The organism is Burkholderia sp. RF7-non_BP4 (assembly GCF_001521935.1).
Lineage (GTDB): Bacteria > Pseudomonadota > Gammaproteobacteria > Burkholderiales > Burkholderiaceae > Burkholderia > Burkholderia diffusa.
On the sequence record NZ_LOTA01000012.1, the window covers coordinates 1 to 53450 of the forward strand.

Sequence of the window (53450 nt, forward strand, 5' to 3'; positions counted from 1 at the left end):
GCGCTCGCTCGCCAAGGGCGAGGCGATCACGCAGGACACGTCCACGCTCGAGAACCCGGCGATCCTCGAGCAGCTCGGCCAGTCACTCTGAACGACGGGGCCGGCATCGGCCGGCCCTACCCAACCTCTTCGACGCACGCGCGTTCGGGCGCCCATCCCCGCCATGAACGCGTCGCATGCGGCCAACACCCGGCCGCGCACGTGCGTTCCGCCGCGCCCCATCCTGCGTATGCGGCCCGCGCACCGGACACCGCTTCGGATGTCCGGCGCATCCCCCGTTCGATGCATCGACGTACAACAACACTGGAGACACCCAATGAAAAGCAGAATCGTGATCGGTTGCGCCGCGCTGGCTGGCGCGATGATCGGCAGCAACGCCTTCGCGCAGAGCAGCGTCACGCTGTACGGCAACCTCGACGCGGCGTTGCTGTACACGAGCAAGACGCTCGACGCCGCCACCGGCGCGAACGCCGGCCATCAGTTCGCGATGACAGACACCGGCATGACGCCGACGACGTTCGGGATGACCGGCACCGAGGATCTCGGCGGCGGCCTCAAGGCGAAATTCCAGCTCGAAAGCGGCTTTGCCGTCACCAATGGCGCGTTCGCCCATTCGAACGGCAACTTCTTCGGCCGCCAGGCGTGGGTCGGGCTCGATGGCGGCTTCGGCACGGTCAAGGCCGGCGTGCAGTACTCGCCGTTCCTGCTCGCGATCTTCGATTCGGATCCGCGCAGCTTCTCGCACTTCGGTAGCGGGCTGATCAACTACGTCGACAACGTGCTGGTGACGGGCCTGTTCAACCCGAACGCCGTGTCGTACACCAGCCCGACGATCGCCGGCCTCACCGGCAGCGCGATGTTCGCGTTCGGCGGCAAGGCAGGCGACTTCCAGGCCGGCCGCCAGTATTCGGCGAGCCTCAAGTACGAACATGAGGGCTTCATGATCGACGCCGCGTTCTACGACGGCAACGACGGCACCAACCCGACGCCGACGCCGAGCACCGTCGCGTTCGTCGGGCGCACGATCGGCGCCGCGTACCGCTTCGGCCCGGTCACCGCGAAGGCATCGTTCACGAGCTACAAGGTCGGCGGATCGTTCAGCAACAACGTGTACGGCGGCGGCCTCGATTACCAGGTCACGCCCGCCGTCGACCTGAACGGCGGCGTCTGGTTCACCAGCGATCGCAACGACACCGCCAATCACTCGCTGCTCGCAGCCGTCGGCACGACCTACAGCCTGTCGAAGGCAACCGCGCTGTACGCGCAGGTCGCGATGGTCAACAACCACGGTGCGATGAACACCGGGCTCGGGATCAACAACGCGCTGTACGCGGTCACCGGCACGACCGTCGGCGCGAACGTCGGGATCCGCCACATGTTCTGATGCGCAGGCGGCGGTTCAAGTGCCGAATCGCCGCCGCCGTGCATTCGCAGTTCATCGGCATCGTGTCGGTGCTCGCGCTGCGCGAAACCGCACGTCGGCCGCTGCCCGGCTCCGCGCCGTGTGTCGCAAGCCGCGCGGAAGCGCAGGACCTGATTCGCCGCGGCGTTGACGAGGGGCGCGTGCGCGGCCGCAAGTTCACGCCGGTCGGCGAGCGCGCGTAATCCAGTAATGCAGTGATGCAGTAACGCAAGTCGTTGCGACGCCGCGCGGCGCCCACCGCCGGTATCTCGCGCGGCGCTCAGCCCGCCGCGAGCTGCTGTTCGTCGAGCCAGTCGAGCAGCGTCCGCGTGACGAACGCGGGATTCTCCAGGTTCGAGATGTGACCTGCGTCCAGCACCAGCGCATGGCGGCAACCGATCACGCTCGCCATCTTCACCGTCTCCGACGGCGGGCGCGCCATGTCGCCCGCGCCGCACATCAGCAGCGTGCGCTCGGCATCCAGTTCGGCGAGTGCGGCCAGCGTATCCGGCCGCCCGAAGATCAGCCGACCGAGCGGGACGATCGACTGCCGCAGCCGATCGGCCGGCAGGTTCGCGAGCGCGGCGCGAAACGCGGTCGGCACCGGGTCGGCAAGGTTCACGTCCGGCCGGAAGAACAGCGGCACGATCGCATCGAGCAGCGGCGGCGCGATGCAGCCGGCAGCGGCGATCGCATCGAGCATCCCGAAGTAACGCAGCCGCGTCGCGTCGGGTTCGGCCTCCAGCGACGCATCCATCAGCACGAGCGAGCGCACGCGCTGCGGTTCGCGCAACGCGAGCCGCGCGCCCCACATCCCGCCGACGCTCAGGCCCACGACCGCGCACTGATCGATCTCCAGCGCATCGAGCAACGCGCTCGCGTGCGCGGCGAGGTCGTCGAGCGTCTCGGTGCCGTCGGGCAGCGGGCCAGACGCGCCATGCCCCCACAGGTCCGGCACGATCACGCGATAGCGGCTCGATAGCGCGTCGATCTGCGGCGCCCACATCGCCGAATCCCACAGGTAGCTGTGTCCGAGCAGCACCGGAAAGCCGGTGCCGTGATCCTGGTAATGCAGGGTGCTGCCATGAACGATGTGTGCGGGCATGTCGTCTCCGGATGTCGATGCAATTGGCGGCGGCCCGGAAAAGGGCGCCGCGAACGCGAAGCGCCGAATCATCGCACAGGTTGCCGCATTGCGTATGACTGCCGTCGCGCACTTCCGCCGTGCGACCGGGACGACGCCGAACACCGGAATGCCGCGGCTGTCGCCGTTCGAGACATACGCTTACGCCGCCGCATGCGCGAGCGATGCGGCCAGCGCGAATGCGGCGGCCGCGACGGCGCGCCATGCTCTCTTCATGTCGATGTGAATTCGCCGTGCGTGAAGCACACCGTAGACGTGACCGCGGCGCCGGACAACCTCGGTCATCCGGCGCCGCGGCGCGCGAAACGCGCGATCAGAACACCGCGTGTCCGCTGATGAGGCTCGGCAGCCAGGTGGAGAAGAACGGCATGTACGTGACGATGTTGATCGCACTGAAGATCGCGAGGTAATACGGCCACGCCATCTTCGTCGTCTCGCCGATCGACACGTTGCCGATCGCGCAGCCGACGAACTGCACCGAGCCGATCGGCGGGTGCACGAGGCCGAGCGAGCAGTTCAGCAGCAGCATGATGCCGAACTGCACCGGCCCGACGCCGCACGCCATCGCGATCGGCAGGAACAGCGGCGTCGTGATCAGGATGTGCGCGGCCATGTCGACGAACGTGCCGAGGAACACCTGGATGATGTTGATGTACAGCAGCATCAACCAAGGCGCCGCGGTCGACTGCTTCAGCAGCCCCTCGATCGCATCCGGAATCTCCAGGTACGACATCTGGAAACGCAGCATGTTCGACACGGCGATCAGCAGCAGCACGACGCCCGTCGTGCGCGCCGCATGCGACAGCGCGCGGCGCAGTTTCTCGACGGTCAGCGTGCGGTATACGATCGCGGTCAGCACGAGCGAATACACGACGGCGATCGCGGCCGCTTCGGTCGCGGTGGCGATCCCCTTCGCGACGCACACGAGGATGATCGCGATCACCATCAGGCCCGGCACCGCGCCGACGAAACTGCGCAGCACCGCATACCAGCCCGGGAACGCCGGCAGCGCGGACGAACCGTCTTCACGGCGCGGATAGCCGTGACGCACGGCCTGCCAGTACGCGGCGGCGAGCACGAAGCCCATCACCCACAGCACCGGCAGGAGGCCGGAGAACAGCAGGTCGCCGATCGACACGCCGCTCACCTGCTGGCCGTGCAACATCCCCGTGATCCCCTGCGCGGCGAACGCGTAGATGATCATGTTGGTCGACGTCGGCATCAGCGCGCCGGCAAGCGACGCGTGGGTCGTCACGTTGACCGCGTAGGCCGCGCTGTAGCCTTCGCGCTTCATCAGCGGAATCACCACGCCACCCATCGCCGACGTATCGGCGGTCGGCGAGCCGGACACGCCGCCGAACAGCGTGCACGCGACGACGTTGGCCATCCCGAGGCCGCCGCGGAAGTGGCCGACGGTTGCCTGCGCGAAACGCAGGATCCGGTCCGCGATGCCGCCGTGCAGCATCAGCTCGCCGGAGAAGATGAAGAACGGCACCGCGAGGAACGAGAACGCGTTCATTCCCGAGATCATCGACTGCATCGCGGTCGCGATCGGCAGCCCTTCGACCATATAGGTCAGCACGCAGGCAATTCCGAGCGCGAACGAAACGGGCACGCCGAGCACGAGGAAAATCAGAAAACTGACGGACAGGATCGCGAGTTCCATGACGTTATTGGCCCGACGAAGAACGACGAAGCGCGAGCAGGTGCTCGAGCGAGAAGAGGATGATGGCGATCGCCGCGGGAATCGTGATCAGGTAGCGCACGCCCTCGGGCAGCCCGATGATCGGAATGCGGTCGCCCATCGTCTCGGCGGCCATGCTGCCGCAGCCGACCATGATCGCGATCGCGAACGCGATCAGGCTCAGGTGCTGGATCGCGATCACCACGGTGCGCGCGCCCGGCGACAGGCGCCGCACGAGCGAGTCGAGGCCGATGTGGCCGCCGTCGCGCACCTTCATCGCGGCGCCGAACATCGCGATCACGATCACCAGCAGCAGCGCGATCGGCTCGACGAAATCGGGCGCGTTCTCGAATACGTAACGCATCACGACCGCGTAGAACACCAGCACCGTGAGCGCCGCGAGACACAGCGACGCGACCACGGCCAGCGCGCGAAACAACAGGTCGTTCACGCATCGCAGGCGCGGCGCGGCCGCGCGCGGCCGGCATGGTGCCGCACCGTCCGCGGCGGCCGCATCCGGCGCGCCCACGGCCGCCGCGCCGTTCAGGGAAGTGCGACGGGTCACTTGGTTGCCTCGATCTCGTCCACGATCTGCTTCATCTGCGGCGTCTTTTCGTACTTCGCCCACAGCGGCTGCATCGCCTTCACGAACGCCGCGCGATCGACCTGCGCGGCCGGCAGGATCTTCGCGCCGCCCTTCGTCACCGTCTGCTGCGCCGATGCCTCGCGCGCGGTCCACAGCTTCTGGTAATACGGCACCGAATCGGCCGCGGCCTTCCTGATCGCGACCTGTTCCTGCGGCGACAGCGTGTCCCAGATCTTCTTCGAGAACACCAGCACTTCCGGCGTCATCGCGTGCTGCGTCTCCGAGTAGTCGGGCGCTACTTCGAAGTGCTTGGTTTCCTCGTACGACGGCAGGTTGTTTTCCGCCGCGTCGACGAGGCCCGTCTTCAGGCCCGTGTAGACCTCGGCGAACGGCATCGGCGTCGGCGTGCCGCCCATCGCCCGGATCTCGTCGACCATCAGGTCGGATGGTTGCACGCGCACCTTCAGCCCCTTCATGTCGGCGGGCGTGCGCACCGGGCGCTTCGCGTAGATCGAGCGCGCGCCGCTCTCGTAGAACGTCAGCGCGATCATCCCCTTCGCCGCGAACGCGGCGAGAATCTTCTGGCCGGCCGGGCCGTACATTGCCTTGCGGAAATGATCGACGTCGCGGAACAGGAACGGGAACGACGGAATCAGCGATTCCGGCACGATCTCGTTGAACGACGCGCCGTTCACGCGCGCCATGTCGATCGCGCCAATCCGCACCTGGTCGACCGTGTCCTTCTCGGAGCCGAGCGCGCTGTTGCCGAACACCTTGATCGAGTCCTTGCCGCCCGTCAGCTTCGACAGTTCGTCGCCCATGTACTTGACCGCCATGTTGGTCGGGAAGCTGTCGCCGTGCACGTCCGCCGAGCGGAACACGCGGGCGTGCGCGGACATCGCGAAGCCGGCCATCAGCGCGACGGCCAGTGCGTTACGGGAGCGGGTGAATCGGCGCTTCATCGTCAGTCTCCTTGCTGGTTGCTCGTTATTTGACGGCGATCCGGGCGGCATCCGCATGCATCGACGTACTGCCCTTCGAGGAATCGCAGTCATACGTTGTATGATGTGTCGGAGCGAATGTACGGCGGTTAATCGTTTTACTCACTTGGTGCATACCCTATAACGCGCACAGGCAAGGGATTACGGCGGGATATGGGAAAAAGTCGCCCATCTTCGGCTGACTTTTAGCGAAACGTTTTCCGGAAATGAGTCCGCATCTGGATCGGCACGACGTTGCATCGCTTTCCCGAGACCGAACGCCGGTATTCGATTCTATTTCGCAAGTTGTAGGATGACCGACCACACGACAATCGCTACCACGCGATATCAGGCCTCGACGATCAACCGGATGCGAACCTCACGCTTCGCAACGTGGCTCGATGTGAGCGCCGTCGTTGTAATGACGATGCGATGACGACTTCCGGCATACGGACCAGCGTCCACACGCATGCAGTCGCCGCGGGCACGCGCGATGCGTCCTCGCGGCGACATCGAAAATGCGAAAGGAGGTATGCGATGCGGACGACCAGAATGTCGGCAGGGCCGAATCAGGACACACCGCTGAATCCGGGCGACGAAGGGCCGCCCGATGCGCCGGGCGTGGGCGAGGACTTGTGCGGCGTGTGCCGCGGCACGGGCATGGTCGAAGGACAGCCGTGCACGGTGTGCGGCGGAACGGGCAAGGTGCTGCAGGGTATCGGCGGCGGATAGACGAACGTCACGCGCACGCGATCGCGCCTCGATGCCGGAATCTGCTGCAAAGCGGTGTTCGCAGCGTCCTGGCCGGACGCGCGCTCACCGACCGAGGCGTCGATCGCGCAGAAACGCATTCAGCTCGCCGCCCGCATGCTCGATATGCCGCTTGAGGAGCGATGCCGCCGCGCGCGCATCGCCCTTGCGGCACAACGCGACCAGTTCGGCGTGTTCGGATTCGGCCACGTCGCGCGCGGCCTCGGACAGCGACAACTGCACGCGCGTGTAGCGGTCGGTCTGCTGCAGCAGCGACGCGACGATCGCCGCCGTCTTCGGCTGGTCGGCACGTGACAGCAGCAGATGATGCAGTTCGGTGTTCAGTTCGCCCCAGCGCCCGGACTGGCTCGCATGCAGCACCTCGCTGTATTCCTCGAGGATCGCATCCAGCCGCGCGAAATCCTCGGCGGTCAGCTTCGGAATCGACTTCTTCAGCAGCACGGGTTCCAGCAGCGCGCGCAGTTCGAACAGTTCGGTGATGTCTTCCGGGGACAGTTCCGAAACGATCGCCCCCTTGTGGGGCAGGATCTTGACGAGCCCCTCGCTCTCGAGCTGCACGAGCGCTTCGCGCAGCGGGATCCGGCTGATGCCGAGCTCGGTCGCCAGCGCATCCTGGCGAAGCTGATAGCCGTCGACATACTCCCCTGTCAGGATACGGCGGCGCAATTCGTTCGCTGCGGCTTCGGCGCGCGTGGCGTAGACAAGAGCAGGGCGTTTCTCGTTCATGTTCGGGCTGGGGAAGGCGGTCAGGCAGGGTGCCGGCGCGGCGGCGGATATTGCATATTTTCTACAATATTAGCAGAGCGCCCGTGTCGTCGAACCGCCCCCGCATGGGACTTCACGCTGTCGCGCCCTTCGTTCGCCCGCCTGCGGATGTCGTATGCCGCCCCACTGCACCCGGCACGACTCGAGCCCCCAATGGCAAGCGACGATCAGAGATCTCCGCGCACTTCACCGGTTCCCAGCGCGCTTCGCTGCCGATTGACTTCCGCCCACAGCTCATCGCTGTCGTCATCGCGCAGCAGGACCATGCAGTCCAGTTGATCGTCGGTCACGCCGAAGTATTCCAGGATTTCCCGGCGAACCGCATCGACGAACTCCGCATATTCCGGGGTCGCCTGGGCCTGCGCGTGCAGCGCATCGTATGCTGCATCGTCCGCCCCGCCGCCGTGCTCGTCGATATAGCGCGAGATCCACTGGTCTCGCTCGCGGTCGAAATCGGCCTCGGCGCGCATCGCTTGCACCGCTGTGTAGAAATCCAATTGGGCAAACGCGGCGATCGCCGCCGTTGTTGCCTCGTCGAACGTAGTCGTCATTCCATCTCTCATGTTGGTCACGGCACATGATCGCATGAGTCGCACCCGGACAGGTGCCGCGAATTCGGACGATGCAACGCGCCGCCTGACGCCGACGTTTGGCCCGTGCGCCTTCGCGCCCGTTCAACGGCCGTATCGCCGTCTCGGGCCTCTGACTCGCAAGTGGGTCAACTCAGCGTCGTCGACGGGACTGACCGCTTAGTGGTGCAGATTCAATCCAATCAGCCATCGATTCATGAAGCAGTCGATCGAAGAACCTCCCCCGACGATGGCACCGATCGCGGTCGAGTTCCGCGTTCGCAAAACCGGTCGCCCGCCAGGACTCACGGGCGCAGCCCGAACATGCCGTGCCACAGCGCGCGGAAAAAGTCCGTATGCGCGTGTTCGTCACTCCTTCGCGCGTCGCTCTCTGACGCTTGCGCCGATGCCGCCTGCGTCGCCCTCTCGTCGCATTGCGGCATCTGCTCATCATGCTGTCCGTCCCGCGATGCGCCCGGCTGGCGCGACGCATGCAGTTCGACCACGCTGTCGGCAATGCGCTCGGCGAGTTGCACATCGCAATCGCGGCCGAGCAGAACACCGAACACGACGTCGCGGTTGTGCCCTTGCTCGGCGAAGCGCATCGCCCATGCCACGAATCGCGCATATTCCGCTTCGCGCTCCGCCTTCAAGCGCTCCTCTTCTTCGCGAAGCCGTGCGTGACGGAGCATTTCCTCTGCGTAAACGGTGTCGTAGACGCGGCGCAGCTCCGGATTCGAGAGAATCGCGTATGCTTCCTTGATCTCCTGAAATCGCGCATGCGCGTCCGCTTCGCACCCGACGTTGCGGTCGGGATGCGCTTTCATCGCTGCCTTTCGGTAGCCGCGCTTGATTTCCTCGTCGGTGGCGTTCTCGCACACACCGAGCAATTCATACATTGTCGTCATCGTGCGTCGGGATGAAAGTCGGATCGCGTTGATCGTAGCATGTCGCCGCAACGCCAATTTGTCGGGTTGGGAATTCACCAGACGCTAAAAACCCTGAGTGCAGGTCGGGAGCACTTTGGCGGATGACGAGATCCGAATCACTCACATCGGAACGTCCGTTTGCCAACCGGAGCGGTCGATCGAGTATCCGAATGTGCATGCAGGCCGACGGCGCTTCCTGGCCCGCAAACGTCACCGTCATATAGAATGATGCGCTTTGCCCGCACGCCTATGTGGTTCAAGAATCTTCAGCTTCATCGTCTTCCGGCACCGTGGGCCGTTACCCCCGATCAGATGGAAGCATGGTTGGCGCCTCACGCGTTTCAGCCGGGCACCAGCGTCGAAATGCAGCGCGTCGGATGGGCGTCGCCGCGTGACGACGGCGCGCTCGTGTATTCGATCAACCGGCAGATGCTGCTGACGTTTCGTGCCGAAAAGAAGCTGCTTCCGGCCTCGGTCGTCAATCAGGTGACCAAGGCCCGCGCGCTTGAAGTCGAGGAGCAGCAGGGCTTCAAGGTCGGACGAAAACAGCTGCGCGAACTCAAGGAGCAGGTCACCGACGAACTGCTGCCGCGCGCGTTCACCATTCGCCGCGATACCCGCGTGTGGATCGATACGGTGAACGGCTGGCTCGTCATCGATGCGGCTGCACAGGCGCTTGCCGACGACGTCCGCGGCCTGCTCGTCAAATCGATCGATCAATTGCCGCTCGCCGGCGTCCAGGTGGCGCTTTCGCCGGTCGCAGCGATGACGGATTGGCTGCTGTCCGGCGACGCGCCGGGCGGATTCACCGTGGACCAGGATGCCGAGTTGCGCTCGAGCGGCGAAGGCGGCGCCACGGTGCGATACGTCGGCCACGCGCTGGAAGCGAACGACATGCGCCGGCACATCGAGGCCGGCAAACAATGCATGCGCCTCGCGATGACCTGGGATGACCGGATCTCCTTCGTGCTGACACCGTCGCTGACGATCAAGCGTGTCACGCCGCTCGACGTGATCAAGGAAGCGACGGATCCCACCGCGCAAAACGACGACGAACGCTTCGACTCGGACGTCACGCTGATGACGGGCGAATTGGGGCGGATGTTGACCGATCTTGTCGATATCCTGGGCGGCGATCGAGACGACGCGATTCATCAGGCGGCAGCAGCCTGAACCCCGTCGGCTGTCGAAAATCACCGCCCCGCGGCGGCGCGGTTTTGCCCTGACGCGACATGTCGAGCAGGACCGTCGCCGCGCCGGCGTGGGTCGCGGCTGCACGCTCGCGATCCATAGGAAACCAGAGCAATTCCTGAAAGCGGCCGCGATCGTCAAGGGCTCCAGGCAATTCGTAGAAGGCCACCGACCGCCTTCCCCGCCCTCCCCCGGGAATCCGCGATGAACCGAAAAAAAGCCACCCTCGCGGGTGGCTTCGGTGCGTTCAAGCAGACTTCGGCCGCGGACGTCACGCGTGGGTCCGTCGGCTTGCCTCGGCGTCGACGTCGCGCAGCGACTTGCCGCGCGTTTCCTTCGCGAGGCCCACGCATACGATCGAGATCGCCGCCGCCGCGACCAGATACAACGCGATCGGCGTCGACGAATGATAACGCTCGAGCAACGACAGGCCGATCAACGGCGCGAGCGAGCCGGCCATCAGCGGCGCGACCTGATAGCACAGCGACAGCGCGGTATAGCGCACGTTGGTCGGGAACATCTCGGTCATCAGCGCCGAATACGGCGAGTAGGTCATCGATTCGATGAACAGGCCGAGCACGATCGCGGCCATGATGATCCAGTCGTTGCCGGTGTCCATCATCGGGAACGCGACGAAGCCCCAGCCCGCGGTCAGCACCGCGCCGGTCAGGTACACGGGCTTGCGGCCGACGAGGTCCGACATCAGCCCCATCAGCGGAATGAAGAAGAAATGGATCGCATTGGCGGCGAACATCAGCTTCAGGATCCGCGTGGTATCGAAGCCGACGACCAGCTTCAGATACGTCAGCGAAAACGTGACGACCATGTAGTACAGGATGTTTTCGGCGAAACGCGCGCCGATACCGATCAGCACCTGCCGCCAGTGGTACTTCAGCACGTGCCCCACGCCGAGCTGCTTTTCCTGCTTCTGCGCGCGGCGCGCCTGCGCTTCCTTGAAGATCGGCGCGTCGTCGACCTTGCGGCGAATCCAGAAACCGATCAGCACGACCACCGCCGAGAACCAGAACGCCGCGCGCCAACCCCACGCCAGGAAGTCGGCCTCGGACAGCGAGCTCGACAGCACCAGCAGGATGATCGTCGCGACCAGGTTGCCGGCCGGCACGCCGGCTTGCGGCCAGCTGGCCCAGTAGCCGCGGCGGTTGTCCGGGCTGTGCTCGCTGACCAGCAGGATCGCACCGCCCCACTCGCCGCCGAACGCGAAGCCCTGAATCAGGCGCAGCGACACCAGCAGCACCGGCGCCCAGTAGCCGATCGCATCGAAGGTCGGCAGGCAGCCCATCAGGAACGTCGTGATGCCGACCACGATCAGGCTGACCTGCAGCAGATATTTGCGGCCGAACTTGTCGCCGTAATAGCCGAACACCAGCCCGCCGATCGGGCGCGCGGCGAATCCCACCGCATACAGCGCGAACGCCGCGAGCAGGCCGTCGATCGGGTTGCCCGTCTTCTTGAAGAAATGCGTGCCGAACACCAGCGCCGACGCCGTTCCATACAGGAAGAACTCGTACCACTCCGCCACCGACCCGACCATCGACGCCGCGACGACCCGCTTCAATTCCCGTTTCGATGCCGTGTCCTGCACGGCCGCCACACCACCAGGCGAGACTGCCTCGCCGACCTGACTTGTCATCTCCGTATCTCCTCTCGTTGTCTTCCATTTCCCTTGACGGGCCGGTTCGCGGGTAAGCGCGCCGAAAGATTTTATACAATATCCAATACACAATCCAAGCAATCTCAAAAATGCGTTCGGCGGAAATGCGACACGTCGGCGTGCCACCGTCGATCGCTTCGAAAGTCATCGGAGGGAGCGGATTTCGGTCAGATAAAAGCGCGACGAGAACAGGCTAACGCAACGCCGGTCCGGCTTTGTGGACCATCGTGCGGCGCCACGACCAACATCGCGCCGACTTCGCCGGAATCGCCCGCCATCCTCGCCGGAGGCCGGCGCGCCGGGGTTCACCGCCCGCCCCGCTGCCCCGGAACGACGGCCTTCGTCATGCCCTTTTTATTTTATATTGTATAAAATATGCGAACTGGCTAGAATGCACTCGTCGATGGCTGACTCTCGGGCGAAACCGGAGGCAACGTTTCGGCACCGAGGCAAACAAGAGGTGGCCAGCCGCCGTCCGGATCACGTGAAGCATCGACGAGACGGCGAGCGCGCGTACCGCCCACGTTGCCAGCAATGGCAGTTGACCCTATCTGAATGTGAGGAAACGAGATGAGCGACAACATTTTTACCGGCACCATTCCGGCCCTGATGACGCCGTGCACCGCTGACCGTCAGCCGGACTTCGACGCGCTGGTGAAGAAGGGCAAGGAACTGGTGGCACTCGGCATGCGCGCGGTGGTGTACTGCGGCTCGATGGGCGACTGGCCGCTGCTGACCGAAGCGCAGCGCCAGGAAGGCGTCGCGCGCCTGGTCGAAGCCGGCGTCCCGACGATCGTCGGCACCGGCGCGGTGAACTCGAAGGAAGCCGTGTCGCACGCGGCGCATGCCGCGAAGGTCGGCGCGCACGGCCTGATGGTGATCCCGCGCGTGCTGTCGCGCGGCGCATCGCCGGCCGCGCAGAAGGCACACTTCGCCGCGATCCTGAACGCCGCGCCGAACCTGCCGGCCGTGATCTACAACAGCCCGTACTACGGCTTCGCGACCCGTGCCGACCTGTTCTTCGAACTGCGTCGCCAGCACCCGAACCTGATCGGCTTCAAGGAATTCGGCGGTGCCGCCGACATGCGTTACGCAGCCGAGAACATCACGTCGCAGGACGACAGCGTGACGCTGATGGCCGGCGTCGACACGCAAGTCTTCCACGGCTTCGTGAACTGCGGCGCCGCGGGCGCGATCACCGGCATCGGCAACGCGCTGCCGCGCGAAGTGCTGCAACTCGTCGACCTGTGCAAGAAGGCCGCGCAAGGCGATGCGGTGGCACGCGTACGTGCGAAGGAACTGGAAGCGGCGCTGGCCGTGCTGTCGTCGTTCGACGAAGGCTGCGACCTGGTCCTGTTCTACAAGCACCTGATGGTGCTGAACGGCGACAAGGAATACACGCTGCACTTCAACGAAACCGACGCACTGAGCGACGCGCAACGCAACTACGCGGAAGCGCAGTACACGCTGTTCCGCAACTGGTACGCGAACTGGTCGAAGAGCATCGCGTAAGCGCGCTCGCACGATGCAGTGCGATACGCGGCCGTGACACGGCTGCGTGATCGAGAAGAAAAGCCACGGAGCCCTCCGTGGCTTTTCCTGTTCATGCCGCGCCCCAAGCAACGCGCCCGCATGTGCTCGGCAGGCCCCCGCCGCATCAGTGTTGCTGCACGGCCGCGCCACTCGCGCGCTCATGTTCCGTGATTTCCGTGCGGCAACGGCCGATCGCATGCAACGCACCGGCCGCGACGAGCGCCGGCACCGCGAGCAGGCTGAACACATCGCCGAAGCGCCAGCCGAGCCCCATCAGCAGCGCGCCGGCGAACGCGCCGGCCACGCCGCCGATCCGTCCGATGCCGAGCATCCAGGCCACGCCCGTCGCGCGGCAACGCGTCGGATACAGGCTCGCCGCATAGGCCGACATCGACGTCACCGCGCTGGTTACCACGGTGCCGCACAGGAAGATCAACGTGCCGAGCCACGCGGCATGCCCGATCGTGCGGCTCGCCACCGGCACCAGCAGCGCAGCCACGACATACGCGAACACGATCGTCCGGTTCGGATTGAAGCGATCCATCAGCCATCCGACGCCGAGGTTGCCGAGCACGCCGCCCAGCGGGAACAGCGACGTCATCAGCGCGCCGCCTTCGGCACTGAAGCCCGCATCGCGAAGCAGCGTCGGCATCCAGTTGGTCAGCAGGTAATAGATCAGCAGCCCCATGAAGTAGGCCGCCCACAGCATCAGCGTGCGCGAACGAAACTGCGCGGACAGCACCAGCGCGAGCGCGGACGCCCCGTCGGCCTGCGGACGCGCGCCGGCGGCCACGAAGGTACGGTCGTCGAAGCGCTCGTTCGGTGCGATCCGTGCGAGGATGCGCGCGATGCGCGCATGCGTGCCCGGTCGCGCCGCGAGATACTGCGCCGACTCGGGCAGCAGCATCACGAGCGCGACCGCCAGCGCGATCGGCCCGATGCCGCCCGCGGTCAGCACGCTTTGCCAGCCGAAGTGCGGAATCAGCCATGCCGACGTGATGCCACCCACCGCGAGCCCGCACGAGAAGCCGCAGAACATCGCGTTGACGGCCACGCCACGAATCCGGGCCGGTGCATATTCCGCCATCAGCGTGACGGCGTTCGGCATCGCCGCGCCGAGGCCGAGCCCGGTCAGAAAGCGAAAGGCGGTCAGCGCCTCGATCGACTGCGCATGCGCGGACACCATGCTCCACGCGCCGAAGCACACAACCGACAGCACGAGCACGGTCTTGCGGCCGAGCCGGTCCGCGCAGGGGCCGGCGGCGAGTGCGCCGATGCCGAGTCCGGCCAGCGCCGCGCTCATCACCGGGCCGAGCGCGCTGCGCGCGATGCCCCAGTCGTGCGTCAGCGCGGGCGCGATGAAACCGATCGCGGCCGTGTCGTAGCCGTCGGCGGCCACGACCAGGAAGCACTGGATCAGGATCAGCCACTGGCAAGGGGAAAAGCGCTCGGCGTCGATGAACGACTGCACGTCGAGCGTACGCGGTTGGGTTTTCATCGTGTGTCTCCTTCAGTCCGGGCGCAAGACGGCACTGATGCGCCGCCCGCGCGCGGATATCTTCATGTTCATGTTTCGTTGTATGTCTGGCGTCCGGGTGACGTGCACAGGTCAACTAGGCGCATCGGCGGCGCCCGTCACGACCGCCACCCTCTCCACGCGAATGGCGTCCATGTCGTAACGGGTGTCGTCGTCATGGACTCAGCGCGTCAGGTACGCGAGGCTCGGGAACTCGACGCGGCGGATGATGCGGCTTTCCTGCGCGACGATCAGATGGCCGGACGCCTGCAGATACGCGGGCCAGTCCGGATCGGCATCGCGCGCGGTGCGCCGCGCGTCGTAATCGGCGATGCTGTCGTAGCCCCACAAGTGAACGACCTGATTCAATGCGCCGATGTCGCTCATGTAGAAGCCGACGGGCGCACCGAGATACTTCACCTGGATCGGCATCGCGAGCCGGTCGAAGATCTCGATGAATTCGGCCATGCCGCGCGGCCGGATCGTATAGATGCGATGGTCGATGAATTCTTTCGCGGTAGTCATGGTGTGCTCCGGGTTCACGCGGTCGCGCGCGTGTCGGCGGGATGCGCCACGGCAGCGCATGGTGTCGGCTCGGTGGGGCATGTCAGGTCGATGAGCCCCGCGATATGGCGCGCGCTCAGATAGCCGAACGTCATGATTGGACCGAGCGTGATCCCTGCACCCGGATAGTTTCCACCCATGATGCTGGCGCGATCGTTGCCGACCGCATACAGGCCGGCGATCGGCCGGTCGTCGACTGCCAGCACCTGCCCGACCGCGTTGGTACGGATTCCGTCGAAGGTGCCGAGATCGCCCATCACCACCTTCAGCGCGTAATACGGCCCGTTGCCGAGCGGCGCCACGCACGGATTCGGACGATGATCGGCGTCGCCGAGATAGCGGTTGAACGACGTCGTGCCGCGGCCGAATTCGGAATCCTCACCACGCTCGGCGTCACGGTTGTAGCGCTGCACGGTTGCCTCCAGATTCGCCGCATCGATACCGGCCCGCTGCGCGAGTTCCGCCAGCGTGCGGCCTTGCACGAGATAGCCGTTGCGCAGCAGCGGCCCGAGCGGCACCGGTGCGGGTTTCGCAAAGCCGAGCCCGTATTTGCGGATCGTCGCGCGATCGCACACGAGCCACATCGCCGTTTCGGTCTCGTCGCGACATGCGGCGATCATCGCGGCACCGACGTCATGGTAAGAATTCGATTCGTTCGTGAAACGCATGCCGCGACGGGTCACGCCGATGACACCCGGCTTGTAGCGATCGAGCAGATGCGGAAACACCCCGAAGCGACCGTCACCGAGCGGCACGCGCGAAACGGGCATCCATGCGGCCGGTTGCGGATAGCGAATCTCCACGCGGCCGCCAGCCTGCTCGGCCAGCTTCGCGCCGTCGCCGGTGTTGCCGACCGGCACGGGCGACACATGCACGCCGCCGCGCGCGACGTGTGGATACGCACGCGCGATTCGCGCGACGTCGTGCGAGAAGCCGCCGCTCGCCAGCACGACCGCACGGCGCGCGGAAATGCGATACGTCTCGCCGTCCGCCCCGACCATGGCGCCGGCGATGCGGTCTCCGTCGGTCACGAGTTCACGTGCGGGCGTGTTCGTCAGGATCGGGATCCCGAGGTCCAGCACCGACTTCGCGAGTCGCGCAGCGAGCGCGTTGCCGCTCGTGATCTGCACGCCGCGCCGGTACAGCGCGAGATCCTTCAGATGCGCGGCGAGCCGCTTCGTCACGTACCACGCGGACTTGAGCGAGCGCGTTGCGTTGAAGAAATGCTTCAGGTCCGCGTTCGACGAATTGAACATCATCCCGATGAACGTGATCGTCTTCAACGGCGGACGCAGGCGCTCGAGATCGCGCCCAAGCTGCCGCACATCGTACGGCGCCGCGACGACCGAGCGGCCGATTTCGACGCCGCCGGGCAGGTTCGGATGATAGTCGGGATACAGTGTCGGGACGAATTTCACGTCCGTTTCGCGCTCGAAGAATTCGAGCATGCGCGGGCCGTGCTCGAGAAAGGCCTCGATTGCCGCGTCGTCACGGAACGCGCCCGTTTCGCCGCGCAAATACGTGCGCGCCGCCTCGCGTGTATCGTGCACGCCGTTTGCACTCGCGTGGCGATTGCCGGGAATCCACAGCACGCCGCCGGAAAACGCGGTCGTGCCGCCGAAGCACGCTTCCTTCTCGACGACGATCACGTCGAGGCCGGCCTTGCGCGCGGTAATCGCGGCGGACAGGCCGCCCGCTCCCGATCCGATCACGAGCAGATCGCACGTGACGTGCTTCGAACGATGCCGATCGTTCATCATGTCTTCCTCCATGGATGGAACAGCCGCGCCGCCACACCGCTGAACACGGTCTGTCTGCATCACGCGCGGCAATGTCGTTGAACTACCTTGCGCCGGCACCGGCCTCATAGCCCGGCCGCGGAACGAGATCCATCAGCATCGCGTCGAGGCCGCCGTCGACCACCAGTTCCGCTCCGTTCACATACGCGGCGCGCGAACTCGCGAGAAACGCGACGACGTTAGCGATGTCGTCGGGGCGGCCGATGCGCCGGCTCGCGGTCATCGCGCTGCGGCGCGCCTCGATGTCCCCGCTCTGATAGAACGATTCGGACAGCGGCGTGCGGATCATCCCCGGACACACCGTATTGCTTCGAATGCCGCGCGGCCCCCACTCCGCCGCCAGCTGTCGCGCGAGCATTGCGACCGCTGCCTTGCTCGCGCTGTACGCACCGCTATGCGTCTGCGGGTAGCGCGCCGCGATCGACGCGACATGCACCATCGAGCCCGAGCCGCGCGCCAGCATCGCGCGGCCGAACGCCTGTGAGCAGAGCATGTAGCCGGTGAGATTGACCTGCAGCATCGCGTTCCATGCGTCCAGGCTGATGGTCTCGATGCCGCCGGCACGCAGCAGGCCGGCATTGTTCACGAGTACGTCGGCGGGGCCGAAATCGCGCTCGACGCGTTCAGCGGCTTGGGTCACGCTCGCCGCGTCGCCGATGTCGCATCCGATCGCAACGACATCGCCGCCTGCCGTGCGCATCCGCTCCGCAACGGCAATGGTCCTGTCCGCGTCGCGATCGAGCAGTGCGACTCGCGCACCGGCCGCCACGAGCGCTTCGACAATCGACGTGCCAATGCCGCCCGCCGCTCCCGTCACGACGCACACCTGCCCGTCGAGATGCAGCCAGTCCACCTTCCGGTTGTCTGCTTGCGATATCATTAGGTTTCCTCTTCAAATAGTCTTGAAATGTCCGGATCGAACCGGCATACGCTGCCCGAACGTCGCGCGATGCGTCAGTTGCAAGCGCTACGTCGATGAGAAAAGTATAGAAGCGCGCATCGCGCGAAAATTGGACAAACGCCGCAAGCAACAGGACAATTTGTACACAGGAGGCCGCGCGGCATGAGGAGAATCCCTAACTACGATCTGTATGGCGAATCGGCGCGTCCGCCTTGGTACGACGCGTTCAACTTCGAATGGATACCGGAGCGCAGCCAGCCGAACGACTGGCGTATCGCCGCGCACCGCCACGATGCGCTATTGCAGATTTTGTACATCCGCGGCGGGCACGGGCATGTCGTGATCGAGAGCGGGAAGCACACGTTCGCGCCGCCATGCCTCGTGCTGCTGCCCGCGCAGACGGTCCATGCGTTCGAGTTCTCGCCGCAAATCGATGGCCTCGTGATCACGGTCGTTCAGCACGCACTGGAAAAACTGGTCAAGACGGTCGCGCCGGGCGCACTGTCGATTCTGCAACGTGCGGCCGTGATTCCGGTCAAGGGGCCGGACGCGAGCGTGTCGATGCTGATGCCTTTGTTCGCGTTGCTCGAACAGGAATTCCGCAGCACTTCACGCGGCCGCGGTGCGGCCGGAATGGCGCTGCTGGTCGCGCTGGTCGTGCATGTCGCGCGCTTGAGCGATCTCGCGGCAGCGCCGTCGCATGCGGGCGTCGACCGGCGCGGGACGTTGCTGCGACGTTTTCGCGAGCTGATCGACACACACTTCCGCGAGCATCGGCCGGTGGAATTCTATGCGGAGCGGCTCGGCGTGACGGCCGCGCAGCTTGCGCGCGTCTGCCGCGAGGAACTGGGGATTTCGACGACGGCGGTCGTCAACGCGCATCTGATCCGCGAAGCGCAGCGCGATCTGGTTTATTCGAATCTGAGCGTGAAGCAGATCGCGCACGAGATGGGCTTTGCGGACAGCGCGTACTTCAGCCGCTATTTCCGCAAGCAGACCGGTCAGACGCCGGGCGAATTCAGGGAATCGGCCCATCGCGACCTGATGCCCGGCCGGTCTTGAACCGGCCCGATCCGGACGGCGGAGCCGGTCGCGACGCTGGATGTCGCGACCGGAAAAGCCGACCCGCCAGATCTGGCGGCCCGTCAGACCGCGACGGCGCCGACGTAGTTTTCCGCCATCGCCATCGCCGCCGCGCGCGACGTCGTCACGTGCTCGAGCTCCGCGACCTGCAAACGCTGCTCGAACGGCGACGCGTCGTCGAGACGATGCATCATGCGCGTCATCCAGTACGAGAAGTGTTCGGCGCGCCAGATCCGGCGCAGCGCGGTCTCGCTGTATGCATCGAGCAGGTCGGTGCGGTCTTCGTCATAGAACGCGTGCAACGCGGACGTCAGGATGCGCACGTCCGACACCGCGAGGTTGAGGCCCTTCGCACCGGTCGGCGGCACGATATGCGCAGCATCGCCGGCGAGGAACAGCCGCCCATGCTGCATCGTCGTCGACACGAAGCTGCGCATGCCGACGATGTTCTTCTGGAAGATCCGGCCTTCCACGACCCGCTGGCCGTCGGCGGAATCGACGCGCGCATGCATCTCCGCCCAGATACGATCGTCGGACCAGTTGTCGACCGAATCCTTCGGGTCGCACTGGAAATACATGCGCTGCACGTTCGGCGAACGCGTGCTGACGAGCGCGAAGCCGCGCTCGTGGCGCGCATAGATCAGTTCGTCCGACGACGGCGGCGCTTCGACGAGAATGCCGAACCAGCCGAACGGAAAGACCCGTTCGTAGTCCTGCCGCAATGCGGCGGGGATCATCGTGCGCGACACGCCCTGCGAGCCGTCGCAGCCGATCACGAAATCGCAGTCGAGCGTCTGTTCGACACCGTCGTGCACGAAGCGGATGGACGGCGCGTCGGTCTCGATGCCGGAAATCGTCGTCCCGGATACGTTGAAATACAGCGCACCGCCGGCCGCGACACGCGCGGCCACGAGATCCTTGAGCACCTCGTGCTGCGCGTAGACGGTAATCGCCTTGCCGGTCAGTTCGGTGAGATCGATGCGGCGGCGCTTGCCTTCGAACGCGAGTTCGAAGCCGTGATGCAGCGCGCCTTCCGCTTTCATCCGGTCGCCGACACCGGCTTCAGTCAGCACGTCCATCGTGCCCTGTTCGAGCACGCCGGCGCGAATGGTGGACTCGATCTGTTCGCGACTGCGCGACTCCAGGACAACCGACTCGATGCCGCGCAGATGAAGAAGATGGGAAAGGAGCAGGCCCGCGGGCCCCGCGCCGATGATGCCGACTTGCGTTCGCATGAATGTCTCCGGGTAGGATTGATTTTGCGCAAGTTTGGCGGCGGCGCGTGCTATCCCGCAACGCGATATCCAGAATATGAACTATCTCGATAACGGATAAAGGACGGGTGCACTTCACGCCATGCGTAGCGTGCGCCTACCCGGTCAGGGTTTCGCCGTCGTCAGCCCCGACTCCATCCCGTCGATCTTCGCGAGCAGGCCATTGCCGAGTTCCGTCACGCGGCGCGGCATGCCGGGAATCGCCAGCAGCGCTTCGATCCGCCCGCGCCAGTAACTTGGACGACTGACGCGCATCGCGCACGGCATCGCCGCATAACCGCTTTCGGCATCGCTTTCCAGCAACGCGACCATTCTCTCGATATGAGACAGCTCGCGCTCCACATAGTCTCTCGTCAGCATTTGATCGATACTCCCCCGCAACACAGCCCTGGCCTGTCGTCATCGCCGCGTCGCCGCATGGTCTTTTTTGCGGGACACGTCGTACTCGCTTCCCGTCACGGTACGCACGCTCTGTGTCAGAACACCGCCGATCGGTGCAACGATTTGGGTCATATCATCGGATCATTGCCGCGCAGCCTTCGAAACGTCGCCGCCGTGCCGCGTCGGTTGCATCCGCAACTCGATCCTCCGTCGACGATCGTAGATGCTCCGCTTCGCGGCGGCATCCCCAATATTGAGGATGCCTGCTGGAATCGATCGCACCGCATCCGTGCGATGCAGCGCGTGCGGCAATCAGGAATTGGGGAGGTCCGAGGCACGCTCACGCGTGCGGAAATGGCCGTCACGACCGACATCGACAGCGTCATACACGGCGTGCGGATCGGCACCGTGCGCAGCAAGGTCAACGCGACCGTCGCAAGAACGGGTGTGAGAAGGCGCGCCGGTCGCGGCGCGCTGTAAGGCGACCGAACCCGCTCAGCCGCGCCGGCCGCGCAAGCCCTTGCTCTTGCCCGCCGGCGGTTCGCCCGCACTCATCCGGTCCAGTTGCCGAACGATCTCCGCGCGCATCTCGGCCGAAATCTCCACGCTGTCGAGCAGCTCGGAGATCCACAGCCCGTCGGCCGCGAGCCGGCAGATCATCAGCGTCGCCGCCTGCTCGAGCGGCACCGGGTCCGGGCGCGTCCACTCACGCATCGGCACCGACCAGCGCGCGCGTGTTTCCTGCTCGGTGATCATCGACGCGACCAGCACGCGCAGCACGTCGGTGCTCGCGGCCGGCTGCGCGGTGTCGAGCACCGCATGCAGATACGCGCGCGCCGCCGCGCCATTGTCATGCGCATCGGCCGCCCGGTGCGCGGCCATCTGCGATGCGAAGCGCTCGGTCGCCTGCCCGAACAGTGCATCGAGCAAGCCTTGCTTGTTTGCGAAGTGATACTGGAGCGCGCCTTTCGTCACGCCCGCGCGTTCGGCGACCGCGTCGAGCGTCAACGCGGCCACGCCCTGATGTGTCGCGATCTCGGATGCGGCTTCCAACAGTTGCGCGCGCACCTGCTCCGGCGCTTTTTTTCGCCGCACGCCGGCGGCGGGCGCGGCTTCATGTGCTTCCGGTGCGCCTGCCGGCCCTGCCGTGTCGACAGGCGTGGAGATGTCGCGCGAAGCGGATTCTGGGCGTTTTTTCATGGGGGCGATGTTAGCACCCGCGGTCTCGATATAAACATTCCGGCTGGATGGTATGATCCGCCGCATGAACAAACCCGCCCCCTCCCACTGGTCCGCGCTCGACGCCGCGATCGCCCGCGGACGCGACGCGCTGATGCGTCTTCAGCAGCCTGACGGCAGCTGGTGTTTCGAACTCGAGTCCGACGCGACGATCACCGCGGAATACATCCTGATGATGCATTTCATGGACAAGATCGACGACGTGCGTCAGGCGCAGATGGCGCGCTACCTGCGCGCGATCCAGCGGCTCGACACGCACGGCGGGTGGGACCTGTACGTCGACGGCGATCCGGATGTGTCGTGCAGCGTGAAGGCGTACTTCGCGCTGAAGGCCGCCGGCGACAGCGAGCATGCGCCGCACATGGTCCGCGCGCGCGACGCGATCCTGAAGCTCGGCGGCGCCGCACGCTCGAACGTGTTCACGCGCATCCTGCTCGCGACGTTCGGCCAGGTGCCGTGGCGTGCGGCGCCGTTCATGCCGATCGAATTCGTGCTGTTCCCGAAGTGGGTGCCGATCTCGATGTACAAGGTCGCGTACTGGGCGCGCACGACGATGGTGCCGTTGCTCGTGCTGTGCTCGCTGAAGGCGCGTGCGCGCAACCCGCGCAACATCGCGATTCCCGAGCTGTTCGTCACGCCGCCCGACCAGGAACGCCAGTACTTCCCGCCCGCGCGCGGGATGCGCCGCGCGTTCCTCGCGCTCGACCGCGTGGTGCGCCACGTCGAGCCGCTGCTGCCGAAACGCCTGCGGCAGCGCGCGATCCGACATGCGGAAGCATGGTGCGCGGAGCGCATGAACGGCGAGGACGGCCTCGGCGGAATCTTCCCGCCGATCGTGTACAGCTACCAGATGATGGACGTACTTGGCTATCCTGACGATCATCCGTTGCGCCGCGACTGCGAGAACGCACTCGAGAAGCTGCTGGTCACGCGGCCCGACGGCAGCGTCTACTGCCAGCCGTGCCTGTCGCCGGTATGGGACACCGCGTGGAGCACGATGGCGCTCGAACAGGCACGCGGCGTGGCCGCGCCGGAAGCCGGCGCACCCGCGAGTGCACTGGATGAACTCGACGCGCGCATCACGCGCGCGTACGACTGGCTCGCCGAGCGTCAGGTGAACGACCTGCGCGGCGACTGGGTCGAGAACGCGCCCGCCGACACGCAACCGGGCGCTTGGGCGTTCCAGTACGCGAACCCGTACTACCCTGACATCGACGACACCGCGGTCGTCACCGCGATGCTCGACCGTCGCGGCCGCACGCATCGCAACGCGGACGGCTCGCACCCGTATGCGGCGCGCGTCGCACGCGCGCTCGACTGGATGCGTGGCCTGCAATCGCGCAACGGCGGCTTCGCGGCCTTCGACGCCGATTGCGACCGCATGTACCTGAATGCGATCCCGTTCGCCGATCACGGCGCGCTGCTCGATCCGCCGACCGAGGACGTGTCGGGCCGCGTGCTGCTGTGCTTCGGCGTCACGAAGCGCGCGGACGACCGCGCGTCGCTCGCGCGCGCGATCGACTACGTGAAGCGCACGCAGCAACCCGACGGCAGCTGGTGGGGCCGCTGGGGCACGAACTACATCTACGGCACGTGGAGCGTGCTGGCCGGGCTGGCGCTCGCGGGCGAGGACCCGTCGCAACCGTACATCGCCCGTGCGCTCGCATGGCTGCGCGCGCGACAGCACGCGGACGGCGGCTGGGGCGAAACGAACGACAGCTACATCGACCCGGCGCTCGCCGGCACCAACGCGGGCGAAAGCGCGTCGAACTTCACCGCGTGGGCGCTGCTCGCGCAGATGGCGTTCGGCGATTGCGAATCCGACTCGGTGAAACGCGGCATCGCGTATCTGCAATCGGTGCAGCAGGACGACGGCTTCTGGTGGCACCGATCGCACAATGCGCCGGGCTTTCCGCGCATCTTTTACCTGAAGTATCACGGTTACACCGCGTACTTCCCGCTGTGGGCGCTCGCGCGCTATCGGCGTCTGGCCGGTGCGTCTTCTTCCAGCGGGTCCGGCGTGGCGACCTCGCACACCACCGACACCGCGCTCGCCTGAGCATATGCGTCATGTCCGAGCCCAGGCTCGGGCGGCAACGCGCCGGCGCGCGTCACGGCGTCCGGCGCGATCACGCTTTGATCCGCCACCCTTCCCGCTCGCTCGTCGCGCGGATCGCTCTCGGACACCGCACGCCGATCGTCGGCAATTCCACGCGGGCCGGCACGACGCAGGTTACGGCTTGCCCTGCAGCGACTCGACGATCCGGTACGCGGTCTTCACGCGATCCTCGATCGGGAAGCTGCGGTTCGCGAGCATCACGATCGCGATCCGCTTCGCGGGAACGAACGCGACATACGTACTGAAGCCGTTGGTCGACCCCGTCTTGTTGATCCACGTGTCCGGGCGCGGCTTGAGCGGCGGCTCGATTTTGGTCGCGGGTGTCGCGTTGTAGAGCATCGGCGGCGCATTCCCCGCGAGCAGCGTCGGCAACGCGACCGGATACGGATACTGTTCCCAGATCAGGTCCTGTGTGAACGGGCCCGCACGGAAATAGCCGGTATGCGTGCGTTCGAGCGCGCGCTGCAGCCGCGGCGACGTTTCGACGAGCCCCATGTTCGCCTGCACGAAGCGCAGCAGGTCGGCCGCCGTCGTCCTGACGCCGTACGCCGGCTGCCACAGCATGCCGCCCGTCATCCGGATCGGCTTGCCGTCCTGCGTATAACCCTGCGCATAGTCGGCCTGGCGCGCGGCGGGCACGTCGATGTAGGTATGCGTCATCCCGAGCGCGGGGAACAGCCGCTGTTCCATCAGCACCGCGAAGTCTTCGTGCATCGCCTTCGCGGTGAGAAAACCGAGCATCCCGATCGCGACGTTCGAATACGTGCGACGCGTGCCCGGCGCATACGCAGGCCGCCATGCGTCGAGATAGCGCATCAGGTCCGCATCGTCGCGGATGCTGTCCGGCACCTGCAGCGGCATTCCGCCGGGCGTATGCGTGCCGAGATTGAGCAGCGTGACGACACCGAACGGCTTGCCCTGCAGCGCGGGAAGGTACTTGCCGGCCGGGTCCGCGAGCGACAGTTCGCCGCCTTCCTGTGCGTCGGCCGCGAGCGTCGCGGTCAGCGTCTTGCTGACGGAGCCGATCTCGAACAGCGTATCGCCGGTCACCGGCTTGCCGGTTTGCGTCGACATCACGCCGTAGTCGAACACATAAGGCTTGCCGTCGGCGACGACGCCGATCGCCATGCCGGGAATGGCGAACTGCTTCATCAGCGGCGCGACGTGGCGCGTCACGGTGTCGTGAATTTCGTCCTGCGTGGCGGCGGCCGAGCGGCCGGCCATGGCGGCGGCGCACGCGGCGACGAACAGGGTCGCGGCGATGCGGATCGCGTTGAATCGCATGATTGCGGTTCCTTCGATTTTTGTGATGGTTGCGTGAACAACAGGTCCGGCCGCACCGCGCGAGGACTGCGGCAGCCGGCCTGTCGAGCAAGGACTATCCACCGCCGGCCGCTTGCCAACAATCGATGAAATTTTGCGCGAGCCTAAAGAAAAACTTATGCGGCGCGCGAACCGGCCATGCGGACGTCAGTCCGCCAACCGGTCGAGAAACGCCAGCATCGCGGCGTTGAAGCGCGCCGGCCGTTGCAGCGGCGCAAAGTGGCTCACGCCTGGCAGGATCGTCAGCGTCGCGCCCGGAATCGTGTGTGCGAGATACGCTGCATGGTCGGGGCGGATGAATTCGTCGTGCTCACCCTGCACGATCGCGACCGGCACGGCGATCGCCGCGAGGTCGGCCGCGCTGTAATCCGGTTGCGTGCGCATCATTTCGCTGACGGCCGCGACGAACGCATCGAACTCGCACGGCGTCGCGGACAACCGCGCGTAGTCCTTGCGGTGCCGCGCGAAGCAGCGGTCGATCAGCGGGCTCGGCACCATCTCCTTCGTGCCGCCCGGATCCATGTTGCACGCGAAGAAGAACACGCCCACCACACGCTCCGGCGCGCGGGCAGCCAGCACGAGCGACACGCACGCACCGTCGCTCCAGCCGACGAAGCGCGCGCGCCCGATGTGCAGCGCATCGAGCACCGCGAGCACGTCGGAGGCCATGCGTTCGTAGGAATACGGGCGATCGTCGCGCGTGCTACGGCCGTGGCCGCGACTGTCGATCACGATCGCGCGGTAGCCGGCAGCGAGCAGCGCCGGCACCTGGTCGCCCCAGTTGCCGCCGTGGCCGAGACCGCCGTGCAGCAGCACGACCGGCGGCCCATCACCGAACGACGCGTGCCAGATGCGCGCGCCGTCGTGGTCCAGCCATCCTTCGGCGTCGGCCGCCGGCAGCGGCGTGCCGCCTTGCGCGTCGAAACGGACGAGATCGTCGTCGCTGAATTCCGCATTCATCGTTCTGCCATCCTTACGAGGGAGACGAGCTTGCGATTGTAATGCGCGGGGTGGCGTGCCGCGATGCGTCCGCGCCCTGCGCGACGGTGCGGCGCCGTGCCGTCAGGCCTGCGTCGACACCAGCCCGCCTGAGGTCGAACCGCCGGACTTCTGGATCGCCTGCGCAAGCTGCGCGATCGCCGTCGACAGCGCGGCGGAGATCGTGCTCGCTTCCGCGCTCAGCGTCTGCTGCTCGATCGCCGCGGCCGGATCGTTCTTCGCGCGCTGCGCGGCGGCGGCCATTTGCTGCTGCACTTGCGCGAGCTGCTTCTGCAAGCGCTCGATGAGTTGCTTCAGCTGCTTGACCGCGGGATCCTCCAACGAGGATCCCGACGCGCCCGGCGTCTGCCCCGCGCCGTCGGCCGGCGCCGCATTGCCCGTCGGCGACGACGCGGTGGACGTCGCCGTCGACGCGGCGCCGGTGGCCGTCTGACCGGTGGTGAGCGAAGTCTGCGCGGCGGAAGAAAGATCGATCTGCATCGTGTCGGTCCGTAATGAGTGTGCGACTCGGGTCGGTTGAACAAGGGATACCTTGCAACTCGTTTACGGCATTCGTCGGACAAAACTTTAAGCCCCGCCCTCCGAAGTGCGTTGAAACGGCGCCTGCGCCGTGGCTGCCGTACGCGCACCGTCGATTGTCGCGAAGGGGCCAGATTAGCCGACCGTCGACGCTGGTAAAATCGCCCGCTGGCCTGCTGCCGCAGCACACCGGCTGCTTCCGGCAAGGCCGCGCGGGCTACCCCGCGTCGACGCCCGCCCGATCGGGCCCGATACGCGATGCCGTCCGGCGCCGTCGGTGCGCGAGCCCCGCGCCCGCATCGACATCACGACGCGCCGACTCCGGCACGCACACCCTTCATCACGCATTTCGAGGAACTCACGATGGCCCGCATCGGCGCCTTCTGCCTGACCACGTGGCTCGCGGCCGCGATTCTCTACTTCGGCCAGCATTCGGTCGCGATGATTGCGCTCAGCGGCGTGGTCGTGTTCGGCGGATTCGACCTGCTGCGCCCGTAACGGCGGTCGGCGCAGCGCGAACACGACCAGCCCGTCAACGCTTCAACACATCACCGCGGCAACGTCCTCAACGACGACGGCCCGCCCGACAGCGCAATGCGCTTGCCCGTATCGCGCAGCTTGCCGCCTTCGACCGCATACAGCGCGAGCTGGCGCTCGACGTTGAACTGCACGATCACGTGCCGGCTATCGGCGGTAAACACGATACCCTGCGCGGCTTCGCCGCCCGGCACGTCGCTCGTCTGCACCGCACGGCCGTCGCGGATCTCGAACAGCACCACCCTGCCGAGCTTGTGGCGACCCGTGTTGTCGGCGGTCAGGTTCGAGCCGTCCATCGCCTGCACGGCGATCCACTTCCCGTTCGGCGAGATCGCGACGCCTTCCGGCAGCGACGGCACCGTCAGGTACTGGACCGTACGGAACGGCGCGCGCGACACGTCGATCAGCGCGACCGAATCGGCATCGCCCGCGAGCGTGCCTGTGTAACCCGGCAGCCCCGCGAGCCCGACGTTGCTGACGACGGCCCAGCGATTGTCGCTCGACACGTCGATCGTATAAGGCGCGACGCCCGTGCTCAGCCGCGTGCCGCTGTCGGTCACCTTGCCGTCGTCGACGTTCAGCACCGCGACGCCCTGCTCGTCGCGCAGCGACACGAGCGCATGCTTGCCGTCGTGCGTGAAGCTGATCCCCGCGAGCCGCTTCTTGCTGATCCTCAGGTTGCCGTCGAGTGTCACCTGCGTCCCGTCGATCCGCAGGATCGACACGCTGCCGTCGACGTTCGCCACCAGCGCAAGCCGGCCCGACCGGTCGATCGCGATCCCCTGCGGGTGCGTGCCGAGTTCGATACGCGTGATTGCCGGCGGCGACGCATCGAGGTTCACGACCTGCAGGAACGTGTCGTACACGAGCTGCTTCGCGTTCTGGTCATAGCGCGTCGGCGCGCCGACCAGCGCGAGCTTCGCGCCGGGCGCGATCGCGACGGCCTGCGGCGGCCCCTGGATGCCGTTCGCGACATCGACCTGCAGCACGACCTTCGGCGGAACCACGCTCGCGTCGAGCAGCGTCAGCGTGTCGGCGGGCGGCGACGCGAGATAAGTATCGCGCCCTTCGACGCGCTGGTACTTGCCGTCGTTGCCGGACACGATCCAGTCGGCCGCATGCGCCGCGACGGCAGTGGTGACGAGCGTCAGCGCGGCGAGCAGGCGGGCGCGACGAAGGCGCAAGGGATTCGAATGCATGGCGGTCGGTTCTCCGGATTGGTTGCGGACGCAATGACTCGCACGACCCCGCTGCTCGACGGGTCGATGCAACCGCATGATGCATGAAAGCCCGCGAATCCGGCGTCTCGTGCCCGCGGCTCGAGAACATGCAGGGCGGGTTGATGCGTCCCACGCTATGTCACAGATCAATCAATTTGTGACAACGTGTGCGAGAATTCCGAACCGGCGCATTCGGTCGGCACATCGGCACACGCCGCGCGACTCACGACACTCACGGCATCGAGGAAACGCATGGATCGGCAACTGCGCTGGGGCGACGCCAGCAGGAGGGACAGTGTCAACGACGGGCGAAATGCCATCCTGCGCGCGACGCTCGACACGATGATCGAGCACGGGATCGACCGTCTGTCGATCGACGACGTCGCGCGCCGCGCGAACATTTCTCGACGCACGCTGTACCGCTATTTCGGCACGAAGAAGGAACTGATCCAGGGCGTGATCGGCGTCGAGAATGCCGCGTTCTTCGACGAGATGCAGCGTGCGCTCACCGGCTTCGAGCACGACTTCGAGGCCTATTGCGAGGAAAGCATGTGCTTCGCGGTGCGCTACCGCGATCGTCATCACGGCGGTTTTCACCACAACTATCTCGCGACGAGCGTCTCCACGGAGGTGTTCGGCTACATCGTCGAGAACGTCGCGCCGATGTGGCAACGCGTGCTGGAACGGCCGTACCGCGAATACGTCGCCCTGCATGGCGCGCAGGTGCCCGCACTTGACGACATCATCGCGCTGATCAGCCGCATCGGGCTCGCGTACTGCCTGATTCCGGTGGACGAGCAGGCGATGCGCGCGCAGATGCGCATCCTGTGGACGTTCCGGCCCGAGCCGGCCGGCAAGCCGGTCGCCGCCAGGATGAAGGCGGCGCGCTGAACGGCAACGCGCGCGATGTCGCGCAACCCGGCCGATGCCATCCGATACCGGCCACGAACCTTTCAACTCACACTGGATTCCCTCATGACGACCTGCGGAGTTTCCGTCTCCGGCCGAACGCTCGATCGCGCCGACCTGCTGCTTCTCGTCGAAGGCTCGCCCGCGCCGATTCGTCTCGAAGACTGCGACCTCGAAGGCGCGGACCTGTCGCGGCTCGATTTGCGCGGCGTGCGATTCGAGCGCTGCGCGCTCGCGGAAGCATCGTTCGTCGGCGCGACCCTCGCGCAGACCACGTGGATTCGCTGCCGCGCGCGCCAGACGAGCTTCGCGTCGGCCGACCTGGAGGACGCGCAGTTTCAGTCCTGCGATCTCAACAACACGAGCTGGCGCCGCAGCAAGCTGAGCTCCGCACGCTTCGACGAATGCAGGCTCACCGGCGCGGACTTCGAGGAATGCAAGTCACTCGGCATCGAGTTCTCGAACACGCTGCTGGTCGGCGCGAGTCTGCGCCGTTTCTCGTTCCGAAAGACGCGGCTCGTGGCGCTCGACTTCTCGGATGCCGATCTCGCCGGCACCGACTTTCGCGACGCCGTGTTCGAAGGCGGCAGCCTGCGCAACGCGCATCTGAACGACGTCCGGTTCGATGGAGCCGACCTGCGCGACGTGGAACTCGGCGGCACGCCGAAGCTGCTCGCGTCGGGCGTGCTGCGCGGCGCGACCATCTCGTATGACCAGGCCGCGATGCTGATCGAGAATCTGGGGATCCGGGTCGCCTGACGACTGCACGCGCATTGCTTCGCATCGCGGCCGATATCCGCGACTTCGCGCGCGAACCGCGCATGGTGCAAATGCCACCGGCGATCTGTCGAATATTTTCGTCACTTCGGCGGCATTCCGACCGGCGCGCACCACGCATGTCCCGCGCGCTCACATTCGCCGACCGAACCCAACGGCATTCAAATCACTAGGGAAAATCCGGAGACATCCTTACAGCGATTTACCTGATGATTCACAGGAACGTCATGTTTCGGCGATCCCACTTTGCAACATGCTTTCGTTTTGCTTCAACGCTTCGATATCGCCGCGCGGCAAGCGCGACGATCGAAGCATGAAACGGCAAGCGTCCGCGAGTCGCCAGGTGTTCAATACTTTCAACAACCCGGTCGAGAGTAACGTGAGAATCCGTGGCCCGCTGGTGCGGTGGAGACGAGGCGATGCGCGCAACGTACGCGTCGCGATCTCGTCCGCCGGCGACAGTGACCGCCGGCAGAGTCCTCGCCTGCATCTGTCGATCTATACCATCCTGTCCCGCCGTTCCGTCCGCCGTCACAACGCCGTCGCCGCACGCGCGTTCGTTGCGATCCACACCGACGACGTCGCATCGCTCCTGCCTTAGCGCCCCCTGCCTTCCGTTCGACCTGCGCATCGTGTCCGTGTGATTCGCTTCGTAGACCGAATGGACTCCCGATCATCGTGCATCGCCGGCGCTCGTTTCGAATGCCGGCCGGTTACACACGTCCACCCTTGAACCGTGGCGCGGCGACTCGCCAACCGCCGAGCACCGCGCGCTCCAATACGGAAGACATGCCATGCAACTCCGCACCCTTCGCCGCGCCATCGCAACCGCCGCCATGATGTCCGTCGCGGGCATCGCCGCCTTCGGCAGCACGAACGCCCAGGCGGCCGGCGAGCTGAATATCTACAACTGGTCCGACTACATCGCGCCGGACACGATCCCGAATTTCCAGAAGCAGACCGGCCTGCACGTGCGCTACGACAACTACGACAGCGACGACACGCTGCAGGCGAAGCTGCTGTCGGGGAACTCCGGCTACGACATCGTCGTGCCGACATCGAACTACATGGCCAAGCAGATCCAGACGAACGTCTACCAGCCGCTGGACAAGACGAAGCTGCCGAACCTGTCTCACCTCGATCCGCTGCTGATGAAGATGGTCGCCGACGCCGATCCGGGCAACCAGTACGGCGTGCCGTGGGCGTATGGCACCGACGGCATCGGCTACAACGTGCAGGCGGTGAAGAAAGCGCTAGGCGACAAGGCGCCGGTCGACAGCTGGGCGCTGGTGTTCGACCCGGCCAACATGGCGAAGCTGAAGAGCTGCGGCGTATCGTTCCTCGACCAGGCCGTCGACGTGTTCGCCGCGACGCTGCAATACATGGGCAAGGATCCGAACAGCACGAATCCGGCCGATTACCGCGCCGCATACGAGGTGCTCAAGAAGGTGCGCCCGTACATCACGCAGTTCAACTCGTCGGGTTACATCAACGATCTCGCGAACAACGACCTGTGCGTGTCGTTCGGCTATTCCGGCGACGTCGGCATCGCGCATCGCCGGGCAGCGGAAGCGAAGCGTCCGTACGAGATCCGCTTCGCGAATCCGAAGGAAGGCGGGCTGCTGTGGTTCGACATGATGGTGATCCCGAAGGACGCGCCGAACCGCGACGCCGCGCTGAAGTGGATCAACTACCTGCAGGACCCGAAGGTCAACGCGGGGATCACCAACGCGGTGTTCTACCCGACCGCGAACAAGGCCGCGCGCCAGTTCGTGAAGCCCGCGATCGCGCGCGATCCGTCGGTCTATCCGGCCGACGAGGTACTGAGCAAGATGACGTTGCTCAAACCGATGCCGCCCGAAATTCGTCGGCTCCAGAACCGGTTGTGGGCGCAACTGAAGACCGGGCGCTGACGGGGCAGCTCGCGACGGGCAGCGACGGCCACGGCCGCCCTATCACTGCACCCGCGCCGCATGCGGCAACGCGGCCGCGAACGTGGCGTCGATGAACCGGATCACATCGTCGAGCGACGACGTGCACGTCGCGCCCGCGGCAAGCTCCCGGAACGCGCCGTCCGGCCCGAGGCAGATGAGCGGCTTGCGCCAGCGCCGCGCGAGCGCGATCTCCTCGGCCGTCCCGTGCCCGCCGGGCAGCGCGACGATCAGGTCGCTGCTCAGCACGTTCACGTAGTTCCGGTTGATGGTATGCGGTTCGGCGCCCGGTTCGCGGCGCGGCAGCGGCGTGAGGATCGGGATCTCGACGAACGGATGCGGATAGCCTTCGAGCGGCACGAAGCCCGCGTGCGGATCGGCCTGCGTCGGCACGATGCCGATCGACCGGCCGGCCCGTCCCGGCACGCCGGCGAACGCACGCGCGACCGCCAGCATCACGCCCTGGCCGCCGCCCGTCAGCAGGTTGAAGCCGGCCTGTGCGAGCCATGCGCCGAGCGGCTCGGAAAACGCGAGCCACGGTTCCTTGCCCGAGCCCATCACGCCGATCGTTCGATTGTTGCGTTGCATCGTGAATTCCGGTGATGAAGTTGAATTGAACCGCGGCGTGCGCCGGGTCGCGCATCCCGGCGCGCGCCGCGCGTCGTCATTCGAGTTCGACGCCCTTGAGCTCGGGAATCAGGAACAGCGTCGCGACCATGTCGAGCACGTAGAGGCCGGCGAGCAGCGCGATCGCCGTCTGGAACGAATAGTGTGCGGCAAGCGCGCCGACCGCCACCGGTCCGAAGCCGCCGACCGCGCGGCCGATGTTCCACAGCACGTTCTGCGCGGTCGCGCGCGCGGCGGTCGGATAGCCTTCGGACATCAGCGTGCCGTAGCCGCCGACCATCCCGTTGACGAACATCCCCATCAGCGCGCCGGCCCACAGCATCGCCGTCGGGTCCGTCAGGCGCGCATATGCGAGGACGGTCACGACCGAACCGAGCTGGTACAGCAGGAACGTCGGCTTGCGGCCAATGCGATCGGCGAGCTGCCCGAACGTCCAGACGCCGATCATCATCCCGACGACAGTCGCCGCCGTCCACAGCCCCGACTTCGTCAGCGAGAAACCCATCTGCTTCGACAGGAAGGTCGGCAGCCAGATCACGATCCCGTAATAGCCGAAGTTCTGGACCGAGCACAGGATCACGATGCCGAGACTCGTGCGCGCGGTGCGGGCGTCGGCGACGAGCATCCGGAACGCGTTGGCCCGCGGCCGCGCCGCGCGTTGCACGAAGACTTCCGGCTCGTGCAGCCGGTTGCGCAGCAGCCACGCGAGCAGCGCGGGCAGGACGCCGACCACGAACATCCCGCGCCAGCCGATATGGAGCAGCAACAGCGGCGTCAGCAGCGCGGCCAGCAGTACGCCGGCCTGCCAGCCGAGCGCGACGTAGCACGACACGCGTGCCCGCTTGCTCGCCGGCCACGCTTCCGCCGCGAGCGCCATGCCGATTCCGAACTCGCCGCCGAGGCCGATGCCCGCGATGGTCCGATACACGAGCAGATCGCGGAAACCCTGGGCGAACGCGCACAGGCCGGTGAAGACCGCGAACAGCATGATCGTCCAGGTCAGGACGCGCACGCGGCCGTAACGATCGCTCAGGGCACCGAACAGAATGCCGCCCGCGACGGCGCCGATCAGCGTCCACGTGACGAGCGCGCCGCCCTGCCCGGGCGTCAGCTGCAACGCCGCCGTGATCGCCGGCAGCATGAAGCCGAGGATCAGCAGGTCGAAGCCGTCCATCGCGTAGCCGATCGCCGAGCCGGCCAGCGCCTTCCACGCGTACGCGCCGACCTGCTCGCCGCGCGGCGCCGCCGGATCGCCGAGCGCCGAAGATTTCATGTTTGCTGCCATGGTGTCCTGCCGGAAATGTCCGGGCGACATTCTAAAGCCTGTTCCCGCGCATGACGGACGCCGGACGCGCGCACGCGGAAAGCGCCGCGCCGCCCGCTTCCGGGAACGGAAGCAGGCAGCGTCGGTAATGAATTTGAAAGACATTGAAGCCGGCGATCCGCAGTCAGGCGGGACACCGAAAGAACGCGATGAAGCGGGTGTTGCGAGGCCGGCGTCGCCGCCGGCGCGGGTCGAACGACACCGGAGCGGTGCCGGCGCGGGGCAGCCTCAGCCCCGATCGTCGCCGGGCCACCAGGTTTTGGCTTCGCGGTCGACGAGCAGCGTATCGAGATCCTTGCCTTCGAGCCACTTGGGACGCGGGCCACGGCCCGACCACGAGCGGCCGGTCGTCGGATCGTAATACTTGGCAGGCGCCTTGCGTTTGCGCTGGACGATGTAGCCGAGGGCGCTCAGCACTTCCTGCTGCGAGATGCCCAACAACTCGACCTGCTCCTTGAATGCCGCGAGTGCGGCTTGCTTCTCCTTCTGCTTGGCTTCCGACAGCTTGATATTCAGGTCCCGAAGTTGTGCTTCGAGATCCTGCAGGGCCTGGGTCATGTATTCATCCTCTTTGGGCATGTTTTTATTCAAAAAAACCTCCGATGGCCGAACCTATCACGAAGTTCCGCCAATCGGTGTTGCGATATGTGAATCGTTTGCCTGGACCTGTAACGCTTTCGAAGTGTACCGAACGCCACGCCATCGTCGAAAACCGCACGGCATCGGCACGCAACACATGGCGCCGCACCCATGCACAGGCGCGGCATGGCGCGAATGATAGCAGTGCGCATCCGTCATGTTCGAGGACTTTTGCGGTCCGGCGCACACTTGCCTTCGCCAGCCCGCGCGCGTCGGCGCCGGTGCGGCGGTTTACGTGCCGAAGCGGCACCCGTTCCACGCAACTCGCGCGAACAGCGCATGCAGCTTCGTGCCGCGCGCGGCCCCGATCTGACGACCGCGCTGGCCGCGCGCGACGCGCATGCCGGTGCGTGTCGCGTGCAACGTTCCAGCATCGATATGGATAACGTAACGTTTCACGTCTCCCGGCAACGCGGCAGAAGGCATCCTGGCCGGGAACGGACACGCACGATGTCGTGCGTGTGATTGAATTCGATACGAAGACGCAGCGCGATGGGCGCTCTCTGCTCTCGTGATTGTTCGAATGCGTCAAGCCATCGGCGAACCCGACGCACCGCCCCGCAGCCTCGACGTTCCCCGCCGAGCGGGAATGTTGCGCGGCGTGGCGTCTTGCCGTGCACCTGCGATGACCGCTGCCACGCGTCGCGGCATCACGGTTCGACGCGCTTACGGCAGCGGCGGCGCGTCACGCAGCACGGCTTGCAGCCCGGTCGCGAACGGCGTCGCATGATCGATCCCGAGCGCGCGCACGCGCGACGCATCCAGGTGGCAATCGTACGGACGCGGCGTCGCGTCGGCCGGCGTGTCGATCCGTGCAAGCGCCGCATCGACGCCGAGCGCGACCGCGATCCGTTGCGCGATGTCGTACTTCGTCATCGGCTCCTCGCCCGACCAGTGACGGATGCCCGTGACGGACGAGCCCGCAAGATGGCGCAGCGTCAGGTCGCGAATGACCGCCGCGACGTCGGGCGTGTAGGTCGGATAGCGGATCGCCCATGCGTCCATCCCGACCGCATCCGCACCCGGACGCGCGGACGCGACGATCGCCGGCACGAGGCTCGTGACGGCCGACTCGCGCCAGTCGACGATCGACCCGTAGAGCAACGGCAGCCGCAGCACGCAAGCAAGCGGCGATGCGGCGAGCAACGCGGCCTCGCCTTCCAGCTTGGTGCGGCCGTAGATGTTCAGCGGGTTCGGCGCGGCGTCTTCGCGGTACGGCGCGGCCTTGCCGTCGAACACGTAGTCGGTGGAGATGCCGAGCGTCCACGCGCCGTAGCGCGCCGCGAGCGCGCCGATGCGGGCCGGCGCGTCGACGTTGATCGCGCGCGCGGCGGCGGGGTCGCGTTCGCAGACGTCGGGGCGGCGTTCGGCGGCGCAGATGATCACGGCGGCCGGTCGGCGAGTTGCGAAGAGGTGTTCGAGCGCCGGCTGATCGAGCGCGTCGAGTCGGGCGACGTTTTCCGGCGGCAACCCGAGGCGCCGGGCGCCCGCGGTGTCCGGGTTACGGATCGTTCCGATCGGCGTCAGCGACGATTCGCGGGACAGCGATGCGGCAACCGCACGGCCGAGCAGGCCGGACGCGCCGATGAGAAGGATGGTCGGATGCGACACGGTGGCCAACGATGAAAGGGAATGAGGGCCCCCAATCTATACGAGAACACGCAACCGATGTCGATTTCGATCGCATGTCGACGACGTGCGCGTGATGAAAACAAGGCCCGATGCGCGATTGCGCGCACCGGGCCTGTCGTGCGGCACGAAGCCTCGCGCCCGCTTACTTCCGGTCGAACGAATAGCGCCCCGGCCCGCTCACCGCGAGCAACAGCAGCCCGCCGATGATGCTGATGTTCTTGTAGAAGTTGATCATCGCGAGGTACTGGTCCATGCCTTGCAGCGCCCAGTAGCGATGCCCGATCAACGCGGTCGCGAGCGTGTAGACCGCGAACACCAGCGCAAGCGGACGCGTGTAGAACCCGACCGCGAGCAGCGCGCCGCCGACCAGCTCGACCGCCACCGCGATCACCGCCGACAGCTCGGGCGACGGTGCGCCCGTCGACGCCATGTACGCGACCGTGCCCGAGAAGCCGTTCAGCTTCTGCCAGCCGAACAGCACGAACAGGATCATCATCAGCACGCGAGCCGCCAGCAGCAGCTCGTCCTTCTTCGACTCCAGCGAAACGTAACGCATAGCAATCACCTTGAATTGACGGTTTGACGCATTCGGTGCCGATGGCCGCCGCAATGGCGAACCCACGGATCGGCAACGAACCCTCCTCGCACGATCGAACGGCGGGCCGGCCGGCCCGCTGCCGAGGAATCCGTCCCGTCGCGCCGTCGTGGCGCGCTGCGGAGCGGTTCTGGCGAAGCACGGGTGCAGTCTACTGTCTCATCGGAAATCATCAATCCGTCGAAACAAGATTGGCTGTCGCGATTGAGTGGACAATTGTCACGTAACAAACGCGTCATACGCGGCCGGGCACATTGGCCGGCGCGCCTGCCCGCCGGATCACATCAAATCGACCGGCAGCGTCTTGTCGAGATTGTCATGCCATGCGCGAATGGTCTTCGGCACGGTCCTTTTCCACGCCGGCGCGCTCGTGTAATAGCGCATCCGCACCTTGTCTTGCGCATCGAACACCAACAGACCGATCCACAAATCGGTGCCCCGGCGCATCACGATCGCGGCGTTCGTCGTCGCGATGCCGCGTACCCAGTACGACTTCACGCCGGCATTCAGGCCGTCGAGATCCTGTTCGTCCGCGCTGGAGTTGACCGTGTCGACGAGCGTTTGATAATCGGCGCCCAGCAGCTTGTGCGCGATCGCGTTCTGCCGCGCATCCGCCAGCACCTTCAGGGTCACGAGATCCGCCGCCTGACCCGCCTGCGCCTTCGACGCCGTCACGTAGTCGCCCGAATACACGACGCCCGCACCGGCGCCGCAATCGGCATCGCCGCCCTGCTGCGCGACCCGCACGCGCCCGCCCTTGCGGCTGAAATCGAGCCGGCATCGGTCCTGGCGAAACGTGGCGCTGTCGTCGTGCAATTCGATATCGCCGCTGAGTCCGCCGGTATTCGCGCCGTTGTTGCCGCTCAATTCGAAGTGAAGACGCGGTGCCGTGCCGGTGAACGTCAACACGCCGCCGACCGACGGGTTCGCGCTGTCGCGATACCACGTCTGCTGCCAGCGGTCGGCCGCAAGCGACGTGCCGTTCAGGATCGCGAGCCGCTCGCGATAGCGGTCGCCGAGGCACGACGCTTCGGTGCCGCAGCGATCGCGCTGCTTGAGCCATTTCAACTGCGCGGCCTTCAGCGCGGCCGTATCGCCGCCTTTCGCGAGCGCCTTCTTCCATGCCGCCGCCAGTTCGCCGTCGAGCGACGACAGCCCGGCGTCCGCGCAGATCGCCTTTTCGGTCGGCGAAACGGCTTTCGCGCAATCGAAGCCGGCCGCGTGCGCGGCAATCGGCGAGATCGTAAGTATTGCCAATATCATGACGGATCGCAGGTTCGCGCTCCACGCATGCCGGCCGTGAAGTGCGGCCTGCCCTCGCTCGCCCGCGCGAGCATTCGATCGATTCTTCATTGTCATTGGACTGGACTCGTCGTGGATGGCGGTGAGTAGAAGCTACGTGCCCGATGTACGCGCACGATTCGGTTCGAGGTAAAAATACCCGGCCCGGCATGCGCTGTCGGCCCGCCCCCCCCCGGCGAAGCCTAACGCGAATGCGCGCCGCCGATCAATCGGCGCGCGAGCGCCGAAACGAAACCATCGCCGCGCGCGACGCACTGGCCCGCATTCGGGACGCCAACGTGCTCACGTCACTCGCCATGCCGCTCAACGAAAGCCACGGCGACTTCCACCGCGCGCGCTACCCCCGCGCGCCCAACCGCTCCGCCAGAAACCCGATGAACGTGCGCAGCGTGACGAACCCTTCCCGGTGCTGCGGAAACACCGCATTCAGCGTGATCGGCGACGGCGCATACGCGTCGAGCACCGGCACGAGCGCGCCGCTGTCGAGCGCCGCGCCGACGATGAAATGCGGCAGCAGCGCGATGCCGAGCCCCGCGATCGCCGCGTCGCGCACGACTTCGCCGTTGTTCGCGACGAGCGGCCCCTGCACGTCGAACGTGCGCGCCGCGCCGTCGACCCGGAACTCCCAGCCGACGCGCCGCTCGCGCCCATACATCAGGCACGTGTGGCCGGCGAGGTCGACCGGCGTCGCCGGCGTGCCGTGGCGCTTCAGGTAAGCGGGGCTCGCGCACGCGATCATCTCCCACGCGCCGAGCTGCCGCGCGATCAGCGTCGAATCCTCGAGCGTGCCGATCCGCAGCACGAGATCGAAGCCCTCGCCGATCAGGTCGACACGCCGGTCGGTCAGGTCGACGTTGAGCCGCACGGCCGGATGCGCGGACAGGAATTCGGCGATCAGCGGCGACACGTGCGTGATCCCGAACGACAGCGGCGCGCTGATCTTCAGCGAGCCGTGCAGCTCGGTGCTGCGCACCGACATCGCCTGCTCGGCGTCGGCGACCTCGGCCAGGATCCGCTGCGCACGCGCATAGAACTCGTGCCCCGATTCCGTGACCGCGAGATTGCGCGTATTGCGATGCAACAAACGCACGCCGAGCGCTGCCTCGAGCGCCATCGTGCGCCGGCTCACGAACTGCTTGGACAGCATCAGTTGGTCGGCCGCCGCCGTGAAGCTGCCCGCATCGACGGTCGCGACGAAGATCCTCAGGTCGTTGAGTTCCATATTGTCCACCTCAAAGTGACAGTCATTATCTCTACAGCCATTTATTTGTCAAATCGATTGACCTAAGATTCATCTCAACGAACAGCCGGACCCACTTCCGAGGTCCGGCGAGATCCAGGAAAAAATCATGATCGAGACTCGTGCAGCAAACCAACGTGGCCGCGCCGAGCATGGCTGGCTCAGCTCCCGTCACACGTTTTCTTTCGCGAATTACTACGATCCGAAGCAAGTCGGCTTCTCCGACCTGCTGGTCATCAACGACGACCGCGTCGCACCGGGCCGCGGCTTCGGCACGCACCCGCACCGCGACATGGAAATCCTGTCGTACGTGCTCGACGGTGCGCTGGAGCACAAGGATTCGATGGGCACCGGGTCGGTGATCGTGCCGGGCGACGTCCAGTTGATGAGCGCGGGTACCGGCGTGCGTCACAGCGAGTTCAACCACTCGCACGAGACGCCCGTCCACTTCCTGCAGATCTGGGTCGGGCCTTCCGAGAAGGGTGCCGAGCCGCGCTATCAGCAGACGAACATCGCGGCGGACGACAAGCGCGGCAAGCTCACGCCGATCGTGTCGCCCGACGGTAGCGGCGGTTCGCTGAAGATCCGCCAGGACACGCGGATCTACGCGGGCCTGTTCGACGGCGACGAGCGCGCCACGCTCGAACTCGCACCGGATCGCTTCGCCTACGTGCATGTCGCACGCGGCAGCGTGACGGTCAACGGCGTGACGCTCGGCGAAGGCGACGGCGCACGTATCCGCGACGAGCAGGCGCTGACGTTCACGGATGGCAAGGATGCCGAAGTGCTGGTATTCGATTTGCGTCCGGTCGAAGTGACGGCCGAGTGGGCATGACGCCCGTTCGGAACATCGTGCCCCGCTGAACGCGGGGCCTTCTTATTCGGAGATTCGCAACATGGCCAAGGTACTCGTTCTCTACTACTCGTCCTACGGGCACATCGAAACGATGGCGCAGCACGTCGCGGAAGGCGCGAAATCGGTGCCCGGCGTCGAGGTCACGCTCAAGCGCGTGCCTGAAACCATTCCCGTCGACCAGGCGAAGGCGATCGGCATCAAGGTCGACCAGGCCGCACCCGTCGCCACCGTGGACGAACTCGCGGGCTACGACGCGATCATCTTCGGCACGCCGACCCGCTTCGGCAACATGGCCGGCCAGATGCGCACGTTCCTCGACCAGACCGGCGGCCTGTGGATGAAGGGTGCGCTCGTCGGCAAGATCGGCAGCGTGTTCGCGTCGACCGGCACGCAGCACGGCGGCCAGGAAACGACCATCACGTCGTTCCACTCGACGCTGCTGCACCACGGGATGGTGATCGTTGGCGTGCCCTACGCGTGCAGCGGGCTCGTCAACATGAACGAAATCACGGGCGGCACGCCGTACGGTGCGACCACGCTCGCGGGCGCGGACGGCAGCCGTCAGCCGAGCGCGAACGAACTCGACATCGCGCGCTACCAGGGCAAGCACGTCGCGGAACTCGCCGCGAAGCTCGCGTCGTAACGCGGGCGCCGTCCGTCCCGGAAAGCCCGGGACCACGGCGCGTGCCGCCTGCGCGGCACGCACGAGCAAGCACGGCGCCGGTCGACCCGGCGCCGTTTTCCGTCGCGTGAACGCCGGCCGTTACTGGCCCGATGCCGGCGCGGCCGGAGCAGCGGGCGCCGCCTTCGTCGCGGGCGCCTTCTCGACCGCGTTCTGCGGATAATTGCTCTGATCGTTGGTCAGCCGGTAGCCGGTGCCCGTGCCGATCGCCTTCAGGTCCGTCGCGTGGCGCGCGCGGGCCGCCTTGCGGGCGGCCTTCTTTTGCGCCTTGTCGAGTTGCTTCTGCGTCGGCGCGGACGCCGGATCCTGCGCATATGCCGCCGGCGCGGCGGTCAACAGCAGACCGAACGACGCCGTTACTGTCACTGCCACCGAAACCACGCGAGACTTCGTCATGGCCGGATCTCCTTGTCGATTGTTGGTTGTGGGTCGAACGCCGGCACGCACGCGACGGACGTCGGCGTGCGACCACGGCGCCGATGCAACGTTAGCCGATCGCTGCGCAAATGTCCGTGCCCGTTCCTGAATTCTCCTGATAACGGCAACGATACATGCGCGGCAGGCGCCCGGCCAGACGGCGTGACGCACGTGCCATCAGGGAAACCGATAGCATCGCGCGCCGCCGGCACCCGGCGCCGCTCAGATCCAGCGCGACAGCACCGGCAGCAGGATCGGCACGACGAATGCAGTCAGCACGCCGTTCAGCCCCATCCCGAGGCCGGCGAACGCGCCGGCCTCCTCGCTGACCTGGAACGCTCGCGCGGTGCCGATCCCGTGCGACGCGACCCCGAGCGCGAAACCGCGCACTGCCGGCTCCTCGATGCGCAGCGCGTTCAGGATCGCGCGGGCGCACACGGCGCCGAAGATCCCGGTCGAGATCACCAGCACGGCGGTCAGCGACGGAATCCCGCCGATTTCCTGCGCGACGGCCATCGCGATCGGCGTGGTCGCGGATTTCGGCGCGAGCGACGCGATCGTCTGGTGCGACGCACCGAACAGCGCGGCAATGCCGACCGCGGACACGATCGCGGTCAGCGAACCGGCCAGCAACCCGACGAGCAGCGGCACCGCGGCGCGCCGCAGCTTCGACCACTGGCGGTACAGCGGCAGCGCCAGCGCGACGGTCGCCGGGCCGAGCAGGAAGTGGACGAACTGCGCGCCCTCGAAATACGTCGGATACGGCGTGTGCGTGATCGTCAGCAGCACGACGATCAGCGCGACCGCGATCAGCACCGGGTTCGCGAGCGGGTTGAAACGCGCGCGGGCATAGACGGCCTGTGCAATCAGGTACGCGATCAACGTGATCGTCAGGCCGAGCAGCGGGGTCGCGGCGAGGTAGACCCAGATCGCGCCGAGTTTCGGGAAGGCCGTCATTGCGTGCCCTCCGCCGTGCCGTCCGCGCGCCGCTGGCGGCGCAGCAATGCACGCGTGACGAGCGCGGTCACGGCAATCGCGAGCGACGTGCTCACCGCCAGCGCGACGACGACCGCGAGCGCATCGCCGCGCACGCGGTCGGCCGACACCATGATGCCGACGCCGGCCGGCACGAACAGCAGCGACAAGTGACGCAGCAGTTCGAGCGCGGTCGGCTCGATCGCGTCGGCCACCTGCGGGCGCAGCATCACGAAGCCGAACAGCAGCAGCATGCCGATCACGGGGCCCGGCACCGGCAGGCCGAACAGATGGGACACCCCTTCCCCGAGACACTGGAAGGTCAGCAAGACCGCGAACGCCTGCAGCATGAAGCGCTTCTCCCGAACGTGGCCGCGCGATCGTGCCGACGCGCGACCGATGGGCCGGCGGCGTGTCGCGCCGGCGTGGACGATACGCGCGATCGTATCAACAAAGACCGCCGGGCGGGCTGCCAGCGCGGTGCGCGACTGCGGGCAACCGCCCTGCAGCCGGATCGAATCGATGCGACACTTGCCGCCGGACGATGCGAAAACGACGCAATCCGCGCGCACGCGGATGCGTCGCCTACGCTCGGCGCACATGAAACACGCATGAGCGGCCGCGCCACCTGCCCGCGCCGCATCAAGGAGAAGGTTCAATGTTTTCGTGGTTTGAACGGCGCCTGCCGACATTCCCGCTCGAGGATCCCGTCACGCCGCCGAAGGGGTTCTTCTCGTTCGTCTGGGCGTGCACGAAAGGCGCGCGCGGCTGGATCCTGCTGATCGCGCTGACGTCGGCCGCGACCGCCGCGTACGAAGCCGTGCTGTTCGCGATGATGGGGCGCGTGGTCGACTGGCTGTCGTCGACGACGCCGGCCGAATTCGGCGGCCGGCATTTCGGCACGCTCGCCGGCTTCGCGGCGATCCTTGCCGGCAGCGCATTGCTGATCGCGCTGCATACGATGATCAAGCACCAGGTGCTCGCGATCAACTTCCCGATGCGGCTGCGCTGGCTGTTTCACCGGCTGATGCTCGACCAGAGCCTGTCGTTCTACGCGAACGAGTTCGCGGGCCGTGTGACGACCAAGATCATGCAGACCGCGCTCGCCGTGCGCGACGCGCTGTTCATGTCGGTCGACGTCGTGATCGGCGTCGGCGCGTACCTGATCGGCATCCTCGCGCTCGCGGCGAGCTTCGACTGGCGCCTGATGATTCCGCTCGCGCTGTGGGCGCTCGGCTACGGCGTGGCGTGCGCGTATTTCGTGCCGCGCCTGGGTGCGGTCGGCAGCCGGCAGGCCGACGCGCGCGCGCTGATGACAGGCCGCATCACCGACGCCTATTCGAACATCACGACCGTGAAGCTGTTCTCGCACACGCGCCGGGAAGCCGACCACGCGCGGCGCGCGATGGAGGCGTTCAAGGTGACCGGCGATGCGCAGATGCGGCTCGTCAGCGCGTTCGAGGTCGTCAACCACCTGCTGTCGACGCTGCTGCTGGTCGGCTCGACCGGCCTCGCGCTCTATCTGTGGCTGCACGGCGAGGCGAGCGCGGGCGTGGTCGCGGCCGTGATCGCGATGGCGCTGCGCCTGTCGAGCTATTCGCATTGGATCATGTGGGAGATGACCGAACTGTTCGAGAACGTCGGCACGGTCCAGGACGGCATCAACACGCTGACGAAGGTGCGCAGCGTGGTCGACGCACCGGACGCGAAGGCGCTCGCCGTGCAACGCGGCGGCATCGTGTTCGACAACGTGAGCTTCGCGCACGAGGACAACGAGCGCGCGGTATTCGACGGGCTGAACCTGACGATCCGGCCGGGCGAGCGGATCGGCCTGATCGGCCGCTCGGGCGCCGGCAAGTCGACGCTCGTGAACCTGCTGCTGCGCTTCTACGACGTGGATGGCGGCGCGATCCGGATCGACGGACAGGACATCGCGCACGTGACGCAGGACAGCCTGCGCGCGGCGATCGGGATGGTCACGCAGGATACGTCGCTGCTGCACCGGACGATGCGCGAGAACATCCTGTACGGCCGCCCCGACGCAACCGAGCGCGAGATGCACGACGCGGCCGTGCGTGCGGAAGCGTCCGACTTCATCGACCGGCTGCGCGACCGGCACGGGCGCAGCGGCTACGACGTTGAAGTCGGCGAGCGCGGCGTGAAGCTGTCGGGCGGCCAGCGGCAGCGTGTCGCGATCGCGCGCGTGATGCTCAAGGACGCGCCGATCCTCGTGCTGGACGAAGCGACCAGCGCACTCGACTCCGAAGTCGAAGTCGCGATCCAGCGCAGCCTCGACGGCCTGATGCGCGGCAAGACGGTGATCGCGATCGCGCACCGGCTGTCGACGATCGCGGCGATGGACCGGCTGATCGTGCTCGACGAAGGGCGCATCGTCGAGGAAGGCACGCACCTGCAGCTGCTTCAGGCGGGCGGCATCTATGCGGCGCTGTGGGCGCACCAGAGCGGCGGGTTCCTCGGCGAGACGGCGGATGCGGAGGGGGCCGAGCAGTGACGTTCATGCACGCGCGCGGCAGACGCATGCCGGCCTGCCGCGCGTGCATGCTGCGTGATGCGTTACAACCGCACGATCGTCGATTTCAGCTCGGTGTATTTGTCGAGCGCGTGCAATGACTTGTCGCGACCATTGCCCGACTGCTTGTATCCGCCGAACGGGAAGTTCATGTCGTCGCTGCCGTCGCCGTAGCAGTTGACCCACACGGTGCCGGCACGCAAGCGCCGCGCGACCGTATGCGCCGTCGCGTGGTCCGCCGACCACACGGCTGCCGCGAGCCCGTACTCGGTGTCGTTGGCGATGCGCACGGCCGCATCGACGTCGTCGAACGCGATCACCGACAGCACCGGCCCGAAGATTTCCTCGCGCGCGATCGTCGCATGCGCGTCGACGTCGAACACGGTCGGCTCGACATAGAACCCGCCCGTCTCCTCGCGCACGCGCGCACCGCCCGTCACCAGGCGCCCTTCCTCCCTTCCGATGCCGATGTAACGCATCACGCGTTCGAGCTGCGCGTGATCGACGATCGCGCCCATCGCCACCGCGGGATCGAGCGGATGCCCGGGCGCGAAGCGCCGCGATGCGGCGACCACCTTGTCGACGAACGCGTCCTTGATATCGCGATGCACGAGCAGGCGCGAGCCCGCCGTGCACACTTCCCCCATGTTGAAGAAGATCGCATCGGCGGCCGCCTGCGCGGCGCGATCGAGATCGGGGCAATCGGGCAGCACGATGTTCGGCGACTTGCCGCCCAGTTCGAGCCACACGCGCTTCAGGTTCGATTGCGCGGCACACGCCATGATCTGCCGCCCGGTGCGCGCCGACCCGGTGAACGCGATGCAATCGACGTCACGATGCAGCGCCAGCAGCCGTCCCGGCTCGGCGCCGCCGGGCACGACGCTGAACACGCCGGGCGGCACGCCGGCCTCGCACGCGAGTTGCGCGACGCGGATCGCGGTCAGCGGCGATTTTTCCGATGGCTTGAGCACCACGCTATTGCCTGCCGCGAGCGCCGGCGCGAATTTCCATGCAGCCATCAGCAGCGGAAAATTCCACGGCACGACCGCCGCGACGACGCCGATCGGTTCGCGCGTGACGAGTCCGACGAGATGGCGATCGGCGGGGACGACCTCGCCGCCGACCTTGTCGATGGCCTCGGCGTACCAGTCGACGCAGTGCGCGGCGGCCGGCACGTCGATGGCCGTGGTGTCGGCGATCGGCTTGCCGGTATCGAGCGTCTCGAGCAGCGCGAGTTCGTCGCAATGCTCGCGCATCAGCGCCGCCCAGCGCTGCAGCACAGCCTTGCGTGCGCGCGGATTCATGCCGGCCCACGCCTGCGCGTCGAACGCGCGGCGCGCGGCCGCCACGGCCGCATCGACGTCGTCGGCGCCGCAGTCGGCCACGTGCGCGAGCACACGGCCGTCGATCGGGCTCACGCACGCGAACGTTGCCCCGGTGCGCGCATGGCGCGCCTCGCCGTCGATGAACGCGCGCGCTTCGATGCGCAGAACGGCCGCGCGTGCCTGCCAGTCTTCGAATGTGGATGGATTCATTAGTATTCCTTACCGTCAGAAGTCGACCATCACGATCCGGTCACCGGATCGATCGGCGTGAACGTACCGGCGCGCGCCTCGATCGCTTCGCCGGCGGCGAGGCACAGCGCCTCCTGGAAGCGGCCCGCGACGAGTTGCACGCCCGTCGGCACGCCGCCACGCACGCCGGTCGGCACCGACAGCCCGGGCAGCCCGAGCAGCGCGGTTGCCAGCAGTGGCCCCTGCATGTCGACGATGTGGCGCATCGCCTCGTCACCGTGCTGGTCCGCATCGATCGCGAACGGCTGCGCGCACGACACCGGCATCAGCAGCAGCGGGTAACGTGCGAAGAACTGCTGCCAGTCGCGCAGCAGCTCGGTCCGCCGCGCCAGACCATTCATGTAGCCGGCGAGGTCGAGCGGCGATGCGAGGTTGCGCTGGCTCACGAACGCGGTCCGGATCGCCGCGTCGCCGTGCTGCATGATCACGTCGCCGAGCCCGCTGCGTGCTTCGTTGGTCACGAGGTCCAGCCACAGCGCGCACGCCTCGGCGAACCGCGGCGGCTCCGCTTCCTCGACGATGCAGCCGGCCTCCTCCAGCCACCGCGCGGCTTGCCGAACCGCATCGACGACGATCGGGTCGGACGGCACGCCCGGCAGCGTGGGACACACGGCGACGCGTGCGGGAAACGCCGCGTCGTGGCCGGCCGGCGCGACCGGCATCCACCATGCGTCTCGCGCGTCGCCCGCCGCCATCGCATCGAGCGCGAGGCGCAGGTCGCCGACCGTGCGCGCCAGCGGCCCCTGCACGGACGCGAGTTGCACGGCAAGCGTGCGGTCCTTCGATTGCGTCGGGTTGTAGGCGGGCACGCGGCCGGTGCTCGGCCGCAGCCCCGCGACGCCGCACGCGTAGGCCGGGTAGCGGATCGAGCCGCCAAGGTCGTTGCCGTGTGCGATCGCGCCGATGCCGGCAGCGACCGCCGCGGCCGCGCCGCCGCTGGAGCCGCCGGGCGTCAGTGCCGGATTCCACGGATTCGACGTGCGGCCGTGCAGGTCGTTGTCGGTGAACCACCGGTACGAAAACGCCGGCGCGTTGCTGCGCCCGATCACGATCGCGCCTGCGTTGCGCAGGTTCGCGGTCACCGGGCTGTCGTCGTGCGCGACCAGGCCGGCAAACGCGCGCACGCCGTTCGTCGTCGCGCGGCCGGCCGTGTCGACGTTGATCTTTACCGTCACCGGCACGCCGTGCAGCGGACCGACGGGCGTACCGCGCGCGATCGCGGCATCGGCATCGGACGCCGCCTGCAACGCGCTGTCGGCCAGCACGTCGACGATCGCGTTGATGACGGGGTTCACCTGCTCGAGCCGCCGCAGGCAGCTGTGCACGAGTTCCGTCGACGACACGTCGCGCCGTGCGACGTGCGCGGCCATCTCGGCCGCGCTCAGTCGCCACAATTCCTGGGTCATGGGATGCTCCTCGTTGATGACTGGATCGAATGGATTCGGCCTCGCGTTACGCACACGAGGGCTCCGCCTGCGGCGCATGCGACGCGTAGATCTTCCGGCACGTCTCGACGACCTCCCAGGTGCCGCGAAAGCCCGGCGGGATCACGAAGCGGTCGCCGGCACGCAGCACGCGTTCGCCGCCATCGGCATCGCGCACGATCGCGACGCCGCTCAGCATCTCGCAGTACTCCGACTCGTCGTAGTCAATCGTCCAGCGTCCGGGCGTGCATTCCCAGATCCCGCAACTGAACTGCCCGCACGGGCTGATGTAGTGATGCGACAGCGTCTGCATCGGATTGCCGTCGAGCAGCAGCCCGGCCGGCACGCGGCTTTGCGTGAGCCGGGCCGGCGCCTGCATCAGGTCGACGAGACGGGTAACGTGGTTCATGAATGCCTCCATCGCATGAGTGAATGGTTCAAAACGATTCGTGGCCGCGCGGCCACGCGAGCCGCGCTCCACGGATCAAAGCAGGTCCATCGTCCGATGCCACGCCATCGCGAGCGCCAGCATCGGCGTGCGCAGCACGCGGCCGCCCGGAAAGTCGCGATGGCGAATTCGGCCGAACAGGTCGAAGCGCGCAGCCTGCGCGTCGATCGCTTCGGCGATCAGCCGCCCGGCGAGGCCGGTCACGTTCACGCCGTGCCCGGAGAAGCCCTGCGCGAAATACACGGTGGGCTCGAGCCGCCCGAAATGCGGCGCGCGGTTCATCGTCGCGTCGATCAGGCCGCCCCATGCGTAGTCGATCCGCACGTCGGCGAGCTGCGGGAACGTCTTCAGCATGTCGCGCCGCATCGCCGTCGCGAGATCGCGCGGCGCGCGCGTCGAGCTGCTCGCCTTGCCGCCCCACAGCAGACGCCGATCGCGCGTCAGCCGGAAATAGTCGAGCGCCGAATTGCAGTCGCTGATCGCCGCGTCGGCCGGCATCGTCTCGGCCGCGCGCGCTTCGCCGAGCGGCTCCGTCGCGATCAGGTAGGTCGCCACCGGGATGATCTTGCGTGCCAGGCTCGGCGCGAGCCGCCCCAGGTACGCATTGCCAGCCAGCACGACGTAGCGGGCATCCACATGGCCGCGCGCGCACCTGACGCGGTGGTGCGGCGCGGCGCGCTCGAGCGCGAGCGCGGGCGTGTCCTCGTGGATCGTCACGCCGGCCGCGCGCGCCGCGCGCGCGAGGCCGAGCGTGTAGTTCAGCGGATGCAGGTGGCCGCTGCCTTCGTGACGCAGGCCGCCGGCGTAACGATCCGATGCGACGAAGCGCGGCATGTCGGCGCGCTCGACGATGTCGTAGCCGCGGTAGCCGAAGCGGCTCGCCGCGGCGTCGCGCCATTTGCGCAGCGCGTCGATGTGGCGCTGCTTGTTCGCCGCCGTCAGATAACCGAAGGTCAGGTCGCAATCGATGCCGTGCCGCTCGACACGCCGCCGGACGATATCGACCGATTCGAGCCCCATCGCCCAGATCTTCCGCACGTCGTCTTCCGGCAGATGGGCCGAGAACGTATCGATGTCGCACGAGTAGCCGGCGATCAGTTGGCCGCCGTTGCGGCCGCTGGCGCCCCAGCCGATTCGCGACGCCTCGACGAGCACGACCGAATGACCGCGCTCGGCGAGATCGAGCGCCGCGGACAGGCCGGTGAGTCCGCCGCCGATCACGCATACGTCGGCGGATACGACACCGTCGAGCGACGGATGGCGGGTCCGGTCGTTGGCCGTGTCTGCGTAGTACGACTGAACATGTTGCTGATTTTCGAACTTGAGCATGAGTGACATTCGCGAACAGCGTCGCGTCAGAACGCGTAGATGAGTTGAGTCGCGAGCAGGTCGTTCGACTTCGCGTACGACCCGTCGTGACGCAGGAATACCTTGTTGCTCGCCCAGTCGTGCCGATACTCGACCTTGACCGTCACTTGCTGAGTCGGATAGAACAGCAGGTCGAATGCGGCCGCCTGCCGCGTCGCGCCCTTGCATTCGAAGCCGACGCCGCCGTTCGCCTTCGACATCGCGAGGCAGTCCGCGTCGATGCCGAAGCCGTTGTACGGATCCATCCCGTTGCCGTTCAGGCCGATCGACGATCCACCGCCGCCGTTCCTGCGGTTGACGAGCAGGTCATAGCGCAACGTCGCACCCATGCGGCCGACCACCGGCACGTTGAACTTGCGATGCGCGAGCAGCGACAACCCGAACCACTGCGCGAGCCCGCCGTTGAACGCGCCGTGTTGTTGCTGGCCGTAATCGAGCTCGGCGTTGTACTGCGCATCGGCGAGCGTGTAGGTCGCATCGGCTTCCGCAAAGAAGAACGCGCCGTATGCGCTCGGCGCATTGCCGCCCACGCCGTAGTGCACGGTGCCGGTGGCCGGGTCGATCGCACTCGGCAGCGTCTGGCGACCGATGTTGATCGAGCCGCCGATGTCGAGCGCGCTGCCGCGCATGTAGTCCACGCGCGCGGTGAAGGTCGGCACCTTGTTGCTCGTCGTGATCGGGTCGCCGAGCGCATTCACGCCGGTCTGCGTGACGGCGCCGGCGCTGCGGAACTGCTCGTTGCCGACGAAGAACTTCCACGCCCACTGGCCGCTCGGGCTCAGGTAGTTGATGCCCGCGCCGATCGACGAACCCGGATCGGAGAAGTCGTACAGCAGGTTGTGCGTGAGCGTGAGCATCTGGTTCGACTGCTGGTACTCGTAGCCGCCGAAGCCGAGCACCAGCCCGCCGACGAACGCGGTCGTGCCCGACAGCGGCACCGTGACGACGGCCGTGTTCACGATGTCGAGACCGCTCGCGCCGCTGCCCGTCATCATCGACAGGCCGGCGCCGCGGTTCGGCATCAGCGTGATCTCGGCGGACGGTGCGGTCGGCCCGACGCCGAACGTCTTCTTGATGTCGAGGAACACGTCGCCGAACGTGCTGTTGTAATACGTGTACGCGTTCTCATGGTTCGCGAACTGGAACGACGAGGTGCCGGCGCCGCGGTTGTACACGTAGGTCGGATCGAGATAGCCGGTCACCGACAGCCCGGCGATCGGGCCGGTGCGCGCGGCGTCGGTCAGCGAGTCGACCTTCAGTTGCTGGTTCGCGACCTGCTGCCGGATTTCGGTCACGTCGTCGTTGGTCAGCACCGCCGGCGCCTGCCCGTAGCCGGGCACCGACGGATCGACGGCGGGCACGCTCGCCACCGCTGTCGACGACACCGGGTCAGCCGCCGGTTTCGCAGCCAGTCGCGATTGCAGCGCGCTCATCTGCCGCTGCAGCACGGCGATCTGCTGTTGCAGCGCCCTGATCTGGTCGGCACTCGAACTCGCGGCGGCCAGCCCCGGCAACGCACCGGCGATCAACGCGCAAAGCACCTTCTTTTTCATTCGACGTCTCCTTGTCGTTCTTCACTTCACGGGATGCGGTGCGGGGTCGTGCCGCGCGTGCGCGGCCGACGGGCGAGCGGGCGGCAACGCGGGCGGTGGGGCGAGCGCATCCGGCGCGGCGGCCGCGTGCCATGCACGGGCCTCGCGGGCCTGTCGTCGCTCGCGGGCCAGCATCGAGCGGTTCACGACGACGACGCCGATCGTCACCATCGTGATGAACACCGTTGCGAGCGCATTCATCTCCGGATTGAGTCCGAGCCGCACGCGCGAGAACACGACCAGCGGCAGCGTCGTCGAACCGGGGCCCGACAGGAAGGCGGAAAGAATGACGTCGTCGATCGACACGGTGAACGCGAGCAGCCATCCCGATACCAGCGCCTGCGCGATCAGCGGCAGCGTGATCACGAAGAACACTTTCAACGGCCGGGCGCCGAGATCGAGCGCGGCTTCCTCGATCGAGCGGTCGAGTTCCTTCACGCGCGACTGCACGATCACCGCGACGAACGACAGACACAGCATCACGTGGCCGATCCAGATCGTCAGCCAGCCGCGTCCGGCGGGCCAGCCGAAGGTCTGCTGCATCGCGACGAACAGCAGCAGGAGCGAGATGCCCTGGATCACCTCGGGAATCACCAGCGGCGCGTTGATCATCGCCGCATAGAGCGTGAAGCCGCGAAAGCGCCCCATGCGGGCCAGCACGAAGCCGGCCCAGGTGCCGATCGCGACCGACGCGGTCGCCGTCAGCAACGCGATCTTCAGCGACAGCCACGCGGCCGTCAGCAATTCGCCGTCGTGCAGCAGCGCACCGTACCAGCGCAACGAGAAACCGGACCACACCGTCACCAGCTTCGACGCGTTGAACGAATAGACGACGACGCTCGCGATCGGCACGTACAGGAACAGGAAGCCCGCGCCCAGCACACAGGCAGAGAACAGGCGATTCGCGCGGGTCATGAGCGCCCCTCCGCTTCGGTCTGGCTGTAATGGAGCAACGCCATCGGCACGAGCAGCAGCGCCACCATCGTCACCGTCACCGCGGACGCCATCGGCCAGTCCATGTTGTTGAAGAACTCGTCCCACATCACGCGGCCGAGCATCAGCGTGTTCGCGCCGCCGAGCAGTTCGGGAATCACGTATTCGCCGACGGCTGGAATGAACACCAGCAGACTGCCCGCGACGATCCCGTTTCTCGACAGCGGCAGCGTGATGCGCCAGAACGCGGACCACGGCGTCGCGCCGAGATCGTGCGCGGCCTCGAGCAACGTGAGGTCCAGCTTCACGAGATGCGCATACATCGGCATCACCATGAACGGCAGGTACGAATAGACCATCCCGATGTAGACGCCCGCGTCGGTGTGATAGAGCCGCAGCGGCGCCGCGATCACGCCGAGCGCAGTCAGCGCACGATTCAGCAGGCCGTCGTCCTTCATGATCCCAACCCACGCATAGACGCGAATCAGGAACGACGTCCAGAACGGCAGCATCACGGCCATCATCAGCAGGTTGCGGCGTGCCGGCGCCGCGCGGGCGATGCAGTACGCGATCGGATAACCGGCGAGCAGACACATCAGCGTCGACGCGGCGGCCATCTTCAGCGAACTGACGTAGGTGTTCAGGTACAGGTCGTCCTGCAGCAGCAGCGCGTAATGCTTCAGCGACAGCGCGACCTGTACCGTGCCCGCTTCCAGTCGCGCGAGCGCGGTGTACGGCGGAATGCCGAGCATCTGGTCCGCGAAGCTGATCTTCAGCACCAGCGCGAACGGCAACGCGAAGAAGATCGCGAGCCACAGGAACGGCACGCCGATCGCCAGGTTGCGACCCGACGGCACGAAGCGCGACAGCGCGGACGCAGCATCAACGGTGGGTTTCGTCATGTCGCCCTCACTGCGTCAGCACGACGCCGCTGGCCGGCGACCACGACACGAACACGTCGTCGTTCCACGCCGG

The 53450-nt window shown here is 66.6% G+C and carries 52 protein-coding genes and 1 pseudogene; 16 read left to right on the top strand and 37 right to left on the bottom strand.

Annotated elements, in window-relative coordinates; all coding sequences use genetic code 11:
- Positions 1-316: 316 nt before the first annotated feature.
- Positions 317-1384, top strand: a complete 1068-nt coding sequence (locus WS49_RS07270) for a porin (protein ID WP_059525934.1) — start codon at positions 317-319, stop codon at positions 1382-1384.
- A gap of 44 nt (positions 1385-1428) precedes the next feature.
- A pseudogene (locus tag WS49_RS07275) lies at positions 1429-1605 on the top strand (MFS transporter); the annotation flags it as partial.
- A 77-nt stretch (positions 1606-1682) separates the two neighbouring features.
- Here the strand turns inward: WS49_RS07275 and WS49_RS07280 are convergent.
- From WS49_RS07280 to WS49_RS07300, 4 genes are all read right to left on the bottom strand, one after another.
- Positions 1683-2507, bottom strand: a complete 825-nt coding sequence (locus WS49_RS07280) for an alpha/beta fold hydrolase (RefSeq protein ID WP_059525938.1) — start codon at positions 2505-2507, stop codon at positions 1683-1685.
- Positions 2508-2859: 352 nt separating this feature from the next.
- Positions 2860-4212 carry a TRAP transporter large permease gene (locus WS49_RS07290; RefSeq protein ID WP_059449222.1) on the bottom strand — a complete coding sequence of 451 codons (1353 nt, stop codon included), beginning with the start codon at positions 4210-4212 and terminating at the stop codon, positions 2860-2862.
- Between the two features lie 4 nt (positions 4213-4216).
- A complete protein-coding gene (locus WS49_RS07295) occupies positions 4217-4795 on the bottom strand; it encodes a TRAP transporter small permease (protein ID WP_059525942.1) in 579 nt (192 codons plus the stop codon).
- Complete coding sequence (locus WS49_RS07300) at positions 4792-5778, bottom strand: TRAP transporter substrate-binding protein (protein ID WP_059525944.1); 987 nt, start codon at positions 5776-5778, stop codon at positions 4792-4794. Before WS49_RS07300 ends, WS49_RS07295 begins: the two co-directional genes overlap by 4 nt.
- Positions 5779-6333: 555 nt before the next feature.
- Between WS49_RS07300 and WS49_RS07305 the strand changes: the two genes are divergently transcribed.
- Positions 6334-6528, top strand: coding sequence for a hypothetical protein (locus WS49_RS07305; protein ID WP_059525946.1), 195 nt, complete (start codon positions 6334-6336; stop codon positions 6526-6528).
- 84 nt (positions 6529-6612) lie between these two features.
- Here the strand turns inward: WS49_RS07305 and WS49_RS07310 are convergent, their stop codons facing one another.
- The 3 genes from WS49_RS07310 to WS49_RS07320 all read right to left on the bottom strand — a co-directional run bounded on the left by WS49_RS07310 (position 6613) and on the right by WS49_RS07320 (position 8809).
- Complete coding sequence (locus WS49_RS07310) at positions 6613-7293, bottom strand: GntR family transcriptional regulator (protein WP_059525948.1); 681 nt, start codon at positions 7291-7293, stop codon at positions 6613-6615.
- Between the two features lie 206 nt (positions 7294-7499).
- Entirely contained in the window at positions 7500-7883 is a 384-nt protein-coding gene (locus WS49_RS07315) for a hypothetical protein (RefSeq protein WP_059525950.1), read from the bottom strand.
- 323 nt (positions 7884-8206) lie between these two features.
- Positions 8207-8809, bottom strand: coding sequence for a J domain-containing protein (locus tag WS49_RS07320; RefSeq protein ID WP_059525952.1), 603 nt, complete (start codon positions 8807-8809; stop codon positions 8207-8209).
- 270 nt (positions 8810-9079) lie between these two features.
- Here WS49_RS07320 and WS49_RS07325 point away from each other — a divergent pair, with 270 nt between their 5' ends.
- Complete coding sequence (locus tag WS49_RS07325; RefSeq protein WP_059525954.1) at positions 9080-10003, top strand: recombination-associated protein RdgC; 924 nt, start codon at positions 9080-9082, stop codon at positions 10001-10003.
- A 289-nt stretch (positions 10004-10292) separates the two neighbouring features.
- Here the strand turns inward: WS49_RS07325 and abaF are convergent, their stop codons facing one another.
- Positions 10293-11672 (bottom strand): fosfomycin efflux MFS transporter AbaF, encoded by a 1380-nt coding sequence (abaF, locus tag WS49_RS07330; RefSeq protein ID WP_059525956.1) that lies wholly within the window; start codon positions 11670-11672, stop codon positions 10293-10295.
- 591 nt (positions 11673-12263) lie between these two features.
- Here abaF and WS49_RS07335 point away from each other — a divergent pair.
- Positions 12264-13205 carry a dihydrodipicolinate synthase family protein gene (locus WS49_RS07335; RefSeq protein ID WP_059525958.1) on the top strand — a complete coding sequence of 314 codons (942 nt, stop codon included), beginning with the start codon at positions 12264-12266 and terminating at the stop codon, positions 13203-13205.
- Positions 13206-13350: 145 nt separating this feature from the next.
- On the opposite strand, the gene WS49_RS07340 is transcribed toward WS49_RS07335, so the two are convergent.
- The 4 genes from WS49_RS07340 to WS49_RS07360 all read right to left on the bottom strand — a co-directional run bounded on the left by WS49_RS07340 (position 13351) and on the right by WS49_RS07360 (position 17985).
- The gene (locus tag WS49_RS07340) at positions 13351-14724 is read right to left on the bottom strand and encodes an MFS transporter (protein WP_059525960.1); all 1374 of its coding nucleotides are present in this window, start codon (positions 14722-14724) and stop codon (positions 13351-13353) included.
- A gap of 201 nt (positions 14725-14925) precedes the next feature.
- Positions 14926-15267 (bottom strand): NIPSNAP family protein, encoded by a 342-nt coding sequence (locus tag WS49_RS07350; protein WP_059526028.1) that lies wholly within the window; start codon positions 15265-15267, stop codon positions 14926-14928.
- Between the two features lie 14 nt (positions 15268-15281).
- Positions 15282-17063 carry an FAD-dependent oxidoreductase gene (locus tag WS49_RS07355; RefSeq protein ID WP_257127639.1) on the bottom strand — a complete coding sequence of 594 codons (1782 nt, stop codon included), beginning with the start codon at positions 17061-17063 and terminating at the stop codon, positions 15282-15284.
- A gap of 85 nt (positions 17064-17148) precedes the next feature.
- Entirely contained in the window at positions 17149-17985 is an 837-nt protein-coding gene (locus WS49_RS07360; protein ID WP_059525965.1) for an SDR family NAD(P)-dependent oxidoreductase, read from the bottom strand.
- A 183-nt stretch (positions 17986-18168) separates the two neighbouring features.
- On the opposite strand from WS49_RS07360, the gene WS49_RS07365 reads away from it, so the two are divergent.
- Positions 18169-19068 (top strand): helix-turn-helix domain-containing protein, encoded by a 900-nt coding sequence (locus WS49_RS07365; RefSeq protein WP_059525967.1) that lies wholly within the window; start codon positions 18169-18171, stop codon positions 19066-19068.
- A gap of 83 nt (positions 19069-19151) precedes the next feature.
- On the opposite strand, the gene WS49_RS07370 is transcribed toward WS49_RS07365, so the two are convergent.
- Both WS49_RS07370 and WS49_RS07375 read right to left on the bottom strand, forming a co-directional pair.
- Positions 19152-20324, bottom strand: coding sequence for a 4-hydroxybenzoate 3-monooxygenase (locus WS49_RS07370; protein ID WP_059525969.1), 1173 nt, complete (start codon positions 20322-20324; stop codon positions 19152-19154).
- A gap of 144 nt (positions 20325-20468) precedes the next feature.
- Positions 20469-20723: a hypothetical protein gene (locus WS49_RS07375; RefSeq protein WP_059525971.1), complete on the bottom strand. Its 255-nt coding sequence runs from the start codon at positions 20721-20723 to the stop codon at positions 20469-20471.
- Between the two features lie 144 nt (positions 20724-20867).
- Here WS49_RS07375 and WS49_RS34865 point away from each other — a divergent pair, with 144 nt between their 5' ends.
- On the top strand, positions 20868-21224 hold the full coding sequence (locus tag WS49_RS34865; RefSeq protein WP_156441355.1) for a hypothetical protein: 357 nt from the start codon (positions 20868-20870) through the stop codon (positions 21222-21224).
- Between the two features lie 15 nt (positions 21225-21239).
- Here the strand turns inward: WS49_RS34865 and WS49_RS07380 are convergent, their stop codons facing one another.
- Complete coding sequence (locus WS49_RS07380; RefSeq protein WP_059525973.1) at positions 21240-21944, bottom strand: TetR/AcrR family transcriptional regulator; 705 nt, start codon at positions 21942-21944, stop codon at positions 21240-21242.
- 52 nt (positions 21945-21996) lie between these two features.
- On the opposite strand from WS49_RS07380, the gene shc reads away from it, so the two are divergent.
- Positions 21997-24042 (top strand): squalene--hopene cyclase, encoded by a 2046-nt coding sequence (gene shc / locus WS49_RS07385; RefSeq protein WP_059525975.1) that lies wholly within the window; start codon positions 21997-21999, stop codon positions 24040-24042.
- Positions 24043-24216: 174 nt separating this feature from the next.
- On the opposite strand, the gene ampC is transcribed toward shc, so the two are convergent.
- The 3 genes from ampC to WS49_RS07400 all read right to left on the bottom strand — a co-directional run bounded on the left by ampC (position 24217) and on the right by WS49_RS07400 (position 26904).
- Complete coding sequence (gene ampC, locus WS49_RS07390; protein ID WP_059525977.1) at positions 24217-25386, bottom strand: class C beta-lactamase; 1170 nt, start codon at positions 25384-25386, stop codon at positions 24217-24219.
- Positions 25387-25572: 186 nt separating this feature from the next.
- The gene (locus tag WS49_RS07395) at positions 25573-26385 is read right to left on the bottom strand and encodes an alpha/beta fold hydrolase (protein WP_059525979.1); all 813 of its coding nucleotides are present in this window, start codon (positions 26383-26385) and stop codon (positions 25573-25575) included.
- Between the two features lie 102 nt (positions 26386-26487).
- Entirely contained in the window at positions 26488-26904 is a 417-nt protein-coding gene (locus WS49_RS07400; protein WP_059525981.1) for a hypothetical protein, read from the bottom strand.
- Between the two features lie 402 nt (positions 26905-27306).
- Between WS49_RS07400 and WS49_RS35990 the strand changes: the two genes are divergently transcribed.
- Entirely contained in the window at positions 27307-27441 is a 135-nt protein-coding gene (locus tag WS49_RS35990; protein ID WP_006750603.1) for a hypothetical protein, read from the top strand.
- Between the two features lie 50 nt (positions 27442-27491).
- Here the strand turns inward: WS49_RS35990 and WS49_RS07410 are convergent, their stop codons facing one another.
- Positions 27492-28679 (bottom strand): YncE family protein, encoded by a 1188-nt coding sequence (locus WS49_RS07410; protein ID WP_059525985.1) that lies wholly within the window; start codon positions 28677-28679, stop codon positions 27492-27494.
- 273 nt (positions 28680-28952) lie between these two features.
- On the opposite strand from WS49_RS07410, the gene WS49_RS07415 reads away from it, so the two are divergent.
- From WS49_RS07415 to WS49_RS07430, 4 genes are all read left to right on the top strand, one after another.
- A complete protein-coding gene (locus WS49_RS07415; protein ID WP_059525986.1) occupies positions 28953-29591 on the top strand; it encodes a TetR/AcrR family transcriptional regulator in 639 nt (212 codons plus the stop codon).
- An 84-nt stretch (positions 29592-29675) separates the two neighbouring features.
- Positions 29676-30368, top strand: a complete 693-nt coding sequence (locus tag WS49_RS07420; protein WP_059525988.1) for a pentapeptide repeat-containing protein — start codon at positions 29676-29678, stop codon at positions 30366-30368.
- Between the two features lie 331 nt (positions 30369-30699).
- Positions 30700-30987: a hypothetical protein gene (locus tag WS49_RS07425; RefSeq protein ID WP_156436994.1), complete on the top strand. Its 288-nt coding sequence runs from the start codon at positions 30700-30702 to the stop codon at positions 30985-30987.
- A 193-nt stretch (positions 30988-31180) separates the two neighbouring features.
- Positions 31181-32299, top strand: a complete 1119-nt coding sequence (locus tag WS49_RS07430) for a polyamine ABC transporter substrate-binding protein (RefSeq protein ID WP_059525991.1) — start codon at positions 31181-31183, stop codon at positions 32297-32299.
- A gap of 42 nt (positions 32300-32341) precedes the next feature.
- Here WS49_RS07430 and WS49_RS07435 read toward each other — a convergent pair whose 3' ends face one another.
- The 8 genes from WS49_RS07435 to WS49_RS07465 all read right to left on the bottom strand — a co-directional run bounded on the left by WS49_RS07435 (position 32342) and on the right by WS49_RS07465 (position 39658).
- Entirely contained in the window at positions 32342-32905 is a 564-nt protein-coding gene (locus WS49_RS07435; protein ID WP_059525993.1) for a hypothetical protein, read from the bottom strand.
- A 76-nt stretch (positions 32906-32981) separates the two neighbouring features.
- Complete coding sequence (locus tag WS49_RS07440) at positions 32982-34229, bottom strand: MFS transporter (protein ID WP_059525995.1); 1248 nt, start codon at positions 34227-34229, stop codon at positions 32982-32984.
- Between the two features lie 267 nt (positions 34230-34496).
- Positions 34497-34826: an H-NS histone family protein gene (locus tag WS49_RS07445; protein ID WP_059525998.1), complete on the bottom strand. Its 330-nt coding sequence runs from the start codon at positions 34824-34826 to the stop codon at positions 34497-34499.
- A 312-nt stretch (positions 34827-35138) separates the two neighbouring features.
- The gene (locus WS49_RS34875; protein WP_156441356.1) at positions 35139-35306 is read right to left on the bottom strand and encodes a hypothetical protein; all 168 of its coding nucleotides are present in this window, start codon (positions 35304-35306) and stop codon (positions 35139-35141) included.
- Positions 35307-35573: 267 nt separating this feature from the next.
- Positions 35574-36518 (bottom strand): dTDP-4-dehydrorhamnose reductase family protein, encoded by a 945-nt coding sequence (locus WS49_RS07450; protein WP_059526034.1) that lies wholly within the window; start codon positions 36516-36518, stop codon positions 35574-35576.
- Positions 36519-36681: 163 nt separating this feature from the next.
- A complete protein-coding gene (locus WS49_RS07455) occupies positions 36682-37095 on the bottom strand; it encodes a DoxX family protein (RefSeq protein WP_059526000.1) in 414 nt (137 codons plus the stop codon).
- Positions 37096-37413: 318 nt separating this feature from the next.
- Positions 37414-38397 (bottom strand): lysozyme inhibitor LprI family protein, encoded by a 984-nt coding sequence (locus WS49_RS07460; RefSeq protein WP_063888571.1) that lies wholly within the window; start codon positions 38395-38397, stop codon positions 37414-37416.
- A gap of 376 nt (positions 38398-38773) precedes the next feature.
- Positions 38774-39658 carry a LysR family transcriptional regulator gene (locus tag WS49_RS07465; RefSeq protein ID WP_059526004.1) on the bottom strand — a complete coding sequence of 295 codons (885 nt, stop codon included), beginning with the start codon at positions 39656-39658 and terminating at the stop codon, positions 38774-38776.
- 127 nt (positions 39659-39785) lie between these two features.
- Here WS49_RS07465 and WS49_RS07470 point away from each other — a divergent pair, with 127 nt between their 5' ends.
- Both WS49_RS07470 and wrbA read left to right on the top strand, forming a co-directional pair.
- Entirely contained in the window at positions 39786-40511 is a 726-nt protein-coding gene (locus WS49_RS07470) for a pirin family protein (RefSeq protein WP_059526006.1), read from the top strand.
- A gap of 61 nt (positions 40512-40572) precedes the next feature.
- A complete protein-coding gene (wrbA, locus tag WS49_RS07475) occupies positions 40573-41175 on the top strand; it encodes an NAD(P)H:quinone oxidoreductase (RefSeq protein WP_059526008.1) in 603 nt (200 codons plus the stop codon).
- Between the two features lie 120 nt (positions 41176-41295).
- On the opposite strand, the gene WS49_RS07480 is transcribed toward wrbA, so the two are convergent.
- The 3 genes from WS49_RS07480 to WS49_RS07490 all read right to left on the bottom strand — a co-directional run bounded on the left by WS49_RS07480 (position 41296) and on the right by WS49_RS07490 (position 42956).
- Positions 41296-41610: a hypothetical protein gene (locus WS49_RS07480; RefSeq protein ID WP_059526010.1), complete on the bottom strand. Its 315-nt coding sequence runs from the start codon at positions 41608-41610 to the stop codon at positions 41296-41298.
- Between the two features lie 243 nt (positions 41611-41853).
- Entirely contained in the window at positions 41854-42588 is a 735-nt protein-coding gene (locus WS49_RS07485) for an LrgB family protein (RefSeq protein WP_059526012.1), read from the bottom strand.
- Positions 42585-42956 carry a CidA/LrgA family protein gene (locus WS49_RS07490; protein WP_059526036.1) on the bottom strand — a complete coding sequence of 124 codons (372 nt, stop codon included), beginning with the start codon at positions 42954-42956 and terminating at the stop codon, positions 42585-42587. The genes WS49_RS07485 and WS49_RS07490 overlap by 4 nt, the downstream gene beginning before the upstream one ends.
- Positions 42957-43264: 308 nt before the next feature.
- Between WS49_RS07490 and WS49_RS07495 the strand changes: the two genes are divergently transcribed.
- Positions 43265-45118 carry an ABC transporter ATP-binding protein gene (locus WS49_RS07495; RefSeq protein ID WP_059526014.1) on the top strand — a complete coding sequence of 618 codons (1854 nt, stop codon included), beginning with the start codon at positions 43265-43267 and terminating at the stop codon, positions 45116-45118.
- Between the two features lie 62 nt (positions 45119-45180).
- Here the strand turns inward: WS49_RS07495 and WS49_RS07500 are convergent, their stop codons facing one another.
- The 7 genes from WS49_RS07500 to WS49_RS07530 all read right to left on the bottom strand — a co-directional run bounded on the left by WS49_RS07500 (position 45181) and on the right by WS49_RS07530 (position 53377).
- Complete coding sequence (locus WS49_RS07500) at positions 45181-46671, bottom strand: aldehyde dehydrogenase (RefSeq protein WP_059526015.1); 1491 nt, start codon at positions 46669-46671, stop codon at positions 45181-45183.
- A 29-nt stretch (positions 46672-46700) separates the two neighbouring features.
- On the bottom strand, positions 46701-48116 hold the full coding sequence (locus WS49_RS07505; RefSeq protein WP_059526017.1) for an amidase family protein: 1416 nt from the start codon (positions 48114-48116) through the stop codon (positions 46701-46703).
- Positions 48117-48162: 46 nt separating this feature from the next.
- Entirely contained in the window at positions 48163-48543 is a 381-nt protein-coding gene (locus tag WS49_RS07510) for a cupin domain-containing protein (protein WP_059526038.1), read from the bottom strand.
- A gap of 75 nt (positions 48544-48618) precedes the next feature.
- On the bottom strand, positions 48619-49911 hold the full coding sequence (locus WS49_RS07515; protein ID WP_059526019.1) for an NAD(P)/FAD-dependent oxidoreductase: 1293 nt from the start codon (positions 49909-49911) through the stop codon (positions 48619-48621).
- A 26-nt stretch (positions 49912-49937) separates the two neighbouring features.
- Positions 49938-51503 (bottom strand): DUF3138 family protein, encoded by a 1566-nt coding sequence (locus tag WS49_RS07520; RefSeq protein WP_059526021.1) that lies wholly within the window; start codon positions 51501-51503, stop codon positions 49938-49940.
- Positions 51504-51524: 21 nt separating this feature from the next.
- Positions 51525-52457: an ABC transporter permease subunit gene (locus WS49_RS07525; protein WP_059526024.1), complete on the bottom strand. Its 933-nt coding sequence runs from the start codon at positions 52455-52457 to the stop codon at positions 51525-51527.
- Positions 52454-53377, bottom strand: coding sequence for an ABC transporter permease subunit (locus tag WS49_RS07530; RefSeq protein ID WP_059526026.1), 924 nt, complete (start codon positions 53375-53377; stop codon positions 52454-52456). Before WS49_RS07530 ends, WS49_RS07525 begins: the two co-directional genes overlap by 4 nt.
- Positions 53378-53450: the final 73 nt, after the last annotated feature.

Bases quoted from the DNA above. Each gene is read 5' to 3' on its own strand.
- WS49_RS07340 (WP_059525960.1), bottom strand. From the start codon at position 14,724: ATGAAAACCCAACCGCGTACGCTCGACGTGCAGTCGTTCATCGACGCC.
- WS49_RS07270 (WP_059525934.1), top strand. From the start codon at position 317: ATGAAAAGCAGAATCGTGATCGGTTGCGCCGCGCTGGCTGGCGCGATG.
- WS49_RS07525 (WP_059526024.1), bottom strand. From the start codon at position 52,457: ATGACCCGCGCGAATCGCCTGTTCTCTGCCTGTGTGCTGGGCGCGGGC.
- WS49_RS07375 (WP_059525971.1), bottom strand. From the start codon at position 20,723: ATGCTGACGAGAGACTATGTGGAGCGCGAGCTGTCTCATATCGAGAGA.
- WS49_RS07315 (WP_059525950.1), bottom strand. From the start codon at position 7,883: ATGACGACTACGTTCGACGAGGCAACAACGGCGGCGATCGCCGCGTTT.
- WS49_RS07320 (WP_059525952.1), bottom strand. From the start codon at position 8,809: ATGACGACAATGTATGAATTGCTCGGTGTGTGCGAGAACGCCACCGAC.
- wrbA (WP_059526008.1), top strand. From the start codon at position 40,573: ATGGCCAAGGTACTCGTTCTCTACTACTCGTCCTACGGGCACATCGAA.
- WS49_RS07510 (WP_059526038.1), bottom strand. From the start codon at position 48,543: ATGAACCACGTTACCCGTCTCGTCGACCTGATGCAGGCGCCGGCCCGG.
- WS49_RS07420 (WP_059525988.1), top strand. From the start codon at position 29,676: ATGACGACCTGCGGAGTTTCCGTCTCCGGCCGAACGCTCGATCGCGCC.
- WS49_RS07530 (WP_059526026.1), bottom strand. From the start codon at position 53,377: ATGACGAAACCCACCGTTGATGCTGCGTCCGCGCTGTCGCGCTTCGTG.
- WS49_RS07425 (WP_156436994.1), top strand. From the start codon at position 30,700: ATGAAACGGCAAGCGTCCGCGAGTCGCCAGGTGTTCAATACTTTCAAC.
- WS49_RS35990 (WP_006750603.1), top strand. From the start codon at position 27,307: ATGGCCCGCATCGGCGCCTTCTGCCTGACCACGTGGCTCGCGGCCGCG.
- WS49_RS07440 (WP_059525995.1), bottom strand. From the start codon at position 34,229: ATGGCAGCAAACATGAAATCTTCGGCGCTCGGCGATCCGGCGGCGCCG.
- WS49_RS07360 (WP_059525965.1), bottom strand. From the start codon at position 17,985: ATGATATCGCAAGCAGACAACCGGAAGGTGGACTGGCTGCATCTCGAC.
- WS49_RS07290 (WP_059449222.1), bottom strand. From the start codon at position 4,212: ATGGAACTCGCGATCCTGTCCGTCAGTTTTCTGATTTTCCTCGTGCTC.
- WS49_RS07445 (WP_059525998.1), bottom strand. From the start codon at position 34,826: ATGACCCAGGCCCTGCAGGATCTCGAAGCACAACTTCGGGACCTGAAT.
- ampC (WP_059525977.1), bottom strand. From the start codon at position 25,386: ATGCGATTCAACGCGATCCGCATCGCCGCGACCCTGTTCGTCGCCGCG.
- WS49_RS07325 (WP_059525954.1), top strand. From the start codon at position 9,080: ATGTGGTTCAAGAATCTTCAGCTTCATCGTCTTCCGGCACCGTGGGCC.
- abaF (WP_059525956.1), bottom strand. From the start codon at position 11,672: ATGACAAGTCAGGTCGGCGAGGCAGTCTCGCCTGGTGGTGTGGCGGCC.
- WS49_RS07370 (WP_059525969.1), bottom strand. From the start codon at position 20,324: ATGCGAACGCAAGTCGGCATCATCGGCGCGGGGCCCGCGGGCCTGCTC.
- WS49_RS07310 (WP_059525948.1), bottom strand. From the start codon at position 7,293: ATGAACGAGAAACGCCCTGCTCTTGTCTACGCCACGCGCGCCGAAGCC.
- WS49_RS07520 (WP_059526021.1), bottom strand. From the start codon at position 51,503: ATGAAAAAGAAGGTGCTTTGCGCGTTGATCGCCGGTGCGTTGCCGGGG.
- WS49_RS07470 (WP_059526006.1), top strand. From the start codon at position 39,786: ATGATCGAGACTCGTGCAGCAAACCAACGTGGCCGCGCCGAGCATGGC.
- WS49_RS07280 (WP_059525938.1), bottom strand. From the start codon at position 2,507: ATGCCCGCACACATCGTTCATGGCAGCACCCTGCATTACCAGGATCAC.
- WS49_RS07435 (WP_059525993.1), bottom strand. From the start codon at position 32,905: ATGCAACGCAACAATCGAACGATCGGCGTGATGGGCTCGGGCAAGGAA.
- WS49_RS07430 (WP_059525991.1), top strand. From the start codon at position 31,181: ATGCAACTCCGCACCCTTCGCCGCGCCATCGCAACCGCCGCCATGATG.
- WS49_RS07335 (WP_059525958.1), top strand. From the start codon at position 12,264: ATGAGCGACAACATTTTTACCGGCACCATTCCGGCCCTGATGACGCCG.
- shc (WP_059525975.1), top strand. From the start codon at position 21,997: ATGATCCGCCGCATGAACAAACCCGCCCCCTCCCACTGGTCCGCGCTC.
- WS49_RS07395 (WP_059525979.1), bottom strand. From the start codon at position 26,385: ATGAATGCGGAATTCAGCGACGACGATCTCGTCCGTTTCGACGCGCAA.
- WS49_RS07380 (WP_059525973.1), bottom strand. From the start codon at position 21,944: ATGAAAAAACGCCCAGAATCCGCTTCGCGCGACATCTCCACGCCTGTC.
- WS49_RS07355 (WP_257127639.1), bottom strand. From the start codon at position 17,063: ATGAACGATCGGCATCGTTCGAAGCACGTCACGTGCGATCTGCTCGTG.
- WS49_RS07490 (WP_059526036.1), bottom strand. From the start codon at position 42,956: ATGCTGCAGGCGTTCGCGGTCTTGCTGACCTTCCAGTGTCTCGGGGAA.
- WS49_RS07300 (WP_059525944.1), bottom strand. From the start codon at position 5,778: ATGAAGCGCCGATTCACCCGCTCCCGTAACGCACTGGCCGTCGCGCTG.
- WS49_RS07485 (WP_059526012.1), bottom strand. From the start codon at position 42,588: ATGACGGCCTTCCCGAAACTCGGCGCGATCTGGGTCTACCTCGCCGCG.
- WS49_RS07400 (WP_059525981.1), bottom strand. From the start codon at position 26,904: ATGCAGATCGATCTTTCTTCCGCCGCGCAGACTTCGCTCACCACCGGT.
- WS49_RS07515 (WP_059526019.1), bottom strand. From the start codon at position 49,911: ATGCTCAAGTTCGAAAATCAGCAACATGTTCAGTCGTACTACGCAGAC.
- WS49_RS07480 (WP_059526010.1), bottom strand. From the start codon at position 41,610: ATGACGAAGTCTCGCGTGGTTTCGGTGGCAGTGACAGTAACGGCGTCG.
- WS49_RS07460 (WP_063888571.1), bottom strand. From the start codon at position 38,397: ATGATATTGGCAATACTTACGATCTCGCCGATTGCCGCGCACGCGGCC.
- WS49_RS07410 (WP_059525985.1), bottom strand. From the start codon at position 28,679: ATGCATTCGAATCCCTTGCGCCTTCGTCGCGCCCGCCTGCTCGCCGCG.
- WS49_RS07495 (WP_059526014.1), top strand. From the start codon at position 43,265: ATGTTTTCGTGGTTTGAACGGCGCCTGCCGACATTCCCGCTCGAGGAT.
- WS49_RS07350 (WP_059526028.1), bottom strand. From the start codon at position 15,267: ATGACTACCGCGAAAGAATTCATCGACCATCGCATCTATACGATCCGG.
- WS49_RS07305 (WP_059525946.1), top strand. From the start codon at position 6,334: ATGCGGACGACCAGAATGTCGGCAGGGCCGAATCAGGACACACCGCTG.
- WS49_RS07465 (WP_059526004.1), bottom strand. From the start codon at position 39,658: ATGGAACTCAACGACCTGAGGATCTTCGTCGCGACCGTCGATGCGGGC.
- WS49_RS07455 (WP_059526000.1), bottom strand. From the start codon at position 37,095: ATGCGTTACGTTTCGCTGGAGTCGAAGAAGGACGAGCTGCTGCTGGCG.
- WS49_RS07415 (WP_059525986.1), top strand. From the start codon at position 28,953: ATGGATCGGCAACTGCGCTGGGGCGACGCCAGCAGGAGGGACAGTGTC.
- WS49_RS07500 (WP_059526015.1), bottom strand. From the start codon at position 46,671: ATGAATCCATCCACATTCGAAGACTGGCAGGCACGCGCGGCCGTTCTG.
- WS49_RS07505 (WP_059526017.1), bottom strand. From the start codon at position 48,116: ATGACCCAGGAATTGTGGCGACTGAGCGCGGCCGAGATGGCCGCGCAC.
- WS49_RS07365 (WP_059525967.1), top strand. From the start codon at position 18,169: ATGAGGAGAATCCCTAACTACGATCTGTATGGCGAATCGGCGCGTCCG.